The 49530-nt window shown below is 70.2% G+C and carries 59 protein-coding genes and 1 pseudogene (1 of these 60 cut by a window edge); 25 read left to right on the top strand and 35 right to left on the bottom strand.

Translation table 11 applies throughout. The features are described 5' to 3' along the window. The 7 genes from ACFUUZ_RS12000 to ACFUUZ_RS12030 all read right to left on the bottom strand — a co-directional run. On the bottom strand, positions 1 to 734 hold the 5' portion of the coding sequence (locus ACFUUZ_RS12000; protein WP_378695231.1) for a hypothetical protein. 232 nt of this gene lie to the left of the window's left edge; 734 of the gene's 966 nt are visible here — the first part of the coding sequence; it begins with the start codon at positions 732 to 734; the stop codon falls past the left edge of the window. 2 nt (positions 735 to 736) lie between these two features. Beyond that, positions 737 to 1534, bottom strand: coding sequence for a GTP cyclohydrolase FolE2 (folE2, locus tag ACFUUZ_RS12005; protein ID WP_378695233.1), 798 nt, complete (start codon positions 1532 to 1534; stop codon positions 737 to 739). Next, positions 1534 to 1890 carry a 6-carboxytetrahydropterin synthase QueD gene (gene queD, locus ACFUUZ_RS12010; RefSeq protein WP_378695346.1) on the bottom strand — a complete coding sequence of 119 codons (357 nt, stop codon included), beginning with the start codon at positions 1888 to 1890 and terminating at the stop codon, positions 1534 to 1536. The genes folE2 and queD overlap by 1 nt, the downstream gene beginning before the upstream one ends. Further along, a complete protein-coding gene (gene queE, locus ACFUUZ_RS12015) occupies positions 1890 to 2528 on the bottom strand; it encodes a 7-carboxy-7-deazaguanine synthase (protein WP_378695235.1) in 639 nt (212 codons plus the stop codon). Before queE ends, queD begins: the two co-directional genes overlap by 1 nt. Before the next feature lie 8 nt (positions 2529 to 2536). Further along, positions 2537 to 3241, bottom strand: coding sequence for a 7-cyano-7-deazaguanine synthase QueC (gene queC / locus ACFUUZ_RS12020; RefSeq protein ID WP_378695237.1), 705 nt, complete (start codon positions 3239 to 3241; stop codon positions 2537 to 2539). 640 nt (positions 3242 to 3881) lie between these two features. Beyond that, entirely contained in the window at positions 3882 to 4082 is a 201-nt protein-coding gene (locus ACFUUZ_RS12025; RefSeq protein WP_378695239.1) for a DUF397 domain-containing protein, read from the bottom strand. After that, on the bottom strand, positions 4079 to 4933 hold the full coding sequence (locus ACFUUZ_RS12030; protein WP_378695241.1) for a helix-turn-helix domain-containing protein: 855 nt from the start codon (positions 4931 to 4933) through the stop codon (positions 4079 to 4081). Before ACFUUZ_RS12030 ends, ACFUUZ_RS12025 begins: the two co-directional genes overlap by 4 nt. 340 nt (positions 4934 to 5273) lie before the next feature. Between ACFUUZ_RS12030 and ACFUUZ_RS12035 the strand changes: the two genes are divergently transcribed. From ACFUUZ_RS12035 to ACFUUZ_RS12045, 3 genes and pseudogenes are all read left to right on the top strand, one after another. Continuing rightward, on the top strand, positions 5274 to 5750 hold the full coding sequence (locus tag ACFUUZ_RS12035; protein ID WP_378695243.1) for a hypothetical protein: 477 nt from the start codon (positions 5274 to 5276) through the stop codon (positions 5748 to 5750). Between the two features lie 249 nt (positions 5751 to 5999). Next, entirely contained in the window at positions 6000 to 6212 is a 213-nt protein-coding gene (locus ACFUUZ_RS12040) for a hypothetical protein (RefSeq protein WP_378695245.1), read from the top strand. Positions 6213 to 6378: 166 nt separating this feature from the next. Next, positions 6379 to 6606: pseudogene (locus ACFUUZ_RS12045) on the top strand (WhiB family transcriptional regulator); the annotation flags it as partial. Here the strand turns inward: ACFUUZ_RS12045 and ACFUUZ_RS12050 are convergent. Genes ACFUUZ_RS12050 through ACFUUZ_RS12065 form a run of 4 tightly spaced genes read right to left on the bottom strand, consistent with a single transcriptional unit; the run spans position 6536 to position 9620 of the window. Continuing rightward, on the bottom strand, positions 6536 to 7939 hold the full coding sequence (locus tag ACFUUZ_RS12050; protein WP_378695247.1) for a dihydrolipoyl dehydrogenase family protein: 1404 nt from the start codon (positions 7937 to 7939) through the stop codon (positions 6536 to 6538). The pseudogene ACFUUZ_RS12045 and the gene ACFUUZ_RS12050 sit on opposite strands and share 71 nt — an antisense overlap. Before the next feature lie 18 nt (positions 7940 to 7957). Then, positions 7958 to 8401: a VOC family protein gene (locus tag ACFUUZ_RS12055; RefSeq protein ID WP_378695250.1), complete on the bottom strand. Its 444-nt coding sequence runs from the start codon at positions 8399 to 8401 to the stop codon at positions 7958 to 7960. A 2-nt stretch (positions 8402 to 8403) separates the two neighbouring features. After that, complete coding sequence (locus ACFUUZ_RS12060) at positions 8404 to 9198, bottom strand: alpha/beta fold hydrolase (protein WP_378695251.1); 795 nt, start codon at positions 9196 to 9198, stop codon at positions 8404 to 8406. Then, the gene (locus tag ACFUUZ_RS12065) at positions 9195 to 9620 is read right to left on the bottom strand and encodes a hypothetical protein (protein WP_378695253.1); all 426 of its coding nucleotides are present in this window, start codon (positions 9618 to 9620) and stop codon (positions 9195 to 9197) included. The genes ACFUUZ_RS12060 and ACFUUZ_RS12065 overlap by 4 nt, the downstream gene beginning before the upstream one ends. Before the next feature lie 182 nt (positions 9621 to 9802). Between ACFUUZ_RS12065 and ACFUUZ_RS12070 the strand changes: the two genes are divergently transcribed. After that, positions 9803 to 12463: an AAA family ATPase gene (locus ACFUUZ_RS12070; protein ID WP_378695255.1), complete on the top strand. Its 2661-nt coding sequence runs from the start codon at positions 9803 to 9805 to the stop codon at positions 12461 to 12463. A 43-nt stretch (positions 12464 to 12506) separates the two neighbouring features. On the opposite strand, the gene ACFUUZ_RS12075 is transcribed toward ACFUUZ_RS12070, so the two are convergent. The 8 genes from ACFUUZ_RS12075 to ACFUUZ_RS12110 all read right to left on the bottom strand — a co-directional run bounded on the left by ACFUUZ_RS12075 (position 12507) and on the right by ACFUUZ_RS12110 (position 18056). Beyond that, the gene (locus ACFUUZ_RS12075; RefSeq protein ID WP_378695257.1) at positions 12507 to 13337 is read right to left on the bottom strand and encodes an oxidoreductase; all 831 of its coding nucleotides are present in this window, start codon (positions 13335 to 13337) and stop codon (positions 12507 to 12509) included. A 1-nt stretch (position 13338) separates the two neighbouring features. Then, a complete protein-coding gene (locus ACFUUZ_RS12080) occupies positions 13339 to 14376 on the bottom strand; it encodes an alpha/beta fold hydrolase (protein ID WP_378695259.1) in 1038 nt (345 codons plus the stop codon). A gap of 153 nt (positions 14377 to 14529) precedes the next feature. After that, entirely contained in the window at positions 14530 to 15063 is a 534-nt protein-coding gene (locus ACFUUZ_RS12085; RefSeq protein ID WP_378695261.1) for a hypothetical protein, read from the bottom strand. Between the two features lies 1 nt (position 15064). Continuing rightward, positions 15065 to 16288 carry a DUF6973 domain-containing protein gene (locus ACFUUZ_RS12090; RefSeq protein ID WP_378695263.1) on the bottom strand — a complete coding sequence of 408 codons (1224 nt, stop codon included), beginning with the start codon at positions 16286 to 16288 and terminating at the stop codon, positions 15065 to 15067. Next, complete coding sequence (locus ACFUUZ_RS12095) at positions 16285 to 16581, bottom strand: type VII secretion target (RefSeq protein WP_378695265.1); 297 nt, start codon at positions 16579 to 16581, stop codon at positions 16285 to 16287. The genes ACFUUZ_RS12090 and ACFUUZ_RS12095 overlap by 4 nt, the downstream gene beginning before the upstream one ends. Then, a complete protein-coding gene (locus tag ACFUUZ_RS12100; RefSeq protein WP_378695267.1) occupies positions 16578 to 16868 on the bottom strand; it encodes a YbaB/EbfC family nucleoid-associated protein in 291 nt (96 codons plus the stop codon). The genes ACFUUZ_RS12095 and ACFUUZ_RS12100 overlap by 4 nt, the downstream gene beginning before the upstream one ends. After that, entirely contained in the window at positions 16861 to 17127 is a 267-nt protein-coding gene (locus ACFUUZ_RS12105) for a YbaB/EbfC family nucleoid-associated protein (protein WP_378695268.1), read from the bottom strand. Before ACFUUZ_RS12105 ends, ACFUUZ_RS12100 begins: the two co-directional genes overlap by 8 nt. A 95-nt stretch (positions 17128 to 17222) precedes the next feature. Further along, positions 17223 to 18056, bottom strand: coding sequence for an SDR family NAD(P)-dependent oxidoreductase (locus ACFUUZ_RS12110; RefSeq protein ID WP_378695270.1), 834 nt, complete (start codon positions 18054 to 18056; stop codon positions 17223 to 17225). Between the two features lie 160 nt (positions 18057 to 18216). On the opposite strand from ACFUUZ_RS12110, the gene ACFUUZ_RS12115 reads away from it, so the two are divergent. Continuing rightward, positions 18217 to 19068, top strand: coding sequence for a helix-turn-helix transcriptional regulator (locus tag ACFUUZ_RS12115; RefSeq protein ID WP_378695272.1), 852 nt, complete (start codon positions 18217 to 18219; stop codon positions 19066 to 19068). Here ACFUUZ_RS12115 and ACFUUZ_RS12120 read toward each other — a convergent pair whose 3' ends face one another. Continuing rightward, positions 19069 to 20007: a hypothetical protein gene (locus ACFUUZ_RS12120; RefSeq protein ID WP_378695273.1), complete on the bottom strand. Its 939-nt coding sequence runs from the start codon at positions 20005 to 20007 to the stop codon at positions 19069 to 19071. Positions 20008 to 20121: 114 nt separating this feature from the next. Between ACFUUZ_RS12120 and pruA the strand changes: the two genes are divergently transcribed. Further along, positions 20122 to 21750, top strand: a complete 1629-nt coding sequence (gene pruA / locus ACFUUZ_RS12125) for an L-glutamate gamma-semialdehyde dehydrogenase (RefSeq protein WP_378695275.1) — start codon at positions 20122 to 20124, stop codon at positions 21748 to 21750. Next, entirely contained in the window at positions 21747 to 22679 is a 933-nt protein-coding gene (locus ACFUUZ_RS12130; RefSeq protein WP_378695277.1) for a proline dehydrogenase family protein, read from the top strand. Before pruA ends, ACFUUZ_RS12130 begins: the two co-directional genes overlap by 4 nt. A gap of 1 nt (position 22680) precedes the next feature. Here the strand turns inward: ACFUUZ_RS12130 and ACFUUZ_RS12135 are convergent, their stop codons facing one another. Continuing rightward, positions 22681 to 23535 (bottom strand): oxygenase MpaB family protein, encoded by an 855-nt coding sequence (locus ACFUUZ_RS12135; protein WP_378695279.1) that lies wholly within the window; start codon positions 23533 to 23535, stop codon positions 22681 to 22683. 125 nt (positions 23536 to 23660) lie between these two features. Here ACFUUZ_RS12135 and ACFUUZ_RS12140 point away from each other — a divergent pair, with 125 nt between their 5' ends. The 8 genes from ACFUUZ_RS12140 to ACFUUZ_RS12175 all read left to right on the top strand — a co-directional run bounded on the left by ACFUUZ_RS12140 (position 23661) and on the right by ACFUUZ_RS12175 (position 27095). Continuing rightward, entirely contained in the window at positions 23661 to 24311 is a 651-nt protein-coding gene (locus tag ACFUUZ_RS12140; RefSeq protein ID WP_378695281.1) for a TetR/AcrR family transcriptional regulator, read from the top strand. Positions 24312 to 24467: 156 nt separating this feature from the next. Further along, positions 24468 to 24755, top strand: a complete 288-nt coding sequence (locus tag ACFUUZ_RS12145) for a hypothetical protein (protein ID WP_378695283.1) — start codon at positions 24468 to 24470, stop codon at positions 24753 to 24755. A 22-nt stretch (positions 24756 to 24777) separates the two neighbouring features. Continuing rightward, positions 24778 to 24993, top strand: coding sequence for a hypothetical protein (locus ACFUUZ_RS12150; RefSeq protein WP_378695284.1), 216 nt, complete (start codon positions 24778 to 24780; stop codon positions 24991 to 24993). 181 nt (positions 24994 to 25174) lie between these two features. Next, on the top strand, positions 25175 to 25489 hold the full coding sequence (locus ACFUUZ_RS12155) for a WXG100 family type VII secretion target (RefSeq protein WP_378695286.1): 315 nt from the start codon (positions 25175 to 25177) through the stop codon (positions 25487 to 25489). Between the two features lie 9 nt (positions 25490 to 25498). After that, positions 25499 to 25798, top strand: a complete 300-nt coding sequence (locus tag ACFUUZ_RS12160; protein WP_378695287.1) for a WXG100 family type VII secretion target — start codon at positions 25499 to 25501, stop codon at positions 25796 to 25798. Positions 25799 to 25801: 3 nt separating this feature from the next. Continuing rightward, positions 25802 to 26185: a hypothetical protein gene (locus ACFUUZ_RS12165; protein WP_378695288.1), complete on the top strand. Its 384-nt coding sequence runs from the start codon at positions 25802 to 25804 to the stop codon at positions 26183 to 26185. A gap of 76 nt (positions 26186 to 26261) precedes the next feature. Beyond that, on the top strand, positions 26262 to 26612 hold the full coding sequence (locus tag ACFUUZ_RS12170) for a hypothetical protein (RefSeq protein ID WP_378695290.1): 351 nt from the start codon (positions 26262 to 26264) through the stop codon (positions 26610 to 26612). Positions 26613 to 26750: 138 nt separating this feature from the next. Then, positions 26751 to 27095 carry an Imm8 family immunity protein gene (locus ACFUUZ_RS12175; protein WP_378695291.1) on the top strand — a complete coding sequence of 115 codons (345 nt, stop codon included), beginning with the start codon at positions 26751 to 26753 and terminating at the stop codon, positions 27093 to 27095. A 55-nt stretch (positions 27096 to 27150) separates the two neighbouring features. On the opposite strand, the gene ACFUUZ_RS12180 is transcribed toward ACFUUZ_RS12175, so the two are convergent. Further along, complete coding sequence (locus tag ACFUUZ_RS12180; protein WP_378695293.1) at positions 27151 to 28005, bottom strand: oxygenase MpaB family protein; 855 nt, start codon at positions 28003 to 28005, stop codon at positions 27151 to 27153. Positions 28006 to 28120: 115 nt separating this feature from the next. Between ACFUUZ_RS12180 and ACFUUZ_RS12185 the strand changes: the two genes are divergently transcribed. Further along, positions 28121 to 29524 (top strand): acyl-CoA synthetase, encoded by a 1404-nt coding sequence (locus ACFUUZ_RS12185; RefSeq protein ID WP_378695294.1) that lies wholly within the window; start codon positions 28121 to 28123, stop codon positions 29522 to 29524. On the opposite strand, the gene dapD is transcribed toward ACFUUZ_RS12185, so the two are convergent. The 4 genes from dapD to ACFUUZ_RS12205 all read right to left on the bottom strand — a co-directional run bounded on the left by dapD (position 29521) and on the right by ACFUUZ_RS12205 (position 33856). Continuing rightward, entirely contained in the window at positions 29521 to 30468 is a 948-nt protein-coding gene (gene dapD, locus ACFUUZ_RS12190) for a 2,3,4,5-tetrahydropyridine-2,6-dicarboxylate N-succinyltransferase (RefSeq protein WP_378695295.1), read from the bottom strand. The genes ACFUUZ_RS12185 and dapD overlap by 4 nt on opposite strands. Beyond that, positions 30465 to 31640: a PucR family transcriptional regulator gene (locus tag ACFUUZ_RS12195; protein WP_378695297.1), complete on the bottom strand. Its 1176-nt coding sequence runs from the start codon at positions 31638 to 31640 to the stop codon at positions 30465 to 30467. The genes dapD and ACFUUZ_RS12195 overlap by 4 nt, the downstream gene beginning before the upstream one ends. A gap of 76 nt (positions 31641 to 31716) precedes the next feature. Beyond that, positions 31717 to 32790: a phosphotransferase gene (locus tag ACFUUZ_RS12200; protein WP_378695299.1), complete on the bottom strand. Its 1074-nt coding sequence runs from the start codon at positions 32788 to 32790 to the stop codon at positions 31717 to 31719. 67 nt (positions 32791 to 32857) lie between these two features. Beyond that, on the bottom strand, positions 32858 to 33856 hold the full coding sequence (locus tag ACFUUZ_RS12205; RefSeq protein ID WP_378695301.1) for a LacI family DNA-binding transcriptional regulator: 999 nt from the start codon (positions 33854 to 33856) through the stop codon (positions 32858 to 32860). Positions 33857 to 33900: 44 nt separating this feature from the next. Between ACFUUZ_RS12205 and dapE the strand changes: the two genes are divergently transcribed. From dapE to ACFUUZ_RS12235, 6 genes are all read left to right on the top strand, one after another. Beyond that, positions 33901 to 34998, top strand: a complete 1098-nt coding sequence (gene dapE / locus ACFUUZ_RS12210) for a succinyl-diaminopimelate desuccinylase (protein ID WP_378695303.1) — start codon at positions 33901 to 33903, stop codon at positions 34996 to 34998. A gap of 73 nt (positions 34999 to 35071) precedes the next feature. After that, positions 35072 to 35869: a TIGR00730 family Rossman fold protein gene (locus ACFUUZ_RS12215; RefSeq protein WP_378695305.1), complete on the top strand. Its 798-nt coding sequence runs from the start codon at positions 35072 to 35074 to the stop codon at positions 35867 to 35869. Next, the gene (locus ACFUUZ_RS12220) at positions 35863 to 36423 is read left to right on the top strand and encodes a TIGR00730 family Rossman fold protein (RefSeq protein ID WP_378695307.1); all 561 of its coding nucleotides are present in this window, start codon (positions 35863 to 35865) and stop codon (positions 36421 to 36423) included. The genes ACFUUZ_RS12215 and ACFUUZ_RS12220 overlap by 7 nt, the downstream gene beginning before the upstream one ends. Before the next feature lie 11 nt (positions 36424 to 36434). Continuing rightward, a complete protein-coding gene (locus ACFUUZ_RS12225; protein WP_378695309.1) occupies positions 36435 to 38189 on the top strand; it encodes a long-chain-acyl-CoA synthetase in 1755 nt (584 codons plus the stop codon). Positions 38190 to 38236: 47 nt separating this feature from the next. Continuing rightward, positions 38237 to 39121 carry a dihydropteroate synthase gene (gene folP / locus ACFUUZ_RS12230; protein ID WP_378695311.1) on the top strand — a complete coding sequence of 295 codons (885 nt, stop codon included), beginning with the start codon at positions 38237 to 38239 and terminating at the stop codon, positions 39119 to 39121. Then, positions 39118 to 40056, top strand: coding sequence for a glucosyl-3-phosphoglycerate synthase (locus ACFUUZ_RS12235; RefSeq protein WP_378695313.1), 939 nt, complete (start codon positions 39118 to 39120; stop codon positions 40054 to 40056). The genes folP and ACFUUZ_RS12235 overlap by 4 nt, the downstream gene beginning before the upstream one ends. 6 nt (positions 40057 to 40062) lie before the next feature. Here the strand turns inward: ACFUUZ_RS12235 and ACFUUZ_RS12240 are convergent, their stop codons facing one another. From ACFUUZ_RS12240 to sigE, 7 genes are all read right to left on the bottom strand, one after another. Then, entirely contained in the window at positions 40063 to 40245 is a 183-nt protein-coding gene (locus ACFUUZ_RS12240; protein WP_378695315.1) for a hypothetical protein, read from the bottom strand. After that, positions 40242 to 40763 carry a hypothetical protein gene (locus ACFUUZ_RS12245; protein ID WP_378695317.1) on the bottom strand — a complete coding sequence of 174 codons (522 nt, stop codon included), beginning with the start codon at positions 40761 to 40763 and terminating at the stop codon, positions 40242 to 40244. Before ACFUUZ_RS12245 ends, ACFUUZ_RS12240 begins: the two co-directional genes overlap by 4 nt. Positions 40764 to 40880: 117 nt before the next feature. After that, entirely contained in the window at positions 40881 to 41732 is an 852-nt protein-coding gene (locus tag ACFUUZ_RS12250; protein ID WP_378695319.1) for a hypothetical protein, read from the bottom strand. 74 nt (positions 41733 to 41806) lie between these two features. Then, entirely contained in the window at positions 41807 to 42241 is a 435-nt protein-coding gene (gene tatB / locus ACFUUZ_RS12255) for a Sec-independent protein translocase protein TatB (protein WP_378695320.1), read from the bottom strand. A gap of 34 nt (positions 42242 to 42275) precedes the next feature. Then, positions 42276 to 43805, bottom strand: coding sequence for a trypsin-like peptidase domain-containing protein (locus ACFUUZ_RS12260; protein WP_378695322.1), 1530 nt, complete (start codon positions 43803 to 43805; stop codon positions 42276 to 42278). A 10-nt stretch (positions 43806 to 43815) separates the two neighbouring features. Next, on the bottom strand, positions 43816 to 44187 hold the full coding sequence (locus ACFUUZ_RS12265; RefSeq protein ID WP_378695324.1) for a zf-HC2 domain-containing protein: 372 nt from the start codon (positions 44185 to 44187) through the stop codon (positions 43816 to 43818). A 62-nt stretch (positions 44188 to 44249) separates the two neighbouring features. Next, the gene (sigE, locus tag ACFUUZ_RS12270) at positions 44250 to 44924 is read right to left on the bottom strand and encodes an RNA polymerase sigma factor SigE (RefSeq protein ID WP_378695326.1); all 675 of its coding nucleotides are present in this window, start codon (positions 44922 to 44924) and stop codon (positions 44250 to 44252) included. 234 nt (positions 44925 to 45158) lie between these two features. Between sigE and ACFUUZ_RS12275 the strand changes: the two genes are divergently transcribed. Together ACFUUZ_RS12275 and ACFUUZ_RS12280 are read left to right on the top strand one after the other, a co-directional pair. Further along, a complete protein-coding gene (locus ACFUUZ_RS12275) occupies positions 45159 to 45797 on the top strand; it encodes an O-methyltransferase (RefSeq protein ID WP_378695328.1) in 639 nt (212 codons plus the stop codon). Between the two features lie 84 nt (positions 45798 to 45881). Continuing rightward, complete coding sequence (locus ACFUUZ_RS12280; protein WP_378695330.1) at positions 45882 to 46127, top strand: hypothetical protein; 246 nt, start codon at positions 45882 to 45884, stop codon at positions 46125 to 46127. 14 nt (positions 46128 to 46141) lie between these two features. Here the strand turns inward: ACFUUZ_RS12280 and glgC are convergent, their stop codons facing one another. Beyond that, positions 46142 to 47356 (bottom strand): glucose-1-phosphate adenylyltransferase, encoded by a 1215-nt coding sequence (glgC, locus tag ACFUUZ_RS12285; protein WP_378695332.1) that lies wholly within the window; start codon positions 47354 to 47356, stop codon positions 46142 to 46144. 137 nt (positions 47357 to 47493) lie between these two features. Here glgC and glgA point away from each other — a divergent pair, with 137 nt between their 5' ends. Then, positions 47494 to 48657, top strand: a complete 1164-nt coding sequence (gene glgA, locus ACFUUZ_RS12290; RefSeq protein ID WP_378695348.1) for a glycogen synthase — start codon at positions 47494 to 47496, stop codon at positions 48655 to 48657. Positions 48658 to 48847: 190 nt separating this feature from the next. On the opposite strand, the gene ACFUUZ_RS12295 is transcribed toward glgA, so the two are convergent. Beyond that, a complete protein-coding gene (locus ACFUUZ_RS12295) occupies positions 48848 to 49420 on the bottom strand; it encodes a methyltransferase domain-containing protein (RefSeq protein ID WP_378695334.1) in 573 nt (190 codons plus the stop codon). Positions 49421 to 49530 lie beyond the last annotated feature (110 nt).

Consider the following 49530-nt stretch of genomic DNA (forward strand, 5'->3'; position numbering starts at 1 on the left):
TCGGTGAGCAGCGATCGGCGTAACGGCGTGTCGGACGCACGCGCGGTGCGCAGAATATGGTCGGCAGCACGCACATTAAGCGCCTGCATGCTGCCGCCGACTGCTGGTCGAAGGACCGCGGTTACCGGCACGATCAGGTCGGCGATCCTGGGCGAGCTTCCTGGCGGTCCGAACACTGAGATGTTATCCGCGTCTCTCAGCCGCGACGCCGCGTCCGCGAGATCGTGGGAACAGGCGCGCAGATACGCATCCGACATGACGGCGACGATCACCGAGCTTGGGTCCCGCTCTGCCAGTGCCGCGAAGGACCGCGGTTCACCGTCGCACGGTCCAGCCCATCTCGACAACTCGTCCCACCAGCGCCGTGCGCCATCCCAGGTCTCAGCTACGGAGTCGGGCTGGCCCCCGGCAAACGTTGCCGCGTAAGGATGGATCCGAGCCGCGGCGGGGATCAGACCGTAGCCTGCCGAACTGACCCAGAGTGTGGCGGATGCCCCGACTGCCTCGGGCAGTTGCCTGGCAACCTGCCAGTGTTCGCCCGCGTACATATCCGTCGCGGCAATTGTCGGTGAACCTGCGGAGAGGCGTTCGAGCCATGCAGCGCAGCGCTTCTCTGATCTTTCGACGTGCAGATCCCGAAATCGATGGTGTTGCGGTGCGGCCTGGCGCTTACGGTTCGCGCACGTCACCACGATGTGCACGGCCCGATCTCGTGGGGTTGTGCGGATGTCCACCTCTAGATCCTGCCGGCCGCGCTGGTCCATGCGAGTTCGGCGAAGGCCGCGTGGTTGTGGATGCTCTCGTCATTGACGGCCCGGACGCGGTAGGCCTCGACATGGTTCGAGTCCCTAAGTGACTGAGCAACATTGCGTACCATGTCTTCGACGAACACGGGTTTGTCGTATCCTGCCATCGTCACATGACGCTCGTCGGGTCGTTTCAGCAACGCGTATACAGGCGACGATCCAGCACTTTCAGCGATGTCGATGAGTTCATCGAACCAGAGATCGGTCGGATTCTCAGTGGGGTGGGCATCGATGGTGATCCGACCACGTTGGTTATGTGCACCTCGATCGCTGATCGCCTTGCTGCACGGACAAACGCTCGTGACCGGTACCACGACCTGCAGTGCGAGGCTGCTGCCTGCACGTTCACTGACTGCGGTGACGGCGCAGTTGTATTCGACAAACGCCCGCGCACCGGTGACAGGAGCCAATCGCTCCAGGAAGTAGGGAAAGGCCAGGTGTACGCGGGCGCGACCGCTTCCCATGCGGTGGCGGAGGTCATCGGCGATACCTACCGCACTCTCCGAGCCCAGTTGCTCACGCCAACTGTGGAGTACCTCGATGAAGCGACTGAGATGCGCGCCTTTGACCCCGGCATCGAGGCTCACCGACATATCTGCGGTGGCCACAGTCTCTCGTTTGTCTCCCTGCCCACTTGATATCAGTATCGGGTACCTGAGGCCTTCGATACCTACCTCATCGAGTGGGATACCCCGTACGTCGGAAGCGGCCTGTACGTCCGGGAGCATCAGACACCCCCGCGATAGATGCAACCAGACGTGCACGTCTCGCGCACTTGGATTGCAGCCAGAGGCAATTGATCCACCAGGCGTTCCCAGATCCACCTTGCGAGCACCTCGCTTGTGGGATTCTCAAGCCCTTCGATGTCGTTGAGGTAGTAGTGATCGAGTTGCGCCTCGATCGGCTTGAAAGCAGCCTTGAGGTCGCCGAAATCCATGAACCAGCCCGAGTCGGGATCGATTTCGCCCTGAAGATGAACCTGTACGCGGTAGCTGTGACCGTGCAGGCGGGCGCACTTGTGCCCCTCGGGCACGTTCGGAAGCCGGTGTGCTGCTTCGAACCTGAATTCACGAAATATCTCAATCAACGGATCCCCAATGTCTTGTGCGTCTGGACGCTCAACTGCCACTGCGGGTGCTCTAGGCAGTAATTGATCGCCGCCTGAGTGTTGGGCACCAGGTCGGGGCCATCCATCGGCTGTAACAGGAAACGAGTGAAATCGAGGTTTTCAAATTGTTCCGGCTGTGCATCATTTTGCGGGTATACCAACTTCAAATCGTTGCCTGAGGTCAACACGACATCGGCGCCCGCTTTGGGGCTTACACACACCCAGTCGAGTCCGGCAGGAGCCTGGCGAGTGCCATTCGTCTCGACCGCAACTTCGAACCCCTCTGCGTGTAGAGCATCCACCGCTGCCTGGTCCAACTGGAGCAGAGGCTCACCGCCCGTACAAACCACATAGGGACGGCTGCGCGGATGGGGACGTCCCACCCAGGTCTTCGCCACCGCCGCCGCGAGGTCTGTAGCGGTTCGAAAACGTCCTCCGCCAGGCCCATCCGTGCCGACGAAGTCTGTATCACAGAATTGGCAGATGGCTCGATGTCGGTCCTTTTCCAATCCGGTCCACAGATTGCAGCTCGTGAATCGGCAGAACACCGACGGCCGCCCGGCGTGGCTTCCTTCGCCCTGAAGAGTGTAGAAGATCTCCTTTACCCGATACATTTGCCGGATCAGGCCTGGAGAGAAGTGAAGGAGGGGTCGACCAGCCCAAGTTCGGCGAAGCCGCGGCCTCGCAGCAGGCACGAGTCGCAGGTCTCGCAGGCACGACCGTTAACCGGGTCGTAGCAACTGTGGGTCCAGGAGTAATCCACTCCGAGTTCGAGCCCTCGCTCGATCGTCTGCGCTTTCGTCAGGTCGATCAGCGGGGTGTGGATCTGGAGCAGTTGCGTGCCCTCTACACCGGCCTTCGTGGCCAGGTTGGCCATGCGCTCATAGGCCTCGATGTACTCGGGTCGGCAGTCCGGGTACCCGCTGTAGTCGAGAGCGTTCACGCCGATGAACACGTCGGAACATCCGAGGGTCTCTGCCCAGGCGAGGGCGAAGGAGAGGAATACCGTGTTGCGCGCCGGCACGTAGGTGATCGGGATGCCGGAACCCATGTCGTCAACCCGGTCGTGATGCGGGACGTCGAGAGCGTGGTCCGTCAACGCGGAACCGCCGAAGACGGCCAGGTTGATGTCGGCTATCACGTGCTGTGTGGCGCCCAACTTCGAAGCGACGAGCCTGGCGGCCTCGAGTTCCTCCGTGTGCCGCTGACCGTACCGGAAGCTGAGCGCGTACGTCTCGTACCCTTGTTGGTGTGCTATCGCGAGGACCGTCGTCGAGTCGAGCCCGCCGCTGAGCAGGACGACCGCTTTGCGCTTTCCTGTGGTCACTGCGTCTTCCTATCGCTGAGGCCGGAGGAAACTGCTTCGTCATTCGACACCTGGTGAGCGTAGTTTTTCGCGACCGCTGCTGCAACACGACCACGACTTCGAGGTTGCGTTAATACAGCTTGCCCTGCACTCATGGTTGGTGTGAGCAGCATCGCTAGGTCGATGAGGAGGTAGCCCTATGCCTCTTGACCTGGGGCTTATTGTCAGAGCACTGCTCACACCGAGGTGTACAGAGAAACTGCCGTCCGCTAAACCGGTATATGGCAGCAGTTTCGCGAAGCCTGCACGGTCGTGAAAGTGCCCGCCCGGGGCGCCCTGCAGCTGCAAGCTCACGGCGAGTGGCTGATGGCAGTGGGGGCTGCTGCAGAGTGAGTGACGTTGATGATAGAAGGGGCACGCACGCCGAGCAGCGAGGACCCTTCCGACATCAACGTCACTTCGGAGGGCATCTGCCCCAAATGCTGCAGAAACCGCGGAGAGATTGGTGGAGAGGAGCCGCTCGCGGCGGGATCGGCCGCGCTTGAGCGGCACCGCTGAGCGCGCCGACACAGCTTCGGGGCGGGATGAGCGGGGATGTCGATGGCCTGGAAAGGCAGAAGCCCGGTCCCGCTGGACGCGAAACCGGGCCCCGGTCGTGTCGCTACGCCTGGTGGAAGTCGCCGCGCGCGATCCCGGCGGTGAACGCGTCCCAGGCGTTGGCAGAGAAGGTCAGGTGCCCGACCGCGATGTTCTTGGAGTCCCGGACACCGACATAACTGCCCGCGAAGGCGACCTCGACGCAGTCGATATCACCGCTCTTGGTGGATTTGAACCAGCTGGCACCGTCGAAGTGGGCATTCATCGCGCGAACCTCCTTGCTGCCTGCCGGAGCAGGTCACGTGACTGTTGCGGGTTCAACGCTACGCGGCTGAGGGCCTGGTGCGCCTTACGGTATCGCTCTACGGTTTCAGCCTGCTCGAGATACAAGGCGCCCGTGAAGCCTTCGAGATGCACAGTGGACGGTTCGCGCGTACCGGTAGTGCTCTGTGCGAAGTCGAGAATGCCGAAAGGGCCGGCGACTTCGCCGAGCGGTAGCGCTGCGGTAAACGGCACTACCCTGATCTCGATGTTGTCCCGAGTGCTGAGGTCAGCGAGGTGCCGAAGCTGCTGCGACATGATCGCCGGGCTTCCGACGACCCGGTGCAGCGCGTGCTCGTCCAGCAACTCGATCACGCGCAGCGGTTGCCAGTTTCGAGTGACGAGTTTCTGCCGGTGCAGGCGAATCTGTACCCGCCGGGAGATGTCCGAGGCGGCATTGTCGGGATAGGCCGTGCGAATCATGACCTCGGCGTATGACGGCGTCTGGAACAGGCCGGGGACGATGTTGCTGAACGATGTCGAGGTGGCGGCAGCCGCTTCCAGGCCGATGTAGACGCTGAAACCTTCCGGAATGAGGTCGCCGTACTCGTGCCACCAGCTCCGGTCGTTGCCTTGCCGAGCCAACCCCATTAGCGCATCGGTCATCGTCTGATCGGCGTGCAGCACGCGGCACATCGCTTCGATGTCGAGTAGCCGGATGCGGTGCGGTGTTCCAGTCTCGAGCCGCTGTACCGTCCCCGCGCCCCGCTCGATCAGCCGAGCAACCTCTGCGATCGTCAGCCCGGACTCCTGCCGTAGCTCGCGCAGATGCCGACCCAACTGCCTGCGCGGCACGGTCGACCCCGCGTGGGGCTCGGGCCGCCCCGCACTTTTGGATTCCCCGTTTTGAACACTGGGGCCCCTATTTTTGGATGCCACAGATCTCCCCTTTGGATGAAGGAAAAGTCCTCATACACAACGGTTTACATCATATCTGGAAACCGCTCAGGGTGGTCGGCGCGATCGCCTCGGATCATCCGGACACCCCTCGAAACGCGCCTGCCGATGCGGTCTTCTATCCCCGGCGCCCGGCCCGGGAGGAACGTCAGGGGTTCCTCCCGCACACCGGACCCACTGCCCCGGTTCGGGGCCGGGCGCCCTCGCATCCGAGGGCCAGCAACCGAGGGGGAAATGAATGCACGTCGGCGCACCGCTGTGGGGGACGACGCTCGAGGAGCGCTGCGACTACTACCGCGAGGTGTGCGGAATCCCGGCCTTCGTCAGCACCGACGGGGTGAACACTATCCGGGCCGGCGGCGACGACTTCTGTGTGGTCACCACTCCACCACATCTCGGTGCCGCTGTGCGATCACGGATGGACGACGTGCCGGGGCGATGTGGACCCGCCTTGTTGTCCGCTCTCAGCGGACGGTGGGTGTTTCTCGCTCGCGTCGGCCCCCTCGACATCTGCGCCGACCTCGAACTCGCCGCAGTGAACGTCGGAATCACGGATGCCGCGACCTTGCTTCTCCCCGTGCCGGGACCGCCCAGCACCGCGCAGCGCACGTGGGTCGTTCCACCTACCGATACCTACCTGCCCACCCGGGACTGGATCATCGACGCTGTTCGCTGGTGTCGCGAGCGCGCCGGCTCGGTCGGCGTTCAGCGATGATCCCCGGGACCGAGCGGGCGGCACCGAAAACCGCTCCGATCCGGACGGCGGCCCCCTTACCCACGGGCACCCCTCCCGTCGGATGCCACGAGTTGCGATTGACGGCCCTGCCGCTGCCTGCAAGGCCCCTTCGCCCGATTGCAGCGCGTCATGCGGCGGCAAGCGTTTCCACAGTGCTCATCGCTCGAAAACGGAGGCGACTCTGTGCTTCCTCTACGTAGCAACGCTCGTACCGGCCGGAACGGCTCGTTGCCGAGTTCTCCGCGCCCCGATGAACCCGACATCTGGCTCACCCTCACTGTCGGCGGCCTCGAATTCCAGTTCGTCGCCTGCCTCACCGCCGCCCTGATCTTCGTCTGCGACCTCCAACACCACCGCCTCGCCGAACAGATCCACATCGCCGCGTACGGGGCACACGGGACCCCGCGGCTCCCCAACGAATGCCTCTTCCTCGAGCCGTAGCCCCCGACCGCTTTTCCAGGTAGCAGGTATCGCGAATGGGGGAAACCCACCACCCGAATCCCCCGTCAGCCGTGGCGACGCCAACCCCGGAAATCGGCCAAAGTTCACAACTATGACCACAACACTCACCACCTCGCCCACCCCCGAGGAACTGTCGTGGCGCGCCAACGGCCTCTGCGCACAAACCGACCCCGACGCCTTCTTCCCAGACCAGGGCAAATCCGCCCGCGACGCCAAGCGCATCTGCGCCGGCTGCGAGGTGCGCGAGCGTTGCCTGCAGTACGCCCTCGCACGGGACGAGCGCTTCGGCATCTGGGGCGGGCTCAACGGGCGGGAGCGGAGGCGGATCGCTGGTCGCGATAGGTCTCCAGGAGGCGCAGCCAGACCTCGCTGATGGTGGGGAATGGCGGGACGGCGTGCCAGAGGCGGTCGATCGGGACCTGGCCGGTGATGGCGATGGTCGCGGAGTGCAGCAGCTCCGCGACGCCGGGGCCGGCGAAGGTGGCGCCGACGATCGTGCGCTGGTGCGGGTCGATCAGGAGCCGTGCCTGGCCGCGGTAGCCGGGGAGGTACTGCTGGGCGCCGACGACGCGGCTCAGGTCGTAGTCCACCACGTCCACGGTCCGGCCTGCCCGTGCGGCGTCGTCCGACGTCAGGCCGACGGAGGCGATTTCGGGGTCGGTGAAGACGACCTGCGGTACCGCGACCGTGTCGGCGGTGCCGGCGTGGGTGCCCCAGGAAGCGGTGTCGACAGCCCGGCCGAGAGCTCGGTCGGCGATGAGGGTTCCGGCTATGCGGGCCTGGTATTTGCCCTGGTGGGTGAGGAGCGCGCGGTGGTTCACGTCGCCGACCGCGTACAGCCAGTCGGTGCCGGGGACGGCGTAGGTGTCGTCGGTGTCGAGCCACTGGCCGGGGTGCAGGCCGATGGTTTCCAGTCCGATGTCATCCGTGCGGGGGGTGCGGCCGGTGGCGAGGAGGAGTTCGTCGGCGACGAGGTGGGTGCCGTCGGTGAGGGTCAGGGTCAGGGTGTCGGTGCGCTCGGCGTGGGTGATCCCGGTGGTGAAGCGGAGGTCGGCGCCGGCGGCGCGGAGGCGGTCGGCCACCAGGGCGGCGGCGAAGGGTTCGACGCGGGGGAGGAGCCGGTCCTCGCGGACGATTGCGGTGACCTGCGCGCCGAGCGCCTGCCATGCGGTCGCCATCTCGACGGCGACCACGCCGCCGCCGAGGATCGCCAGGCGGGCGGGGACGGTGCGGGCGCTGGTCGCCTCGCGGCTGGTCCAGGGGCGGACGGCGGCCAGGTCGGGGAGCAGCGCGGCGCGGGTTCCGGTGCAGATGGCGACGGCGTGCCGGGCGGTGAGGGTGCGCGGGCCGACGGTGACCCGGCGGGGGCCGGTGATGCGGGCGTGGCCGCGGATCAGGTCGATGCCCGCGGTTTTCAGCCAGGCGACCTGTGCGCTGTCGTCCCAGTCGGAGGCCATGCGGTCGCGGTGGGCCAGGACGGCGGCGGTGTCGAGCGGTGCCACGGCGAGGCCGGGGAAGCGGGCGGCCTCGGCGTGCAGGAGGGCGGGGCGGAGCAGGGCCTTGCTGGGGTCGCAGGCCCAGTAGGAGCATTCGCCGCCCGCCAGTTCGGATTCGATGATGGCCGTTCGTAATCCGGCGGCGGCGGTGCGGTCGGCGACGTTCTCGCCGACCGGGCCTGCGCCGAGCACTATGACGTCGTAGAGCACGGGGAACCTCTGTTCTCGTCAGCGGCCGGGGTGGCGCTGGGTGACTTCCTGGAGGAACCAGGCGTTGCCGTCCGGGTCCTCGAACGCGGCGAACGAGCCGTAGCTGGCGCGCGCCGGGTGCGGGCCGGGGCGGCGGTGCGCGGCTCCGGCGTGGTGGAACGGGCCGGTGTCGTCGTGGAACGGGCCGTCCACGGTGACGCCGCGTTCGCGGAGGAACTCCACGGCCTCCGCGATATCGGTGACCACCAGGTGCAGGCCGCGCGCGGAGCCGGGGGCGGCGTCGGTGACGCCGGTGCCGAAGAGGATCGAGCAGCCCGAGCCGGGCGGGGTCAGGTGCACGACGCGATACCCCTCGTCGGCGTGGTCGACGTCGAGGCGGAAGCCGAGCCGGCCGGCGTAGAACTCTTTCGCGCGGTCGACGTCGGTGACGGGCAGGACGACGACCTCCAGTGCGAACCGCATGGTCAGCCTTTCTCGGAGCGGGTGGCCTCGGCGATGACGTCGGCGACCACGTCGGGGTGCGAGACCGCCACGGAGTGCGAGGCGGCGACCTCGACGGCGTGCGCGCCGGCCCGGCGGGCCATGAAGCGCTGGGCCTCGGCGGGGATATTGCGGTCCTCGGTGGTGATCACGTCCCAGCTGGGGATGGTGTGCCAGGCGGCGGCGGGGGCGGGCTCGGTCAGCGCGGACTGGGCGATCGGGCGCTGGGTGGCGGCCATGAGGGCGGCGCGGGCGGGGTCGACGTCGGCGGCGAACTGGGCGGGGAAGCGGTCCTGGCGGATGGTCAGGTCGATGCCGTCGGGGCCGGGGGTCTGGGCGAGGGTGTCGGGGAGGGTGGAGCCGGGGAAGCGGCCGGTCAGGTCGAGCGCGGTCTCGCCGGATTCGGGGAGGAAGGCCGCGACGTAGACCAGGGCCTCGACCTTCGGGTTGCCCGCCGCGGCGGCGCTGATCACCGAGCCGCCGTAGGAGTGCCCGACCAGGACGACCGGGCCGTCCACGGTGGCGAGCACGGAGCTGAGCGCGGCCGCGTCGGCGGCGACGCCGCGCAGCGGGTCGGCCGCGGCGACCACGCGGTAGCGGTCGCGGGTGAGGCGCTGGATGACCTCGTCCCAGCTGGAGCCGTCGGCGAAGGCGCCGTGTTCGAGGACGATGGTGCGCCTGGGGGCGTCGTCGATGGGTTCGGCGCGCAGGGTGCTGGCCGAGCAGGCGGCGGCGAGCAGGCCCGCAGCGGCGATGGCGGTGAGCGAGAGGATCTTCATCGGATCGTCCGCAGCGGGCCGGCGAAGGACTTGCGCAGGGAGGAGGGGCCGACGAGCGGGAGCAGCGCGGCCAGTGCCTTGCGGCGGAGCGTGGCGGGGGTGCGGGTCAGCTCGACGTCGATGCGGGAGCCCTCGCCGTCGGGGACGGCGCGGAAGACCCAGCCGCCGCCGGGGCCGAACACCTTCGAGTCGAGGGTGGTGATGGTGACGGTGCCCGGCTGCCACTCGTAACGGGCGCGCTCCCAGGCGGATTCGGTGCCCTCGGTGACCTCGGCCCAGTTCGCGCCGTACTCGTGCAGGGTGAAGTGCTCGGCGTCGATGCTCGGCCACGCGGCGGGGCGGGCGGGGCTGAAGTCGGTGAGCACCGCGACCACCTCGGCGGGGGTCAGGGCGGATCGGAGGTGGAAACGGACGGTTGTCATGGGGTTGCTCCTCGGTGCCGGGCGGGCCGGATTCGGCCGCTCCACCACCATCGCCGCCGGGTGGTGGGCGGCGAATCCGTCAGATGACGCTGCGATGACGTATCCGCCGACGCGCCGGGCAACTGTTCACCACCGCTTCCACCGTCGTCCTACGTTGGCGGGGCAGGAGAGGAGCGCAGATCATGGACACTCGCGCGGCAATCGGGATCGTCGGCCGGGACGAGGAGCGGGGTGCGCTCCGCTCGTTCGTGAGCGGGGAGCGCGGCGGGGCGCTCGTGGTGTGGGGTGAGAGCGGTCTCGGCAAGACCACGCTGCTCGACGATGCCGCCGGATATGCCGCTGAACAGGGACGGACCGTGGTTCGGGTGTCAGGGGTGGAGGCCGAGGCGGGGCTGGACTACGCGGGGTTGCATCAGATTTTGTATCCGCTGCTCGGGGTCTCGGCGGAGCTGGATGGCGGGGCGCGGGAGGTGTTCGAGACCGTGTTCGGGCAGCGGGCCGATGCGCCGCCGTCGGTGCTGACGCTGGGGATCGCGGTCCTCGCGCTGTTCGAGGCGGCCGGGCCGCTGGTGCTGGTTCTGGACGACGCGCAGTGGCTGGATGCGGCGAGTGCCGGGGTGTGCGGGTTCGTCGCTCGGCGGTTGCGGGGGTCGGTGACCATGCTGGTGGGGGTGCGCGCGGAGGTCGCCTCGGATTGGGACGGCGCCGCGCTGCTCGAGCTCCAGCCGCTCTCCGATGCGGCCGCGGTTGAGCTGCTCGACCGGCGCTACCCGGAGCTTCCGCCCCGGACCCGGCGGCGCACCCTGGAGAACGCGGGCGGTAATCCCCTGGCGCTGCTCGAGCTGCCCACCCACATCGCCGCGGGCGCCGACGATCTCGACGACGAGCCCGCGGTGCCGGTGCCGCACAAGTTGCGGCGGCTCTACAGCGCGCAGATCGCGGCGCTCGGGCCGGCGGTGCGCGTGGAACTGCTGCGCGGGGCGCTCGACCCGGCGTACCACCTGCGCGGGGTCGAGGAGGCGCAGGGTTTGCTCGTTATCGAGAGCGGCCGGTACGTCTTCCGGCATCCGCTGGTGCGGGCGGCGGTGATCGGCGCGGCCACTCCCGAGCAGCGCCGTGAGGCGCACGCCGCGCTGGCCGCGAGCTGCTTCGACGACCTCGAACGCCGCGCCGCGCACCTCGCGGCCGCCGCCATCGGACCCGACGACACCGTGGCGGCGCTTCTGGAGACGGCCGCCGGCGCGGCCATCCGGCGTGGTGGGGCGGGCGCGGCGGTGGCGCTGCTGACCAGGGCCGCCCGGCTCAGCGAGAACGAACCCGACCGCTCCCGCCGGTTGGGCGACGCCGCCTTCGTCGCCGGCCACGCCGCCCGACTGGACCGGGCGCAGCGGATCGTGCGCGCCGAGTCCGCCGCCGAGGTGCTGGCCTCGGCCTACACGGCGTTCTACGGCGACGGCGATATTCGCGACAGCTACCGGCGGGTCGCTGCGACGATCGAGGGGCTGAGCCGGGAGACCGGTGAGCCGACCGCCACCCTGACCCGGCTCGTCGACCTGCTGATCGCCATGAGTCAGTACGCGGGCGACGCGGAGACCTGGTCCCGCACCCGTTTATTGCTCGACGGGCTCGGCGCGTTGGTGACTGCGCGCTCCCGGCTCTACCTCGACACCTGGGGGGATGTGGTGCGGCACGGCTCGGGCGCCGCCGAGAAGGTGCTGCGGGAGGCGGCACAGCCGGAGCCGACGCCGTGGGACGTCACCCGGCTCTCGGTCTCCGCCTACCACCTCGATCTGGCGGGCGAGTTCCGGCCGCGGTTGCAGCGGATGATGGATCGGGAGCTCGATACCGGGGCGGTGGCCAGTGGGATCGTCATGGCGCACGTCATCATGCTCGACCAGATGGCGAGTGGGGAGTGGGCGGCGGCCGAGGTGACCGGGGTGCGGGCGCTGGAGCGGGCCGGCGAGCTCGGGTTCGAGCTGTTCGTGCGGCAGACCAGGGGTTACCTGGGGTATCTGGCGGCGTTGCGGGGGCGAGTGGAGGAGGCCGGGGAGGCGCGGGCGGAGGTCGAGTCCTGGGCGCGGCCGCGCGGGCTCGGGTTTCTCACCCAGCTCGCGGACGCCATTGGCGCTGTTGCCGCTCTGAGCAGCGGTGATTACGAGACGGCTTATGGTTGCGCGACCGCTATTACCGAGCCGGGGGAGTTCACGCCCTACGCCTACCAGGCGTCGCGCACGCTGCTCGATCTGGTCGAGGCGGCGGTGTATTCGGGTCGGCTCGAGGAGGCGCGCGCTCATGTGCGCGCGGCGCGGGCGGCTCGGTTGGAGGCGATCTCGCCTCGGTTGGCGATTCTTGTTGCCGGGGCCGGAGCGTTGGTTGCCGACGATGCCGGCGCGCTGAATGTCGACGGCGCCGGCGCGCTGGTCGCGGCCGCCGAGAACCATCCGGCGGCCGGGCGCTTTCCCTTCGAGTTGGCCCGCATCCGCCTCGCTCACGGAATTCGTCTGCGGCACAGCAATAACCGCAGCGCCGCGCGGCCTTACCTGACGGCGGCCGCCGCGGATTTCGATCGGCTCGGCGCCGCGCCGTGGGCCGCCCGCGCGCACGCGGAGCTGCGTGCGCTCGGTGTGCGGGCGGCCGCACCGGAGACGGCGGCGCTGACCGAGCAGGAGCGGCGGATCGCCGAGCTGGCCGCGGCGGGGTTGACCAACAAGGAGATCGGCAGGCAGCTGTATCTGTCGCCGCGGACCGTCAGCTCGCACCTGTACCGGGTGTTCCCGAAGCTCGGGATCACCACCCGCGCGGCCCTGCGCGACGCGCTGGCCCGCGAGTTGACCGGCGTGTAGTACGACGCTGCGCGCGGCACCCACCGGGTGGGCGGCGCAGGCGTCACGGGAAGTCCGCGGAGCTGCTGACCTCGGCCCACGCGCGTGTCTCCCGTTCCCGCTCCGCACCGGCCGCCAAGGCGGCGTCGACCGCTTGGGCACCGAGCAGCAGCCGTCGCGGCGGGTCGTCGTGCGCCGCAACGTCGATGAGCACGCGGGCGGCGCGGGCCGGGTCACCGGGCTGGGTGCCGTCGTTGTCCCGCCGGTAGCGGTTCATGGCGCCGACGGTCTCCTCGTAGTCGGCGCCGACCGCGTGCAGCTCCATAGACGAGCCCTGCCAGTCGGTACGGAAGGCGCCGGGCTCGACGATGACCACCCGCACGCCGAACGGCGCGACCTCCGCCGCCAGCACCTCGGAGAACCCCTCCACCGCGAACTTCGCACTCTGATACGCCCCCATCCCCGGCGTCCCGCCGACCCGCCCGCCCACCGACGAGAACTGCAGGAACACCCCGGACCGCTGCTCGCGCAGCACCGGCAGCGCGGCCCGGGTGACATTGACGACGCCGAAGAAGTTCGCCTCGAACTGCTCGCGGAAGTCCCGATCGGTCATCTCCTCGATCGGCCCGCTATTGGCGTAGCCGGCGTTGTTGACCACCACGTCCAGCCTGCCGAAGAGTTCGATGGCGCGTTCCACGGCGGCGCGGGCAGCGGCCGGGTCGGTGACATCCAGTCTGGTGGTGCCGATTTGGTCGCCGTACCGCGCGGCGAGCTCTGCGAGCTGCTCCGGACGGCGGGCGGTGGCGAGCACCCGGTCGCCGTGCTCGAGCACCGCCTCCGTGAGCGCGCGCCCGAAACCGCGGGACGCGCCGGTGATCATCCAGATCCGCGACATGTCAGTTCCTCCCTCGATCGACATCGATGATCGCCTGGGCGAAGGGCTGCGGCGCCTCCTGCGGCACGTTGTGCCCGATGCCGTCGAGCACCCGGTGCTCGTACCGCCCGGTGAACTTGCTCCGGTAGGACGAGCCGTCCTTGGCCGCGCCGTCGAAATCGCTGGCCAGCGTGATGGTGGGCACCGTGATCGGCGGGGCGGTGGCGAGCTGCCGTTCGTTGGCGTCGTACTGCGGTTCACCCGGTGCCAGCGAGAGCCGCCAGCGGTAGTTGTGCACGACGATATCGACGTGGTCGGGGTTGGCGAAGGCGGACACGCTGCGCTGGTAGGTGGCGTCGTCGAAGTTCCACGCCGGGGAGGCGGTGTGCCAGATGAGCCGGTTGAACTCGTCGCGATTGCGCTCGTAGCCGAGGCGGCCACGGTCGGTGGCGAAGTAGTACTGGTACCACCAGCCGAGTTCGGCCTGCGGGGGCAGCGGTTGCAGATTCGCGGTGAGCGAGGTGATCAGGTAGCCGCTCACGGCGACCAGGGCGCGGCAGCGCTCCGGCCACAGGGCGGCGATGATGCCCGCGGTGCGGGAGCCCCAGTCGAAGCCGCCGAGGATGGCCGAGTCGATGCCGAGGGCGTCCATGAGGTCGACGATGTCGCGGGCGATCGCGGATTGCTGAGCGTTGCGGACCGTGGTGGTCTCGCGGAAGGTGGTCGAGCCGTAGCCGCGCAGGTAGGGGACGATTACGCGGTAGCCGGCGGTTTCCAGGAGCGGGGCGACGTCGGCGTAGCTGTAGGGGTCGTAGGGCCAGCCGTGCAGGAGCAGGACCGGGGTGCCGGTGGGGGAGCCGTATTCGGCGTAGCCGACATTGAGGAGTCCGGCGTTGATCTGCTTCACGGGGGCGAGGGTGGTGTGGGTGCCGGAGCCGGTTCGGAGTGCGGCGCCCGGGATGGGGGCGGCGGTGGGCGCGGGGGTTGAGCAGGCGGCGAGTGCGCCCGTGGCGCCGATTGCGAGTGCGCCGCCGAACAGGCCTCTTCTGGTGAGTGTCATCGGAACTCCTGGGGTCGGTTTACGTTTCCGACGCTAGGGAGTGGGCGGGGGCGTTCGCCCCCGTCGAATGACCCAATCGATGACTGTTCCTACTCGGCCTGCTCCGCTTCGGATGACAGAACTGCTGAGCGCTGAGCCTCTCCGAGAACCGCCTTATTCCGCGACCATGACGCCATGACCGGAGTCGAAGCGGAAGATCGTGTCCGGCGTCAGGAACTCCTGCTCGCCGAATCTCAGGCTGGGATTCTGGCCGTACCACCATTCGGCCTGAACGGGGTTGCCCTTGGAGAGGAAGAGAGTGACGTACGGGCTCGCGAGATCGGAATTACTGCTGCGCTGCGGCAGCGATGTCAAACATGCCAGTTCGAGGTCCGTTCCAGCTCGCTCGTCGAGGCGGGCATCGGTTGTGCTCGTGCCGACATAGATGGCACGGTCCCAGTCCATCGTCCACCCGGCGCGCTGGATCATCTCGGTCATCGTCGCGGATTCCAGTTGCTGATTCACCGCGTTGTCGAAGGCGCCGACCAACGCTTTCGAAGTGCCGAGTGGTGTGGGATGTCGAATCAGGTCGAACTCCTGCGAGGAACAGGTGGGGCCGCTCGACTCCTCGCCGATCAGTTGACAGCCGGAACTCGTCAACATCACAGCGGCGATCAGCGCTGCGAGCAGGACGGGGGGTACTCGCATGCTAATTACCTCCGAGCGGTAGATCGGCTCCGGGCAGAGTCGCAGTTTGTCCTGGTTCGACCGAGTTGCTGAAGGCGATCTGTTTCCCGTCCGGCACCGACTGAAGGACCACCGCCCTGTTGTCGTGGATAGCGTCGAGGACCTTCTGTCGCAACTCTTCCGGCGTGGCATCGATATTCTGAGTTCCGATTTCTCGGCCCAGTTGGTTGTTGTAGAGATCCATCGCCTCGCGGGCGGCGGGATTGCTTCCGATCTTCTCGTGCGCACTGGCGAAGGTGTTCGTCCATTCCGGTCCGAACTCCTGGGTCATTCGCGCGTTCCAGTACGTGTGACGGAACGCGTCGGCGTGGCCGTCCGAGAGGGCGACCTTGGTGGCGGTCTCGCTGAGTTCCGGGTAGGCCGTTTCCGCAACCACCTGTGCTTCGTCTTGGATGGCGTAGAAGGTTTTCAGATTCAACGGGCCGTCCGGAGGCTGAGCAGCGAGTATCGCCAGTGCGGCAGCTTCCTCCTGCGTCATCGCCTTCGGTTGAAAATCCGGCGCGTACAGGCGAATCGTGTCCAGCAGGGTGCCGGAGGGGAAGACGACCGTCTCATCCGACGCGTCCACTTGATACTCGCGCAGAATCCGGGCCAGTTCGGGGTCGCTGGGGACCGGGATCAGCGCTTCCCGGACTGCCTCGGGCAAGCCTTCGAGCACCTTGTTGAGCTCGGCGTTGTAGGTGAGATCGGCCTTCCAGATATCGTTCAACGCACCCTGCAGCGCGGCTTGGAGGGCGCCGCGGGTCCGCTCGACGGACAGCGACTGGGTCAGGCCGGTCAGCAGGTTGCCGGTCATCCATTCCAGCACCGACTTCCGCGACAGCACCTGGCCGTCCTCGGTGTAGAAGAGTTGGTACTCGGATGCCTCGATCTCGCGGACCGTGTCCACGATCGTCGTCTTCGCCGATCGGAAGATGTCTGCGACTTCCCGAACGGGTGCTGTCATCGAGGTGATCGCGTCCACCGTTGCGAGGGCGTTCCTGCGTTCGGCGTCGAAACGCGTGCGCAGCGCGTCTCCCGCTTCGCCGTCGAAGTAGTCGCGCGAGTTCTGTACGTCACGGCTGGCTGCTTCGACGTCGGTTTCGATGGTGTTGGCGAGCGAGTCGAGTTCGGTGGGAAGTCGCTCGCCGGCGCTGACATTCCAGCCCAGGACCTTCGTGACCGTGATGGAAGGGCCGTCCGTCACCGCTGACCCGCCTCTCTCATCGAGGCCGCGTTAGCGGCTTCCTGCGCGTCGTAGGCAGCCGCGGCGGCATCGATATCAGCGGCGACCGCGCCGACTCGGTCCGTGTGGTAGCGAACGACCCGGTCCAGTGCCTCAAGCACTTCCTGGACCCGGGTGAAAGTCTCGGATCCTGCCATGCCGGCACGGGCCGCGTCACGGGTAGCCTGGGCCAGCGGTTGGCGGCTTTCGATAATTCCTGCCTGCGTGCGCAGCCTCGTCGCCAGCTCCCGCATCTTGACCGGATCGACCCTCACCACGCACCTCGCGAATGCTGCCGCCCGCGAATTCGATCCTCGACCCGGCGGGCCTCTGTCAGCGCGGTGGTGTGCGCCCGCTCGTGACAATCCCGGACGAGTTGGGCGAAGTGCTCGGGCCCGCGCTCCATCGCGAAATCCGTCAAACGCAGGTCGGTGATGGTGCCGTAGATATCGACCTCGATATTGACCGAGCCGTCCGGCGAGAACGCCGTGCCACGGACCTCGGCGACGGCGGTGTTGACCTCGGCGACCTGCCGGGCAACCTGCTCCAGGTCTTCAGACATCGGAACTCCCCGGAGTAGCCGGGCCGAGGATCTGCGCGGCTTGGTCGATGGCCGCCGTGTGCGCGTTCCGATGCTGCTCGACGAGCACCGCGGCGAGCCGGTCCGGGCCGTCGTCCATGGCGTAGTCGGCGACGTAGAGGCGGGTTATCCGGCCTGCCGGGTCGGTCTCGATGGTTATGGTTCCGTCGGCCGACCTCGATTCGCCGCGGACCGCGGCTATCCGCCGGTCGAGCTCTGATTCCGGTTCCGCAGCGTCCACGCTCCACCCCACTTCCACGTCTTCGGGACGGCCCCCAGCGGTATCCCCCGGGGCAACCGTATACCGGACGTTCGGGCACCGCGAAGGGGCTCGTTCTACGAATGGTCGGTGCTCAACGCCAGCTCCCAGCTCGCTTCGATATCCGCCTGCAGCGCCTCCACCTTCGCCGCCGCGTATGCCAGCGCATCGGAGCCGAGCAGTTGGCGCAGCGGGCCGTCGCCGCGCTCGACCAGGGCGATGATGGCGGCGGCGCCGCGGACCGGGTCGCCGAGCTGGGTGCCCGGCATGGCCAGGTGCTGCTGGGTCATGTCGCGGATGGACTCGTAACCGTCGGCGGTGGCGGTGGGCAGGGCGAGCGAGTCGGTGGTGAGGAAATCGGTGCGGAAGTAGCCGGGCTCGACCAGGGTGACGCGGATGCCGTGCTCGGCGACCTCGCCCGCCAGCGCCTCGGTCAGCCCCTCCAGGGCGAACTTGCCCGCGGAGTAGAGCCCCCAGCCGGGCACCGTGGTGAGGCCGAGGACCGAGGAGATGTTGACGATGTGGCCGCGGCGGCGGGCGCGCAGGTGCGGGAGGGTCGCGCGCAGGACGTTCCAGGCGCCGAAGAGCTGGATGTCGAACATCTGCCTGGCGTCGCGGTCGGGGACCTCCTCGACGGCGGCGAGGTAGCCGTAGCCTGCGTTGTTCACCACCGCATCGATGCTGCCGAAGCGGTCCAGGGTGCGGTGTACGGCGGCGCTGACCTGGTTCTCGTCGGCGAGGTCGACGGTGAGGGGGAGCAGGCGGGTGGTGTCGGTGCCGGCGAGGGCGGTGTGCAGGCGGTCGGCGGAGCGGGTGGTGGCGGCGACGTTCTCGCCGCGGGCGAGGAGCTGCTGCACCAGTTCCAGGCCGAGGCCGCGGGAGGTGCCGGTCACGAACCAGGTTGCGGTCATCGTTCGTTCCTTCGGATCGGTGTGTGCTTCGACGGGACCTACTCTGCTCGCTGTCGGTGCTGCTCAGGGCTGCAAAACTGGTCCGGCGCGACCTGGGACGCGGCAACGTAGGACGCGGCGACCCAGGCGGCGCGGGCGCGTTGCGGGGAGACTCGATGCCATGGGTGAGGTGAACCGGGAGCTGGCCGATTTCCTGCGGCGCGCTCGTGCGCAGATCGATCCCGCGCGGGCCGGGCTGCCCGCCGACGATCGGGTTCGGCGGGTGCCGGGGTTGCGGCGCGAGGAGGTCGCTCGGCTGGCCGGGGTGTCGGCGGATTACTACACTCGGCTGGAGCAGGGGCGGCGGATCACGCCGACGGCGGGCGTGGTCGACGCCATCGCCCGCGCGCTCGATCTCGATGCGGCGGGGCGGGAGTATCTCGGGCAGTTGATCGGGCGGCCGAGTACCGCCGGGCGGCGGAGTGTGCCGGTGCAGCGGGTGCGGCCAGGGATGTACCAGTTGCTCGAGGCGCTGGACGGGGTGCCCGCACTGGTGCTCGGGCGGCGGTCGGATGTGCTGGCGAGCAACTGGATGGCGCACGCGCTGTTCGCCGATTTCTCGGCTATGCCGGTTCGGGAGCGGAATTACGCGCGGTGGATGTTTCTCGGTGCGGAGCCGCGGGAGTTGTTCGTGGAGTGGGAGACGCAGGCTCGGGCCGCGGTGGAGAGTCTGCGGTTGGAGGTGGGGAACAATCCGGAGGATCGGGCTGCGCTCGAATTGGTCGAGGAGTTGAGTGCGGCCAGTGGGGAGTTTCGGCAGTGGTGGGTCGAGCATCGGGTGTTGCAGCGGACTCACGGGTCGAAGAGGTTGCGACATTCGGTGGCGGGGGAGCTGACGGTTCAGTACGAGACGTTGACTCTGCCGGGGGACTCCGATCAGACGCTGTACCTGTACACGACCGAGCCGGGAAGCTCGTCGCAGCAGGCTCTGCGCATGCTGGCCAGTTGGTCGATGGCGAGTGGCACTTCGTGATCAGATGAGGTCGGGCGGGAGCGCCAACGACGGGACGAGCGTCGTCAGGTCGACCAGCTCGATATGTGAGCCGTGCTTGCGGGTGAAATCGGCGACGGTGTGTTCGCTCGCTGGTCCGAAGCGTTCTTCGAATCGGGCTCTGGTGTGCGGGGACGATCGGCCGAGCGCCCATTCGATCGTCGTCCTGGACGTTGTCAGAAAGTGGATGGGAAGCGTGCCGACGACGAACAGTTGGGCGCGCCTATCACTTTTGTCGAGCGCCAGGTGAACGAGGTCGGCGACGACGCCTCGCTTGCGCATGGTGTCGGCGCCCTTCCACTGCGCGACCTTGAATTCGGCTATTCGCCGGTCGGTTTCGAGGTCGAAGGGGCGCGACGGGTCGTTGCCCGCTCCCAGGGACGGCCGTTGCACGACCACTTCGCCGGGTTCGAGGATGACCGGGAGCACGCGGGCGATGACGGTCGCGTGGATGACGTCGCTGAGGCGGCCGACGTGTGCGCGCACGGCCAGCGCGGCGTCGAGGAGGTCGTCGCTGAATCCGTAGTCGGTGATCACCGTGCTGCTCGTGGTGGAATCGGCGTGCTGGAGGGCGGTCTCCGCGTCGGCGAGGTGCAGCGTCAGGTTGCGGTCGGTGAGGAACGTCAGCAGTGTCGCGAACGATTCGGCCAGTTGGATGCTGCTCGTCGCGTCGTCGGCCGGTTCCGTGTGGACAACCTCGGCCGAGGGAGGTGTGTAGACACTGGTGGTCAGGCCGGACTTGCGCAGCTCGGCGAGGGCGCGGTGCGAGGTGAACGCCGAGCGCGGCAATCCGGTGATGAGCTGGTAGACCTGCTTGGGCGGGTAGCGCTTGTCCGCGACGACCACCCAGTGCTCGCGGATCGGTTCGGGCGTGATCTCGCTGATTGCCTCGAGCGGCAGAGGTCCGATCGCTTCCTCCATGCCGGAGAGGATTCACCAGGTCGGCGGCAGCGGCAAGGAGTAGCTGACGAGCGACCTCCGGGGACGTCTGCGCGGCCTACCGGACGGACCCGCGATCCGGCGCTAGCCTGAGATATGGACGCTGTCACGGTTGTCCCCACCCCGGCCAACGAGCCGATCCACACCTACGCCCCCGGCACCCCGGAGCGCGAGCGCCTCCGCGCGAAACTCACCGAGATCGCCGAGCAGCAGGTCGAGATCCCCCTTGTCGTCGGCGGCAAGCACCGGCCGGGCACCGGGACCAGGCACGAAATCGTCACTCCGCACCGGCACAGCCACGTGCTCGGCAGCTACACCGACACCACGCACGAGGAAGCCCGTTCGGCCATCGACGCCGCGCTGGCCGCGGGCCCGGCCTGGCGCGCCCTCCCGTTCGACGAGCGCGCGGCGGTCCTGCTGCGCGCCGCCGACCTGCTGGCGGGCCCGTGGCGGGAGACCCTGGCCGCGGCGACCATGCTCGGCCAGTCCAAGTCCGCGCAGCAGGCGGAGATCGACGCACCGTGCGAGCTGGTCGACTTCTGGCGGTTCAACGTCGCCTTCGCCCGCGACGTCCTCGCCCAGCAGCCGGAGTCCAGCCCGGGGACCTGGAACCGCATGGACTACCGCCCGCTGGAGGGCTTCGTCTACGCCATCACCCCGTTCAACTTCACCGCCATCGCGGGCAACCTGCCCACCGCGCCCGCGCTCATGGGCAACACGGTGGTGTGGAAGCCGTCGCCGACGCAGACGCTCGCCGCGTTCTACACGCTGCAGCTGCTGGAGGAGGCGGGGTTGCCCCCGGGGGTGATCAACCTGGTCACCGGGGATGGGCAGGCGCTCTCCGAGGTCGCGCTCGCCGACCCGAATTTGGCGGGGATCCACTTCACCGGGTCCACGAAGACGTTCAAGTACCTGTGGCAGCAGGTCGGCCAGAACCTGGAGCGGTATCGCGGGTACCCGCGGTTGGTCGGCGAGACCGGGGGGAAGGATTTCATCGTCGCGCACCCGTCGGCCGACCCGGCCTCGCTCGCTACCGCGCTGGTCCGCGGTGCCTTCGAGTACCAGGGACAGAAGTGCTCGGCGGCCTCCCGCGCCTATATCCCGCGCGCACTCTGGGACACCATGCGGGACGACTTCCTGCACACCACAGCCGGCCTGAGCTACGGCGACGTCAAAGACCTGACCCACTTCGGCGGGGCGCTGATCGACCGCCGCGCCTACGACAAGAACGTGGCCGCGCTGAACAGGGCCCGAGAAGCAGGGATCGAAATCGCGGTGGGCGGCACCGCCGACGACACAGAAGGGTACTTCGTGCAGCCGACCGTCCTGCTGGTCGACGACCCGCGCGACGAGGCCTTCGGCACCGAGTACTTCGGCCCGATCCTCGCGGTCCACGTCTACGACGACAATGCCTGGCCGACCGTCCTGGACCAGGTGAACGATGCCGCGCCGTACGCCCTCACCGGCGCCGTCTTCGCGCGCGACAGGCAGGCGATCGACCAGGCGAGCACCACACTCCGATACGCGGCGGGGAACTTCTACGTCAACGACAAGCCGACCGGCGCGGTCGTGGGTCAGCAGCCGTTCGGCGGGGCGCGCGGCTCGGGCACCGACGACAAGGCGGGGTCGCCGCTGAACCTGCTGCGCTGGGTCGCGCCGCGGACGATCAAGGAGACCTTCGTCCCGCCCACCGACCACCGCTACCCGCACATGGGCACGCCGTGAACCCACTGCGGCCGGTGATCCTCGCGGCGGCGGGCTCGCCGCGGCTGGCGAAGGCGGTCACCACGGTGCCGATCACGGCGGCGGTGGTGCGGCGCTTCGTGGCGGGCGCCGACCGGGCCGCGCTGCTCCCGGTGCTGCGGGAACTGCTCGCCGACGGGCGGCGGGTCAGCGTCGACTTCCTCGGGGAGAACACCACCGACCCGGCGCAGGCGGATGCGGTCGTCACCGAGTACCTGGCGTTGCTCGCGGACCTGGCGACGTTGGCCGACGCGCCCGGCACCGAGCTGGGCCCCGAGTGGGCGGTGCCGCTGGAGGTGTCGGTCAAGCTCTCGGCGCTGGGCCGGGCGCTGCCCGAGCCGAAAGCGGTCGATCGGCTGCGCACCATCTGCGCCGCCGCCGAGCGGGCGAACATCTGGGTGACCGTGGACGCCGAGGACCACACCGCCACTGCGGGCACCCTCGCCGCCGTGCACGCCCTGCGCCCGGAGTTCCCCTGGCTCGGCGTGGTCCTGCAGTCCTACCTGCACCGCACCGAGGCCGACTGCGGCAGCTTCACCGACGCCAGGGTCCGGCTGTGCAAGGGCGCGTACAACGAGCCGCCCGAGGTCGCCTTCCAGCACAGCGCGGAGGTCACCGACTCCTACCTGCGCTGCCTCGACGTGCTCATGAACGGCGCCGGCTACCCGATGGTGGCCAGCCACGACCCGGTGCTGGTCGAGGCGGCCATCGGAGCGGGCCGAACCCGCTACGAGCACCAGATGCTCTACGGCGTGCGCGATCTGGAGCAGCGCAGGCTGGCGGCGGAGGGCCGGGCGGTGCGGGTCTACGTGCCGTACGGGACCGAGTGGTACGGCTACCTGACCCGCCGCTTGGCCGAGCGCCCGGCCAACCTCGGGTTCTTCCTCCGAGCCCTGGTCAGCCGGAGCTAACTCACACCAGCGGCTTGCCGAACCTGCGGCGCAGCCGGAAATCGGCCAGGTAGAAGTTCATCGGGAAGAGGCGCAGCGCGGTCGGCAGCTTGCGCTGGCTCGCGCCGATGGCCCGCATGAGCAGCGCGAGCCGCTGTTCCTCGCGCTCCGACCAGGTCATGCCCATCTGCTCGCGGAGCCGGGGCGGCAGCAGGCCGGTCACGAGGAAGCGCTGGACCGGGGCGAACAACCGCAGCGGCTTGGGCAGCATGTGCAGGTCGATGAGGGTGTCGAAGTACTCGCGGGTGCGGTCGTCGATGCTGCGGGTGGCGAGCCCGGCCTCCCAGTACTCGGCGAAGGCGGCGCGGTCGGCGGGCCACATGTCGGGGCGCATCTGCAGCGAGGTGCCGAGCCGGGCGGCGAAGCGGTAGAAGGTGTCGGCGGTCTCGTCGTCCCACTCGCCGTGCAGCCTGCGCTCGATGTCGACGACGCCGTAGTAGAGGCAGGCCGCGACCCAGAGCTGCAGATTCGGGTCGAAGGCGTTGTACTTGACCGGGCTCTGCTTCGACGAGCGGATGGAGCGGTGCGAGGTGTTGACCGCCTCGCGGTAGGCGGCGCGCTCCTCCTCGGTGCCCATCAGCGCGACCGCCAGGTAGGTGAGCGTGGTGCGCAGCCGCTTCAGCGGGTGCATCATCACCTTGCCCGAATCGACCGAGCTCTCCAGCACACCGTAGGCCACCGGGGCATGGCTGAGCTGCATGATCACGTTCGCGGTGCCGCCGATGAAGGCGCCGGTGCCGGTCCAGCGCGCAGCCATGTCGAAGTCGTCGACCGGGCTCGGCGCCGGGGCGGGGAGCTGCGTCGCGGGAGCGGGCATCGTTGCCGACCTTCCGTGAGAGGATTCAGCGATAAACTTCTCATCCTCTCGTAAAGCTGTCAATTCGGGCTGCAACCATGCGATGCTGGGGCTGTCATCGTTTCGCGGATGGATAGGGTGGCCACATGGCGAAGCTGACCCGACTGCTGCATCTGGTGCGGTCCGCGGGCCCGGAGGACCGTAACCAGACCCGGGTGCTCGACGCGGCGCTCGTCGCCTTCCTCGACTTCGGCATCAAGCGGACCAGCATGGTCGAGGTGGCGCGGCGGTGCGGGCTCTCGCTCGCCACGCTGTACCGGCGTTTCGCCAGCAAATCCGATCTCATCCAGGCCGTCGGGTTGCGGCAGGCTCGGCAGTTCGTTGAGGACGTGGATGCGGCGCTGCAGCGGCAGGTGGACCGGGACGCGGGGGCCGAGGATCAGATCGTCGAGCTGTTCGTGGTGTTCCTGGAGGGGTTGCGGGGGAACAAGCTGCTGGATCGGCTGCTGCAGACCGAGCCGGAGATCGTGCTTCCCTACCTCACCGTGCAGGGGGCGCCGGTGATCGAGCTGGGGCGGGACTACCTGGTGGAGTTCATCGGGCGGTTGCAGCGGGAGGGGAAGTTGCCGGAGTACGACCCGGCGCCCATCGCGGAGATGATCGCTCGCACTTCGCTGTCGCTGGCATTGACGCCGCAGACGGTGATTCCGTTCGAGGATGAGTTGGCGGTGCGGAAGTTCGCTCGGGATCACATAGCGGTGTCGTTTCGGGTTCCGGGGCGGTTGGTGGAGGGCTGAGGCGCCGATCTGTGATCTGGACCACCCCGGGGGTGGCTCCGGGAACCGGGACGGAACTCGGCGCATCTAATCCTGTAGTGACGCAGCGAATTTGATTGTGTCGCTCCGGCGGGGGAGGGGTTTCGCGCCGGTTCGTCTCGAAGGGTGGGAATCGCAGTGAAGTACTCTCTGAAATCTGCTGCGGCGGCTGTGCTCGCGGTGGCGGCGCTGTCGGCCGGAGCTGCGATCGAGGCACAGCCTGCGGGCGCAGCTCCCGTCGGTGTCGTCCTGCAGCAGAAGGCTCCGAAGGGCGCGCAGTTGTCGGCCGAGGAGCAGGCGGCCATCGACAACAAGGCGGCCGGTCGCCCGTATGACCAGGCCGCTTACAACCGGGCGATGCAGAAGATCAAGCAGGCCGAGAAGTACGAGGGCGAACGCAATAAGCAGAAGCGCGGACGCAAGTAGCCCGACACCAGAGGGGATCGCCATGCCGACCACCGGCTACCGGACACTGCATTTTTCCCAGGCCAACAGTGCGGGTGCGGGTCAGGGGGACGTACCCGCCCTGCTGCGTGCCGTCGCGGCCACGATCGAAGACCTCGGTCCTGTCACGGTCGCGGACCTGATCTTGCACAACGAGATCACTGCTGACGGTGATTGGCCGTCGATCACGGTCTACTACAACGTGGCCGAATCCGAATAGGTCCGATGCCGGGGCCGTCGAGGTAATTATCGGTCGGCCCCGCCTCTGATCAGCGGCTATCCGTGTTTGTGGCGAATCGCGTGCCCTGAGGGGTGGGCACGCGTTCCGTCCACGTGGAACCGGGGGTGGCCTGCGCGCGTCAGTACTCGGTGAGCAGTAGTTGCCGGTGGAGGGAGTGACGGTGTCGGAAGCCGAGGACGCGGTCCTGCGGGTGGTGCCCGCGGAGGTGGTCGATGCCGGGCAGTACGTGCAGCAGACCGCTGATGCGTTGATCGGTGGTCTGCGCACACTCGACGGCGAGGTGTCTCGCCTGCTCGACGGCTGGAAGGGGAGTTCGGCCGACTCGTATCGGGCGGGATGGACCGAGACCCGGCAGGGTGCGCTGACGGTGCTGGAGTCGCTAGCGGCGATGGCCGAGTTGCTCGGGGTGAGCGCTGATCGCTTCACCCAGCAGGAGCAGACGAATACCGACGCCATCGGCAAGCTCGAGATCTGAGGAAGCGCTATGGCTGACGATTCTTTCCGTGTCGATCTGAACGAACTGGACGCGGTGACCGCCCGGGTCGCCGGCTTCATCGGCTTTCTCTCCGACAGCCTGTCCGGGTTGGAGCAGCGGATGGGCAAGCTGCAGCAGAACTGGGAGGGGGAGACGGCTGCAGCGCAGGATCAGGCATATCGGCAGTGGGCGACGGGGGCTACCGATGTGGTCGAGGGGATCGAGGTCATGCGGCAGGCCGCGGTCGATGCGCACGGGCGGTACACCGCCGCCATTGACGCGAACCTGAGGATGCTGGGACGGAAATAGCTGGTGACGGTCATCGAGGAGCGATCGCGCAGTTCGGATGCCTTCGTCAGGCTGGCAGCCATCGAGACGCTCGGTGCTTGCCTACCCGAGCCCGCAGCCTTCGATCGGCTCGGAGAGCTGCTGGAGGACGAGACCGTAACCGCGGAGGTCGACGCGGCCGAAGCCTTGGTCCGGGGAGCCGGGTTGCGTGGGCTGATTCGAGTTCTCGAGGAGCTCGGCCGGCGCCGTGACGATCCCGACACCGACTACATGGCCTACATGCTCTCCGACCTCGATGCTGCCGGGGATTGGCCGGTGCTCGAGGAGGCAAGTCGGATCGCATCCGCCGACATGACAGAGAATGTGGCGATAGGACTGGAGAATTTGCGCGTTCTACGGGGCAAGTGACCCCAACCGCGGGGTAGCCCGTGATTGCGACAAAACGCAGATCGGCGGCGTCGTCGATGAATCTGGGGAGTAAGTCGTGAGCGCCCACCACGAGATTTTCGCTACTGCCGATGGTGCCGGTGTTCCGGCCGCCATCGAACGGGTGATCGGAGTCGACGGCCGCGTCGAGGGGTCTTCCGGTGGAGAGGTGCACTACACCGTGGGCTTCGACAACGCCTTCGTCGACGTGGCGCTGTCGCATGACTACGACGACGATCAGGGGATCGAATTCAGCGGATTCCCGCTGGTGCTCACGGTTCGGGATCGAGAGTCGAGCCAGCAGCAGGAGGAGGCCACGGCGCGTCGGATCTTCCAGGCACTGCGAGCGACCGGTCTCTTTCATGCGTTCCTGGTCTACAACCTGCAGCAGAAGCTTGACCAGTTCTAATTCGCGATCGGTACCGGCGACCTCCCCAAGACAACCCGGGCGCGGAGGCGCCGTCGCCCTCGTGCAGTCCGCACTGGACGAGTACCAGATCACTATGGAGTGGACGGAACAGATGGCATTTGGAGGTCGAACTTCGCTGTGCGAGCTGAACTCAAGGGCGTCGTGAGTCCCGACGCCGACGTGCGGACGCTGGACGGGCGCCTGGAGTCGCTGCTGGTGCAACTGATGATCGGTCCCGCGCAGGGGCCGGGAGAAGAATCGTTCGATGCCATAGCGTGCACTCCCGGTTGGCGGGCGCGCTCGGTCGATCCGGATGACGCCGAACAGAACAGGTACCTCATCGTTCTGGACAGGGTGGATCTGGCGTCGATCGAGGCGTATGTGCGTGAGTTCTTGGAGACCTTGGAGCGGCCCACGTGGATCGAACTCGCTGCCGAGCTCGATCAGATCGGCAAGTGGGAGTTCCTCGACTACCGCCCATGACGCAGGTGGAGACGAAGCGTTGTCGGCCGCGCTCGCGGCCGCCGGGGCTCGGGACTCACACCAGCGGCAGTCCGTGCTTGCGCCGGAAGCGCAGGTCGCTGAGGTAGATGCCGAGTGGCAGGCGGCGCACCGAGTAGGGGAGAGCGTTGTCGACGTGGCCGAGGAGGCGGAGGGTGCGGGAGAGGAGCCATTCGTCGCGGGACGTCCAGCGCAGGCCCATCTGGTCGCGGATATGCGGGGGGAGCATGCCCGCCACGAGATAGCGGTGCGGGCGGGCCAGCAAAACCTGGACTGGCGTCGGGAGCATCTTGAGGTCGACCAGGTCGCGGAGGTAGGCGCGGACGGGTGGGGAGACGGTGGTGGCGGCGAGGTTCTCGGCCCAGTAGCGGTCGAAGGCGGCGCGGTCGGGGGGCCACATCTCGGGGCGGACCTGGAGGGTGGTGCCGAGGCGGGCGGCGTACTGGTAGAAGGCGTCGGCCTCCGGGCCGGCCATGGGGCCGTGGAGGCGTTCGTGCAGGTCGGCGAGGCCCCAGTAGAGGCAGGCGGCTACCCAGAGCTGGAGGCGGACGTCGAAGGCGTTGTACTTCACCGGGCTCGCGGCGGTGGAGCGGACCTGGCGGTGCGAGGTGTTCACCGCCTCGCGGTAGGCGGCGCGCTCCTCGTCGGTGCCGAGCAGGGCGACGGCGAGGTAGGTCATGGTGGTGCGCAGCCGTTTGATCGGGTGGATCATGACGTTGCCGCTGTGCACGGTGCTCTCCAGCACGCCGTAGCCGACGCCGGGGGCGGCGAGCTGCAGGATGACGTTGGGGGCGGCGGCCAGGCCGCCCGCCACCACCGGAAGGAAGGCGGCCACCTCGAAATCGGCCGGTGCGGCGGGGGTTTCGGGCGGTACGGGGGCAGGTCGGCTCACGGCGACCTCCGATCTCGACGGTGAGACGGATACACACCCACGGTTTCACTGTTTCGCGAACCGTGTCAACGAGTCCCGTGAGTGGTGACCGATCTGTGATCAGTAGCGTGGTGGGGTGCTGCTGCGATCGCTGAACCCGGCCGCCGTCGCCGCCGGCGACGACCTTCCGGATGCCGTGACCATTGCGGGGGAGACGCTGTCCCGCTCCGATCTGCTCGGTGCCGCCACCTCGGTGGCGGAGCGGGTGGCGGGGGCGGGGCGGGTCGCGGTGCTGGCGCGGCCCACGCTCACCACCGTGCTCGCGGTGACCGGGGCGTTGCTGGCGGGGGTGAGCGTGGTGCCGGTGCCGCCGGACTCCGGGGCCGCCGAGTTGCGGCACATTCTCGGGGACTCCGGGGCGCGGGCCTGGTTGGGGGATGCGCCCGACGGGAGCGAGCTGCCGCGGATTCCGGTGCGCAGGCACGCGCGGTCCTGGCATCGGTACGCGGAGCCGGACCCGGCGGGGATCGCCTTCGTGCTCTACACCTCGGGGACCACCGGGGCGCCGAAGGGGGTGCTGCTCAGTCGGGGCGCGATCGCGGCCGGGTTGGATGCGCTGGCCGAGGCGTGGGCGTGGACCAGGGACGACACGCTGGTGCACGGGCTTCCGCTGTTCCACGTGCACGGGTTGATTCTCGGGCTGCTGGGTCCGCTGCGGGTCGGGAGTCGGTTGGTCCACACCGGGAAGCCGACGCCGGAGGCGTATGCGGCGGCGGGCGGGACGCTGTACTTCGGGGTGCCGACGGTGTGGTCGCGGATCGCGGAGGACGAGGAGTCGGCGCGGGCGCTGGCGGGCGCTCGGTTGCTGGTCTCCGGGAGTGCGCCGCTGCCGGTGCCGGTGTTCCACCGGTTGCGGGAGCTCACCGGGCAGGCGCCGGTCGAGCGGTACGGGATGAGCGAGACCATGATCACGCTCTCCACCAGGGCTGATGGGGAGCGCAGGCCGGGGTGGGTCGGGGTGCCGGTGCGCGGGGTCGAGACCAGGCTGCTGGACGAGCAGGGGGGCGAGGTGCCGCGGGACGGGGAGAGCATCGGCAGCCTGCTGGTGCGGGGGCCGATGCTCGGGGACGGGTACCTGAATCGGCCGGACGCCACCGCGGAGAGCTGGAGCGCGGACGGGTGGTTCCGGACCGGCGATGTGGCGGCGATCGACGCCGACGGGTTCCATCGGATCGTCGGGCGGGAATCGGTGGATCTGATCAAGTCCGGTGGGTACCGGGTCGGGGCGGGGGAGGTGGAGACGGCGCTGCTCGGCCACCCGGAGGTGGCCGAGGTCGCGGTGGTCGGGCTGCCGGATGCCGATCTCGGGCAGCGCATCGTCGCCTTCGTGGTGCCGCGGGGCAGCGCCCCGAGCGAGGCGGAGTTGGTGGCGCATGTGGCGACGGAGCTGTCGAACCACAAGCGGCCGCGGGAGATCCGCTTCGTCGAGACGCTGCCGCGCAACGCCATGGGGAAGGTGCAGAAGAAGCAGTTGAGTTAGTTGTGCGCGTGCAGCGCCGAGTTCAGCTCGATCCCGGTGCCGGTGCGCGAGACGACCTCGACCGCCCCCGACTGCGAGTTCCGGCGGAACAGCAGGTTCGGCTGACCGCTCAGCGCCGCCGCCTTGACGACCGTTCCGTCCGGCGTGGCGACCTTGGTGCCCGCGGTGAGGTAGAGCCCCGCCTCGAGCACGCAGTCGTCGCCGAGCGGGATGCCGAGCCCGGAGTTGGCGCCGAGCAGCGAGCGGGCGCCGACCGAGATCACGGTGGTGCCGCCGCCGGAGAGCGTGCCCATGGTGGAGGCGCCGCCGCCGACGTCGGAGCCGTCGCCGACCACGACGCCCGCGGAGATCCGCCCCTCGACCATGGAGGTGCCGAGCGTGCCGGCGTTGAAGTTCACGAAGCCCTCGTGCATGACGGTGGTGCCCGCGGCCAGGTGCGCGCCGAGCCGGACCCGGTCGGCGTCGCCGATCCTGACCCCGGTGGGCACCACGTAGTCGACCATGCGCGGGAACTTGTCGATGCTGTAGACGGTCACCGGGCCGCGGCTGCGCAGCCGGAGCCGGACGGTCTCGAAGCCCTCGACCGCGGCGGGGCCGTGGTTGGTCCACACGACATTGGCGAGCAGCCCGAACTGGCCGTCCAGGTTCAGCCCGTGCGGCTGGACCAGGCGGTGCGAGAGCAGGTGCAGCCGCAGGTAGACGTCGTGCGCGTCGACGGGCGGGGCGGAAAGGTCGGCGATGGTGGTGCGCACGGCGACCACCTCGACGTCGCGGGCCTCGTCCGGGCCGAGCAGGGTGGCGTACTCGGCGGGCGGGGCGTCGAGGCGCTCGGTGCCGGTGCTGTCGAACGTCCCCAGCTCGGGGGCCGGGTACCAGGTGTCCAGAACGGTCCCGGACGAGGTCACGGTGGCGATGCCGACTGCTGCTGCTCCCTGAGTGCTCACGTCGAGAGAGCGTACCGATCGCGTCCGTGGCGTGGTGCTGCCACGTCGGCCGAGCGCGCGACCAGGGCCGACCGCAGCTTCCAGATGTCGGCGCCGCAGGTCGGGTCGAGCCCGGTGAACTGCGCGATCCGCTTGAGCCGGTGGTCGACGGTATTGGCGTGGATGCGCAGCTGCCTGGCGGTGAGCTGGCGATTGAAGTCGTTCTCCAGGTGGGTGCGCAGCGTGGTCAGCAGCTCGGGGTGCTCGTCCAGCGGGTTCAGGATGGCGGCCAGGCAGTCGCGGGCCGGGCCGGGCCTGGTGAGCTGGAACTCCAGCGCCATCCGCTCGAAGCGGTGCAGGCCGCCGCGGGTGCCGATCAGCGTGACGGTGTCGAGCAGCTGGTGGGCGCGGTCGGCGGCGTCGGGGACGAGGTGGCGGTCGGCGACGACGACGGTCGCGGTGATCGGCACCGCCGCGGCCGCGGTGAGCTCGGCGACCAGCGCGTCGAGGGCGGCGTCGGTGACGGCGTGCGCGGGCAGCAGGACGGTGCCGCCGTCCACGCTGAGCAGCGCCAGGGTGGACGGCCCCGCGTGCGCGGCGAGCGCGGCCTGGAGGCGGCGCAGGGTGCGCCGGACCACCACGTCGCCGTCGAGCGTCGGGTCGGCGGCGTCGGGGTGGGTGGGGATGTGCAGGGCGAGCACGGCGTACCGCTCGGCGGGCTCGATACCGCACTCGCGCGCCATGGTGCTGGTGGAGTAGCCGCCGAGCAGCGCGGAGGCGAGGGTGTGCACGGCGGTGTGGTGGTCGGCGGCGTCGGAGCGCAGCTCGCGGACGTAGGCCATGCTGATCGCGGTGGTCATCCGGTCCAGCGCGGTCAGCATGGCGCGCATCCCGGCCACCAGGCTGTCGTAGTCGTCGGGGTGCACCTCGCCCGCGGTGCGGCGCGCGGCCACCAGGTCCAGCCCGATCCGGTAGCCGGAGTGCGCGGCGTGCAGCACGGTGTCGATCGGCGTTCCCTCCCTGGCCCAGCCCGCCGCGGCGTGCTGGATCCAGTCCAGGTGCTCGGTGGTGTCGTCGCCGTCCACGGTGGCCAGCGCGGCCGCCAGGCACTGCCTGGTCAGCGCGGTGATCGCGTCGGGGGCGTCGAGCGAGGCGACTTGGAGTAGTTCACGTTCCGGCAGGGTGATGGTCACGGCTTCCTCCACTGCTCGGCGCCGACCAGGCGATAACGGTGTTACTCCCCGACGTTACGCGCGTAACCGCGGGTTATCAACGGCGTGCGGCGAGTTCCGCCAGCGCGCCCGCGGTGTCCAGATCGGCGTAGGCGGCGGCGTACCGCTCGGCCAGGGCCAGCGCGATGTCGGGGCGCTGCCACAGCTCGCCCGCGCTCGCGGTGCAGAGCCAGAGCGTCAGCCCGTGCGCGACCGAGGCGCGGTACCCGGTCTCGAGCTCGGCCGCCGACGGCAGCTTGGCCGCCGGGAGTCGCAGCGCGGCCCGGTACTCGGCGAGCAGGTCGGACTCGGCGCGGCGGCGGTCGGCGACGGTGAGCGCGCCCTGCAGGAAGTAGCCGAGATCCAGCGACCAGGAGCCGCGCCTGGCTACCTGCCAGTCCAGGAAGCCGACCCGGGCGCCGTCGAGCAGGTAGGTGTTGCCGATGTGCGCGTCGCCGTGCAGCAGGGTCTGCGGGCCGGTGGTGAGGCTCGCGATGTAGGGCTTCCAGATGTCGTCGATCAGCTGGTCGATGGTCAGGGCGAGCACCGCGGGCGGGGCGTCGGGGAGGCGGTCGAGCGCGGCCTGCAGCGGGGCGATCTCCATGCCGTTCCAGGGGACGAAGGGCTCCAGCCAGGAGAGTTCGGGATGCCGGTCGAGCCGGGCGCCCCAGTAGTGGCCGTGCAGCCTGCCCAGCGCGCGGACGCCGTCGGCGGCCTGGTCGACGGTGAGCGGGCGGGTGGCGTCGCGCGGGTCGGCGCCGCGCTCGGTCAGGTCCTCCATGACCAGCAGGAAGTCCTCGCGCTCGGTGTCGATCAGGGCGGTGTACACGGCCGGGTGCTCGATCGGCAGCGCGGCGCCGGAGCGGAAGAGCCGCGGCTCGTGGAACATTCCGCTGGTCAGCTTGATCAGCTCGCGGTGCGCCGGGTCGGCCGCCTTGACGAAGACCGAGCTCGGGCCGGGCGTTCCGGCGTACTCCAGCGCGAGCCGGGCGCGCCGGTTGGTGCCGTCGTCGCGCAGGGTGACGGTTACCGAGGCCACCCGGACGCCGGGGAAGCTCCCGGCGAGCGCGGTGGTCATCCAGTCCGGGCTGATCTGCGCCCAGTCGGCGGGAATGGTCAGATCGTCAGGCATCGAGAACCTCTCTCACAGAGGAAGGAGAATGTCATTCTCGAAAGAGGTTACGCGCGTAACCGGAAACTCAGGTGGATTCGCGGACCACCAGGACGGCCAGATCCGCGCCGGTCGCCTCCGGCTCGGTCGGGTAGCCGAGCGCGGTCATGAAGGACGCCGTCGCGATGTCGACGATGGCGCCCGCCTCGAAGGCGACCGAGGTGAGCGGCGGCGCCGCGACCGCGCCGAGCGGGATGGCGTCGACGCCGATCACCGCGAGGTCGCGCGGGCACTCCAGCCCGGCCTGGCGCATGCCGTGCTGGACGACGAAGGCGGTGTCGTCGCTCTGCGCGCAGACCGCGGTGATGCCGCGCTCCCGCCAGTCGGTGACGATCCGCGCCGCGTCGGCGGCGCCCACCTCGACGAGGTCCGGTTCGGGCAACCCGCGGGCGTCCATGGCGGCGCGCAGCCCGGCCAGCCAGTACTCGCCGATCGGGCGCAGCGCGGGGTCGGGGTGGTAGGCGTAGGCGAGCCTGCGGTGGCCGCGCGCGACCAGGTGCGCGACCCGGAGCTCGCCCGCGGTGAGGTGCAGGTTGCCGAGGTCGGCGAGGCGGCTGCTGCCGAGGTGGAAGTGGGGGATGCGGGCCGCCTCGACCGCCGCCAGCGCGGCACCTCGCAGCGGGTAGACGCCGGTCACCGCGACCGGGTCGAGGTCGGTGATGGCGTTCACGATCGCCGCCTCGTCGCCGGTGTCGAAGAGGATCACCTGCATGACGCCGCGGCGCGCGAGTTCGGTGGTCATCCTGGTGCTCACTTCGATGGCGAGCGGGTTCAACGCCACCTGGGGCAGCACGAAGAGCACGACGCCGCTGCGCCTGCGGGCCAGGTTGCGCGCGGCGAGGTTGGGGCGGTAGCCGAGCTCGGCGGCGGCGCGGCGCACGGCGGCCCTGGTCTGCTCGGAGATGGAGCGGCCGGGGGCGTCGTTCAGCACGTAGCTGACGGTCGCGGTGGAGACGCCCGCCTGCCTGGCCACGTCCGCCTTGGTCGGTCTGGCGGTCATCACACCCCTTCTGTTCGCCCCGGTCATGATGGCATGGCATCCGCGCGGCGAACGCGCCGTAGGCTGGCGGCGTGAGCATCGATTTGCGCGCCGACCCGATCGAGCTGACCGTCGCGCTGGTGGACATCCCCAGCGTCTCCAGGGACGAGGCGGCCATCACCGACATCGTGGAAACCGCACTGCGCGAACAGACCTCGGGCTTCACCGTGCAGCGGCACGGCAATGTCGTCCTCGCCCGCACCGACCGCGGCAGGCGGGACCGGGTGATCCTCGCCGGGCACCTGGACACCGTGCCGATCGCGGACAACCTGCCCAGCCACTACGTCATGGAGGACGGCCACCGGGTGCTGGCCGGTTGCGGCACGGTGGACATGAAATCCGGCGACGCGGTCTTCCTGCACCTGGCCGCCACCGTGGCCGATCCGGTCTGTGACCTCACCCTAATCTTCTACGACTGCGAGGAGATCGCCGCCCGCTACAACGGCCTCAACAGCGTCGAGCGGGACTTCCCGGAGTGGCTGGAGGCCGATCTCGCGATCCTCGGCGAGCCGTCGGCGGGCTGGGTCGAGGCGGGGTGCCAGGGCACGCTGCGGGCGAAACTCACCACGAAGGGCGTGCGGGCGCACTCGGCGCGGTCGTGGCTGGGGGACAACGCCATCCACCGGCTGGCCCCGGTGCTGGAGCGGCTGTCCGCGTACCGCGGCCGCGAGGTCGACATCGACGGCTGCGTGTACCGCGAGGGGCTCTCCGCGGTGCGGGTCGGCGGCGGGGTCGCGGGGAACGTGGTGCCGGACGCCGCCGAGGTCGAGGTGAACTTCCGCTTCGCCCCCGACCGCTCGGTCGAGCAGGCCGCCGACCACGTCGCCGAGGTCTTCTCCGGGCTGGAGTTGGCGCTCGAGGTGACCGACTCGGCGGCGGGCGCGCTGCCGGGGCTGAGCGCGCCCGCGGCCGCCGACCTGATCGCGGCGGTGCAGCGGCAGGGCGGCGGCGGAGTGCGGGCCAAGTACGGCTGGACCGACGTGGCCCGGTTCGCGGCCCGCGGCATCCCGGCGGTGAACCTCGGCCCCGGCGACCCGAACCTGGCGCACAAGCGCGACGAGCGGGTGCCGGTGCAGCAGATCACCCAGGTCACCGAGGTGCTGCGGGGGTACCTGACCGGCGCCCGGTAACGCACGGGCAACCGCGCGGCGAACAATCCGGTCCCGCCGTTCGGCCGAGTGCGCGGCCGGTAGCGTTGGCCGCATGTCCACCGACGCCGAAGCCGCCGACGCCCAGCGCAGACCGACCACCAAGTTCCGCGGGCCGCTGGTCTTCCGCCGGGCGCGCCGGGACAACAGCACCGCCGACCGCAACCTGCTCGACCAGCGCGGTGATTCGGACTGGGTACACACCGACCCGTGGCGGGTGCTGCGCATCCAGTCCGAGTTCGTGGAGGGGTTCGGCGCGCTCGCCGAGGTGCCGCGCGCGGTCACCGTCTTCGGCTCGGCGCGCACCGGCGAGGAGCACCCGGAGTACCAGGCCGGGTTGGCGATCGGCGCCGCGCTGGCGGAGGCGGGGTACGCGGTGATCACCGGCGGCGGGCCGGGCGCCATGGCGGCGGCGAACCGCGGCGCCTGCGAGGCGGGCGGCTACTCGATCGGGCTCGGCATCGAGCTCCCCTTCGAGCAGGGGTTGAACGAGTGGGTCGACCTCGGCATCAACTTCCGCTACTTCTTCGTGCGCAAGACCATGTTCGTGAAGTACTCGCAGGCCTTCGTCTGCCTGCCCGGCGGTTTCGGCACCCTGGACGAGCTCTTCGAGGCGCTCACCCTGGTCCAGACCCGCAAGATCACCCGGTTCCCGATCGTGCTCTTCGGCACCAGGTACTGGGGCGGGCTGGTGAACTGGATTCGGGACTCGCTGGCAGGCTCGGGGAAGATCTCGCCGGAGGATGTCGACCTGCTCTACGTCACCGACGACGTCGCCGAGGTGGTGGAGATCATCCGCACCTCCGGCGGCGCGCTCGGCACCGACACCCTCGGCACCGAGGACGAATGGTGACCGCTCCCGGCGGGTATGCGGTCTGTGTGTACTGCTCGGCCAGCACCACCGACCCGGAGCACGTGCGGCTCGCGGCCCGCGTCGGCACCGAGATCGCGCGGCGGGGTTGGCGATTGGTCTCCGGCGGCGGGCACGTCTCCATGATGGGGGCGGTCGCCACCGCGGCGCGGGCGGGCGGCGCGCACACGCTCGGCGTCATCCCGAAGCACCTGGTGCACCAGGAGGTCGCCGACGTGGACTCCGACGAGCTGATCGTCACCGACACCATGCGGCAGCGCAAGCAGGTCATGGAGCAGCGCGCGGACGCCTTCCTCACGCTGCCCGGCGGCATCGGCACGCTGGAGGAGTTCTTCGAGACCTGGACCGGCGGCTACCTCGGCGAGCACGGCAAGCCGGTGGTGCTGCTGGACGCCGACGGCTTCTACGCCGGGCTGCTGGACTGGATCGCGGTGCTGCGCGACCGCGGCTTCGTCACCGCGGCGGCGCTGGACCGGGTGGTGGTCGCCCCCGACCTGCCGTCCGCCTTCGCGGCGCTGGAGGCCGCGCGGGCCTGAGAGGAGAACCCATGAGCGCCCCGTCGACGGTCGGCCTGCTCGACATCGTCACCCGGCTGCCCGGCATGGTGCCGGACGCACCGGCCATGCTGCGCAATGCCGTCGGGCTGCTGACCGGCGGGCGCTCGGTCGGGTACGCCTTCCAGCAGGTCGCGCACCGCGTGCCGGACCGGGTGTTCCTGCGCTTCGAGGGCGCGGCCTTCACCTACCGCGAGGCCAATGCCGAGGTCAACCGGTACGCGGCGGTGCTCACCGCGGCGGGGGTGCGCCGCGGCGATGTGGTCGGGATCCTGCTGCAGAACCGGCCGGAGGCGCTCTTCGCGGTGCTCGCCACGGTCAAGCTCGGCGCCACCGCCGGGCTGCTCAACCACCACCAGCGCGGCGAGGTGCTCGCGCACAGCATCGGGCTGCTGGAGAGCCGGGTGCTGGTCGCGGGGGCGGAGTGCGCGGAGGCGCTGGACTCGCTGGACGAGCGGCCCGGCAACCTGCTCCCGGCGGAGGAGCTGGCCGAGCGGGCGCGCAGTGCCGACCCACGTGACCCGGCCGCCTGCGCGCGGGTGCGCGGGAGCGAGCGCGCCTTCCTGATCTTCACCTCGGGCACCACCGGCATGCCGAAGGCCAGCGTCATGACGCACCTGCGCTGGAGCAGGGCGATGTCCGGGCTCGGCGGGTTCGGGGTGCGGCTGCGCGGCTCGGACACGCTCTACTGCTGCCTGCCGCTCTACCACAACAACGCGCTCACGGTCGCGCTCTCCTCGGTGCTCGCCGCGGGCGCGACGCTGGCGCTCGGGCGGAACTTCTCGGTCTCCCGGTTCTGGGACGAGGTGATCCGGGAGCGGGCCACCGCCTTCGTCTACATCGGCGAGCTGTGCCGGTACCTGCTCAACCAGCCGGAGCGGCCGCAGGATCGCGGGCACCGGGTGCGGATCGCCGTCGGGAACGGGCTGCGGCCCGAGCTCTGGGACGACTTCCAGCGCCGCTTCCGGGTCGGGCGGATCGTCGAGTTCTACGGCGCCAGCGAGGGCAATATCGCCTTCGTGAACGGGTTCGGGGTGCCGCGCACCGCCGGGTTCGGGCCGCTGCCGTACGCCGTGGTCGAGTACGACGAGGAGGCGGGGAAGCCGCGCCGCGGCCGGGACGGGAAGCTGCGCCGGGTGCGCAGCGGGGAGGCCGGGCTGCTGCTCGCCAAGGTCACCCGGCTCACCCCGTTCGACGGGTACACCGACCCGAAGGCGGGCGAGGCCAAGCTGGTGCGCGACGGCTTCCGCCGCGGGGACGTCTGGTTCGACACCGGCGACCTGGTGCGCGACCAGGGCTGGTTCCACATCGCCTTCGTGGACCGGGTCGGCGACACCTTCCGCTGGAAGGGCGAGAACGTGGCGACCACCGAGGTGGAGGGCGCGCTGAGCGCGGCGCCTGAGCTGGCGCAGGCCGTCGTGTACGGCGTCGAGGTGCCGGGGGCGGACGGCAAAGCCGGGATGGCCGCGGTGGTGCTGCGGCCGGACGCCGAGTTCGACGGCGCCGCGCTGGCCCGGCTGGTGTACGACCGGCTGCCCGCGTACGCGCGGCCGCTGTTCGTCCGGGTGGTGGACGAGCTGGAGCAGACCTCGACGTTCAAGAGCCGCAAGGTGGAGCTGCGGAAGCAGGGCTTCGACCCGGAGGTCGCGGGGGAGCTGTACGTGCTCGACGGCCGGGAGGCGGGTTACGTGCCATTCCGCGACGACTACCCGGCCGAGGTCGCCGCGGGCCGGGCCCCGCGCGGCTGATCCGGACACCACCGACCGGTCGCCACCCCCGTCGGTACAGTCGGAGCATGATCAGCCCCGCCGCGGCCCCGCCGCCCACCCTCTGCGGCAGGCCGGTCGCGACGGATCGGGCCCTGGTCATGGCCATCGTCAACCGCACCCCGGACTCCTTCTACGACCGCGGCGCCACCTTCACCGACGCCGCCGCCATGGACGCCGTCGCCCGCGCGGTGGACGAGGGCGCCGACCTGGTCGACATCGGCGGGGTCAAGGCCGGGCCCGGCGCCGAGGTGGACGCCGCCGAGGAGAGCCGCCGGGTGCTGCCCTTCGTCGCCGCCATCCGGGCCCGCTACCCCGAGCTGCTGATCAGCGTGGACACCTGGCGCGCCGAGGTCGCGGCGGCGGCGGGCAAGGAGGGCGCCGACCTGGTGAACGACACCTGGGCGGGCGCCGACCCCGACCTCGTCGCGGTGGCCGCCGAGCGCGGCATGGGCATCGTCTGCAGCCACACCGGCGGCGCGATCCCGCGGACGAGGCCGTTCCGGGTGCGCTACACCGACGTGGTGGCGGAGGTGACCGCGGTGGTGACCGCGGCGGCCGAGGCGGCGCTCGCCGCGGGGGTGCGCCGGGACGGAATTCTCATCGATCCGACCCACGATTTCGGGAAGAACACCTACCACGGGCTCGCTCTGTTGCGCGGAGTGGACATTCTTGTAAAGACCGGATGGCCTGTCCTGATGGCGCTGAGCAACAAGGATTTCATCGGGGAGACTCTTGGTGTCGGACTATCCGAACGGCTGGAGGGCACATTGGCGGCGACGGCGTTGTCGGCGGCACAGGGCGCCCGAGTCTTCCGGGTCCACGAGGTCGCCGCTACCCGACGGGTCGTGGACATGACCGCGGCGATCCAGGGCATCCGGCCACCGGCGCGAACATTGCGAGGACTGGTATGACGAACCGCTATCGCGAGCACACCTGGGCGAACACCCACACCTGGGACGCCCCCGACTGGACCGTCGACGAACTGGTCGACGCCAAGGACGGGCGCACGGTCTCCGTGGTGCTGCCCGCGCTGAACGAGGAAGAGACCGTCGCCGACGTGGTGGCCAGCATCCGGCCGCTGCTCGGCACGCTGGTGGACGAGCTGGTCGTGCTCGACTCCGGCTCCACCGACGCCACCGCCGTGCGCGCCCGCGCCGCCGGGGCCAGGGTGGTGAGCCGGGAACAGGCGGTCCCCGAGCTGGAGCCGGTGCCTGGCAAGGGCGAGGTGCTGTGGCGCTCGCTCGCGGCCACCGGGGGCGACCTGATTGCCTTCGTCGACTCCGACCTCATCGACCCGGACCCGTCCTTCGTGCCGCGGCTGCTCGGGCCGCTGCTCACCGTTCCCGACCTGCACCTGACCAAGGCGTACTACCGGCGGCCGCTGCGGCAGGGCGCCAGCGTGGACGCCACCGGCGGGGGGCGGGTCACCGAGCTGGTGGCGCGGCCGCTGCTCGCCGCGCTGCGGCCGGGGCTCGCGCAGGTGCTGCAGCCGCTCGGCGGCGAGTACGCCGGGACCAGGGAGCTGCTCACCTCGGTGCCGTTCGCGCCCGGCTACGGCGTCGAGATCGGGCTGCTGCTCGACACCTACGACCGGCTCGGGCTGCACGCCATCGGGCAGGTCAACCTCGGCGTGCGGACGCACCGCAACCGGCCGCTCTCCGATCTCGGCGTGATGTCGCGGCAGATCCTGGGCACCGTGCTCGGGCGCTGCGGGATCGACGACTCCGGCGCGGCGCTCACCCAGTTCCCGCTCGTCGGGGACGAGTTCACCGCGCACAGCACGCACGTCTCGCTCACCGACCGCCCGCCGATGAACACGCTGCGCCCCGCCGAGGTCGCGGCCTGAATCGCGTTATCCGTCCGTCGAATCGGGCCGCTCGTCGGGTGGCTCCGATTCGGCGGCGATCCTGGCGCGGAGTTCGTCGACGGTGACCTGCTCGTTCTCGCGCGGGCGGCGCAGCCGCAGGACCAGCGCGGTGCCGAGCGCGAGCGCCGAGATCGCCAGGGCGAGCAGGACGAAGGCGGCCTCGCTCACCGCCCGCTCCCGCGCAGCTGGAAGCCCGCGGGCACGTCGCCGCTGCGGAAGTACTCGGTGAAGACCTGCGCGGCGTGCGCGGCGGTGAACACCTCGTCCGGGTGCACGTACCGCTCGGCCGGGCCGCACGGAATGGCGACGCCGGGCGACCCGACCCGCGCGCCGGGCAGCCCGAGCACGTAGTGCCGCGGCGGCCCGCCCCCGCCGGTGCGGCACAGCTCGATGGTGAGCGCCTCCGCGGCGCCCGCGCACTGCACGAAGTTGCCGCCGAAGGCGGTGCTGTCGGCGAGCGTGATCCCGGTGGCGGCCAACGGCATCGGCAGCCGGGCCAGGTTCAGCGCGTAGCGGCGCCTGCCGTCGAGCCCGCGCAGCGGGCGCAGGTACCGCGCCACCGCCTCGTCCGGGCCGAAGAAGACGCGCAGCCGGTCGCTGTAGGTCATCCGGTGGGTGACCAGCGCGACCGCCGCGCGCTCCACGGCCGGGATGCGGAACCCGTCGTCGTCGGAGGTCGCCACCACGGAGATCACCTTACTGCGCATCAGTTATCGACCAGCAATTCAAGCATGAATGCAGGAAAGGTGGGCCGGAAGCGGCGGTGAACTCCAACACATCCGAGCGGGGCGGGTATGGCCGGGTCAGCGGCGGGCGCGAACCGGGCGCGGCTCCGCATCGTGCCGGTAGACCGGGGTGAGCAGGTCGGCATCGACCGGCTCCCCGGTCGCCCGTTCGTATTTCACCGCGATGAGCACCGAGAACAGGTGTCCGGCTGCCCGCTCGTGCAGCGTCGCGAGCCGGGTGGCGAGCAGCCGGACCGCGCCCAGCGAGCCGGGCGGGTGCAGCCCATCGATCACCAGGATCGTGCCGCGTCCGTCCGGCCGCGGTAGCCGGGCCAGGTAGGCGATGTCGTGCGGCTCCGGCCCGCCGGGGCGGTAGACCCGCCGGGCCGCGCGGTCCTCGATCCCGCGCCTGGCATCGCCCGCCCTGGTGATGGTGCGCCGCAACCGCGGATCGGCGGTCACCAGCTGGCGCAGGCTGGGGGAGAGCTCGGGGCCGCCGAGCACGATCAGCCCGTCCCGGTTCAGGTCCAGCGGGCGCCCGGGCAGGAAATTCTCCACCACCACGGCGAAACCCAGCTGCCGCAGCAGCTCCGCGAGCCGCTGCGCGGCCGCCGGGTCCGGCGCGCCGAGCACCCGCCCCGCCCTGACCTCGGGGACGAGCACGCGCAAGGCCCCGTGCCCGAAGAACAACCCCTCGGGCGCGGGGCCCTGGGTACTCACCTGGTGGATCCTGGCCCGGGAAAGACCCGCGGCGGCACCGATTCTCGCGAACGTCCAGCCCTCGTCGTGCAACTCGCGGATCACCGCACGGCGGATCCGGGTGAGCTCGTTGATAGTCTGCTGGGCCGCCGCCACTCCCTCGGTCGCCGCCTTGAGTCGATCGACCTTGTCCTCGATCGCAAAGACCCGTGCCACGTCATCGGCCGACATATGCGGAGTCTAGACAGATGACCAGCATCCTGCGTCTAGCCTGCTTGACGCTTCCCGGCCGGTCAGCGGGGTGATCAGGTGGCGTCGGTGTCGATCGGCGGACGCTCGTTGTGCCCCAACGGTTTGTCGTTCTTGGTCAGGCTCGGACCGGTCGGTTTCGGGTAGTCCGGCATGGCGCCACCCGTGCCGAACAGCTCGTTCTTGTCCGGAACGGCCCGTTCGATGTCCCGGAAGATCGACTCGTCGCCGTTCAGCAGGTGCTTGGTGACCATCGACCGCGGGGTCATTCCGCGCAGCTCGTTCAGGTCCGCGAGCGGCTTGCGCAGATCGTCGAATTCCGGGCCGAGTTCCTCCCGGAGTTGCGAGGTGGCGCCGCTGGCGTAGTCACGCACCTGCCGGAGGCTGCGCGTGGTCCAGCGCACGGCGCCGGGCAGCCGCTCCGGACCGAGGATCACGAGGGCGGCGACGATCAGCACGATGAACTCGCCCCAGCCGATATTGCTGAACACCGCTCCAGGTTACCCTCCGAGTGCGGCCGACCGGTCAGTCGGATTGCAGCGTGACCGGAACGTCGACCTGCCTGCCGTCCCGGATCAGCGTGACGGTCACGGTCTCCCCGATGTCGCGCATCTGCACCGCGACCACCAGCTCGTCCGGCCCGGTGACCTCGCGGTCGCCGACCTTGACGATGACGTCGCCCTCCACGATGCCCGCCTTCGCGGCCGGGCCGTCCGGCTGTACGTCGGCCACCGCGGCGCCGCTCATCACCTCGTTCGCGACCTGCCTGGTGTTGGCGCTGACCCCGATCATCGGGTGGTGCATGATGCCGTCCCGGATCAGCGTCTGCGCGACCTCGGTCATCACGTCCACCGGGATGGCGAAGCCGAGCCCGACCGAGCCGCCGGTCTCCGAGCGGATGGCGGAGTTGATGCCGACCACCCGGCCCTGCATGTCCACCAGCGCGCCGCCGGAGTTGCCCGGGTTGATCGAGGCGTCGGTCTGCACCGCGTCGATCACGGCATTGGTGTCGCTGCCCTCGCCCGCGAGCTTCACCGGGCGGTGCAGCGCGCTGACGATGCCGGAGGTGACGGTCTTGCTCAGCCCGAGCGGCGAGCCGACGGCGAGCACGTCGTCGCCGACCTGCACCTCGTCCGAGCGGCCGAGCTGGGCGACGGTGAGGTTGTTCGCCTCCACCTTGAGCACGGCGAGGTCGGTCTTCGGGTCCCGGCCGACGATCTCGGCGGGCACCCTGGTGCCGTCGTTGAAGGTGACCTGGATGGCGGCGCGGTCGCTGGTGTCCTGCGCGGCCATCGAGATCACGTGGTTGTTGGTGACCACGTACCCGGCGCCGTCGATCACGACGCCGGAGCCGGTGGCGCCGTTGTCGCCGACGGTGACCCGGATGGAGACCACCGACGGCAGCACCGCGTCGGCCACCGCGGCGATCTGGCCGTGCGGCTCGTCGCCGCCCTCGACCTGCTCCAGGGTGACCTTGCGGGAGGTCAGGGTGGAGGCGGTCTCGGCGGTGAGCCTGCCGACCAGCCCGCCGAGCACCCCGATCGCCAGCGCGACGGCGACCAGCACGGCCAGCGCGCGCGGCGCGACCCTGGAGCCGAAGAGCACCTCGCGCGCGCTCAGCTTCGCCGAGGCGGGCAGCGGTTCCGGCTGCGGGGTCGGCAGCGCCGGGGCGCCGAGCCTGGCGCCCGCCGCCGGGTCGCGCCACGGGTCCTCCGGGCCCGCGATCCGGCCGTCCCGCTCGGGGGCGTCAGGGTCGCGCTGCAGCAGCTCGCGGGAGCCCTCCGGCCTGCCGAATGCCTCGGCGAGCACGGTGTCCGGCGGGCGGTGCGGCACCGGCTCGGGGCCGGTCGCGGCGGCGCGGGCCTGGTCGGGCGCGGCGAAGGAGCCGCTGAGCCCGGACGGCCTGCGGAAGGTGGAGGCGGTGTGCGTATCGATGTGGGGCCGGTAGACCGGGCGCGGGCCGAGCACCGGGGCGTCCGGCGGCCGCAGATTCCCCCGGTTCGCCGCCGAATCCGAGGTGTCGGCCGCTCCGGAATTCGTCGATTCGGTGGTCACCCGGTGAACTCTACTTGCGCCACCAGGTTGTCCACCGGGTCGCGGTGAACGATTCCGACAGGAAGCCGAAGACCGCCTCGTCACGGCGGCTCTCCCGGTGCGCGGCGCCCGGCTGCGGCTCGGCGAACGGGATGCGGCTCAGGCTGTCGTGCAGCCCGTGCGGGGCGGAGACCTGGCCCGCGCGGCGCAGCGCGATCCGCGCCTGCTGCTGGGCGTCCACCTCGGCGGCGCACTCGGGGCAGGCCGCGAGGTGCTGGGCGGCGCGCAGGTAGGCGTTCATCCGCAGCTCGCCGTCGACATAGGCCGCGACGGCTTCGCTGGCCAGGTGCTCGGTGGCGTGGAACCGGGGCGGACGGCCGGACGCGCTCGAGTCGCCACTCATTCGGTGCTCACCCTTCCGACTATCGACATCGACCACGGCGGGGTGACGCCGAACCGGCCGGGTCACCCGATCGTCGAGGCAGCGGGCTGCCGCTGCTGTGCTCCATTATGCGCAAGGTGGTCCCGGATGGCCTGCCGCCCGCGGTGGATCCGGCTGCGCACGGTACCCAGCTTGACGCCGAGCGTCGCGCCGATCTCCTCGTAGGAGAGCCCCTCGATGTCACAGAGCACGACCGCGGCGCGGAACTCCGGCGCCAGCGAGTCCAGCGCGGACTGCAGGTCGGGGTCGAGCCTGGCGTCGTGGTAGACGTCCTCCGGGGTCGGGCCGACGGCGGGCACCCGGTCGTAGTCCTCGGGCAGCGCCTCCATCCGGATCCGGTTGCGCCTGCGCACCATGTCCAGGAAGAGGTTGGTGGTGATGCGGTGCAGCCAGCCCTCGAAGGTGCCGGGCTGGTAGCTCTGCAGCGAGCGGAAGACCCGGATGAAGGTCTCCTGGGTGAGGTCCTCGGCGTCCTGGGCGTCGCCGGAGAGGCGGTAGGCCAGCCGGTAGACCCGGTCGGCGTGCTCGCGGACCAGCTCCTCCCAGCTCGGCATGGCGGAGCGGTCGCCGGTCGCGTCGAAGGCGGCGGTTCCGGTCAGGTTTTCCGGCGAATCCTCGGCAACCGGATCGGCGCCGTCGAGGACGCCCGGCTCGGGGAGTTCCGGCAGGGTGGCGTATTCTCTCGCCGCATCGACCATGTGGATGGGGCTACCTCCTACTAGGGACCGTAAACGCCGCGGGTGAGGCGCCGGGTACAACCGACATCGGGTACATCGTTGTTCCCGTCGCCCACGTTCACCGTCCGGCGGATTCCGCGTGCTACACACTCTGGCCTGCCGCCATATGCCCTGGATATAAAGAGGCTGAGGGTGGGCTGAGAAAATTGGCGACCGCGTGGAGCAACCCGGTACCGCCTGGTCCGCACTAGCCTCATGGTCGTGGCATCGAACCTGGAGCGCACCCTCGCCTACGTCGAGGACTCGGTCGTGGAGGACGAGATCCTCGACGGCGCCCGCGAACGGGCACTCGAGCTCGGCGCGGCCCCGGTGCCGCCGTCGGTGGGCGCGCTGCTGAGCATGTACGCCCAGTTGCTCGCCGCCCGCACCGTGGTGGAGGTCGGCACCGGGGCCGGCATCAGCGGGCTGTGGTTGCTGGACGGCATGCGCGAGGACGGCACGCTCACCACCATCGACCCGGAGTCCGAGCACCAGCGCGCCGCGAAGGAGGCGTTCCGCACCGCGGGCATCCCCAGCGGGCGCACCCGGCTGATCAACGGCCGCGCCCTCGACGTGCTGCCCCGGCTCGCCGACGGCGCCTACGACCTGGTCTTCGTCGACGCCGCGCCGATCGAGTACCCGCAGTACGTCGAGGAGGGGGTGCGGCTGCTCCGCGACGGCGGCGCCATCCTGCTGAACAACGCGCTGCTCGGCGGCCGGGTGCCGGACCCGGCGCAGCGCGACGCCACCACGCACGCGGTGCGGACGGCGCTGCGCGCGGTCGCCGAGGACCCGCGGCTGACCTGCGTGCTGATCCCGGTCGGCGACGGCCTGCTCTGCGCCAGCCGAGGCTGATCCGGCGATTTCCGCACCCGCGCCGGGGTATTCCGGCCGTAAACTGGCAAAGACACGGCCAGGCAACGAGATCGGGGCTGCAGCATGATCTGGGGACGCACCGGCAACACCTACATCGCCGTGGAGACGACGGAGGCCGCCGCCACCAACAGCGGCGGGGACGGGCTGCAGCGCTGGCTGATCCGCGCCTTCATCGGCGTGCTCGTCGTGGTGGTGATCGCCATCGTGCTGGCGATCATGCTCGGCGGCGGCAATGCCGACGACCGGCCGCACACCAACACGACGATCCCGAGCCAGCCGGGCAACTGCTACCCGTTCGCCTGCCGGTAGCGCCCGGACACGGCCTAGACCCAGACGCCCTTGCCGACGGTGACGACGCCGCCGTTGCTCACCGCGAAGCGGTTGCGGTCGCGCTCCAGGTCGACGCCGATGATCTCGCCCTCGCCGACCACGACGTTCTTGTCCAGGATGGCCCGGCGCACCACGGCGCCCCTGCCGATCCGCACGCCGGGCATGAGCACGCAGCCCTCCACCGTGGCGCCGTCGTCGATCATGACGTTGGAGCTGAGCACCGAGGTGCGCACGGTGGCCGCGGAGAGGATGCTGCCCGCGCCGACGATCGATTCCTGCGCCAGCCCGCCCTGCGCGAACTTGGCGGGGGGAAGGTTCTCCGCCGCGCCGCGGATCGGCCAGTGCCGGTTGTAGAGGTTGAAGACCGGGTGCACCGAGACCAGGTCCATGTGCGCGTCGTAGAAGGCGTCGATGGTCCCGACGTCGCGCCAGTAGCCGTGGTCGCGGGCGGTGGCGCCGGGGACCTCGTTGTCGGCGAAGTCGTAGACGCTCGCGTCGCCGGAGGCGACCAGGGTCGGGATGATGTCGCCGCCCATGTCGTGGTCGGAGTCGGAGTTCTCCGCGTCCGCCTTGATGGTGTCCACCAGCACCTTGGTGGTGAAGACGTAGTTGCCCATGGAGGCGAAGGTGACGTTGGGGTCGTCCGGGGTGCCGGGCGGGTGCGCGGGCTTCTCCAGGAACTGGGTGATCCGCCCGGACTCGTCGGAATCGATGCAACCGAAGGCGCTCGCCTCGCTGCGCGGCACCCTGATGCCCGCGACGGTGACACCCGCGCCGGATTCGATGTGGTGCCTGACCATCTGCTCCGGGTCCATCCGGTACACGTGGTCGGCGCCGAAGACCACGATGTACTCCGGGTCCTCGTCGTAGATCAGGTTCAGCGACTGCATGATCGCGTCCGCGCTGCCGGTATACCAGCGCGGGCCGAGCCGCTGCTGGGCGGGCACCGGCGTGATGTACTCGCCGGCGAAGCCGGAGAGCCGCCACGTCTGCGAGATGTGCCGGTCCAGCGAGTGCGACTTGTACTGCGTCAGCACACAGAGCCGGAGGAACCCGGCGTTCACCAGGTTGCTCAGCACGAAGTCGATGAGTCGGTAGGCCCCTCCGAACGGAACGGCCGGTTTGGCACGATCCGCGGTGAGGGGAAATAGTCGCTTGCCCTCGCCACCGGCGAGCACGATCCCGAGTACGTGCGGCTGGCTCCTCACATTCCCAAACTACCGTGTCGCCGCCGGGCGAGTGGCCCGGGCGGGCAGCAGCGTCTAAGTTTGGACCGGTGAGTTTCGGCACGGACGGCGAACGCTCGGCAGCGCGCTCCGACGGGCAGGAGCACCCCGACCCGCGGCTGCGGGTCGCGATGATGACTCGGGAGTACCCCCCCGAGGTGTACGGCGGCGCCGGTGTGCACGTGACCGAGCTGACCGCGCGGCTGCGCCGATTGTGCGAGGTCACCGTGCACTGCATGGGGGCCCCGCGGGCCGATGCCGTTGTGCACGATCCCGATCCGGAGCTGGCAGGCGCCAATGCCGCGCTGCGGATGATCTCCACCCAGGTGCGGATGGCGGGCGCCGTCGACGGCTTCGACGTGGTGCACTCGCACACCTGGTACACCGGGCTGGCCGGGCACCTCGCGGCCACGCTCTACGGCATCCCGCACGTGCTCACCGCGCACTCGCTGGAGCCGCGGCGGCCGTGGAAGGCCGAGCAGCTCGGCGGCGGGTACCGGCTCTCCTCGTGGTCCGAGCGGAACGCCGTCGAGCTGGCGGACGCGGTGATCGCGGTCAGCGACGGCATGCGGCACGACGTGCTCGACGCCTACCCGGCGCTCGACGCGGGCCGGGTGCACGTGGTGCGCAACGGGATCGACGCGACGCTGTGGCACCCGGGCGAGCCCGCGGCCGGGGCGCCGCAGGTCTTGGCAGAGCTCGGGGTGCGGCGGGACCGGCCGATCGTCGCCTTCGTCGGGCGGATTACCAGGCAGAAGGGGGTCGGGCACCTGCTCGCCGCCGCCCGCGCGTTCGACCCGGAGATCCAGCTGGTGCTCTGCGCGGGGGCGCCGGACACGCCCGAGCTGGAGGCCGAGGTGACGGCGGCCGTCGCCGAGCTGCGCGAGCGGCGCAGCGGGATCTTCTGGGTGCGCGAGATGCTGCCGACCGAGCAGATCCGGCAGATCCTCGCCGCCGCCGCGGTCTTCGTCTGCCCGTCGGTGTACGAGCCGCTCGGCATCGTGAACCTGGAGGCGATGGCGGCGGGGACCGCCGTCGTCGCCTCGGACGTCGGCGGGATTCCCGAGGTGGTGGTCGAGGGGGAGACCGGGAACCTGGTGCACTACGACCCCGCGGCCGCCGCCGACTACGAGCGCGGGCTGGCGGAGGCGGTGAACCGGGTGGCTGCGGATCCGGAGTTGGCGGCGCGGTACGGCGCCGCCGGGCGCGAGCGGGCCATCGCCGAGTTCGACTGGGCGCGGATCGCCGAGCAGACCGAGGCGGTCTACCGCTCGGTGCGCTGAGGCGGCACGCGCCTGCGGTGCCGCTCTGCCGCGGGTTTCCGCGTCGCCGCGCGGGTGCGCTCGCGCGCGAGATCCCGTCCTGCCGCGGGGCGGCGTTGCCGCCGGGCTGACGAGCGCGGGCACGCGCGGTCCGCGGAAAGTGCGAGCCGCGCCGCCCCGGTGCACTGCCCCGTGATCGGGGCGGGGGCGTTCAGGCCGGGGTGCGCGGGGAGTAGGTGCCGATGCGGACGGAGGCGGTGACCCGGAGTCGATCGGGGAGCGCCGCGAGCTGCGCGGCGGTATCGGCGCCCGCGTGGAAGGCCGACGGGCCCATGTGCACCAGGAGCGCGGCGTCGGCGCGGGTGAGCGCCATGGGGTACTCGACGAGTTCGGCGCCGAGCGCCGAGAAATCGGCTTCCAGCGCGGCCTCGAGCTTGCGTTCCTTGTCCGGGTCGACCCGGACCAGCCCGAGCGGGGCGATGAGCTCGGCGAGGTGCCGCTCGGTGGGGGTGGCGACGACGAAGCGCCCCTCGGGGGCGAGCACCCGCGCCACCTCGGCCGGGTTGCGCGGCGCGAAGACGGTGAGCACGGTGTCCAGCACCGCGGGGCGGAGCGGGAGGCCGCGCCAGACGTCGGCGAGAACCGCCGCGGCGCGCGGGTGGGCGCGGGCGGCGCGGCGCGCGGCGGGCTTGGCGATGTCGAGCGCGATACCGCGGGCACCGGGCGCGGCATCGAGCGCCGCGCCGAGAAAGTAGCCGTTCCCCGCCCCGATTTCGAGCAGCACACCGTTTCCCTCCGGAGGCGGGGCGGGGGGGGGGGGCGCCCCCGGGGCCCGGGGGGGAATTACACCGGGGGGGGGAAAGGGAACGGCGCGGGGCGCGGGGGGTTTAAAAA

It is taken from the genome of Nocardia sp. NPDC057353 (assembly GCF_042667085.1).
GTDB lineage: Bacteria > Actinomycetota > Actinomycetes > Mycobacteriales > Mycobacteriaceae > Nocardia.

Bases quoted from the DNA above. Each gene is read 5' to 3' on its own strand.
- folE2 (WP_378695233.1), bottom strand. From the start codon at position 1,534: ATGCTCCCGGACGTACAGGCCGCTTCCGACGTACGGGGTATCCCACTC.
- queE (WP_378695235.1), bottom strand. From the start codon at position 2,528: ATGTATCGGGTAAAGGAGATCTTCTACACTCTTCAGGGCGAAGGAAGC.
- ACFUUZ_RS12025 (WP_378695239.1), bottom strand. From the start codon at position 4,082: ATGAATGCCCACTTCGACGGTGCCAGCTGGTTCAAATCCACCAAGAGC.
- ACFUUZ_RS12035 (WP_378695243.1), top strand. From the start codon at position 5,274: ATGCACGTCGGCGCACCGCTGTGGGGGACGACGCTCGAGGAGCGCTGC.
- ACFUUZ_RS12055 (WP_378695250.1), bottom strand. From the start codon at position 8,401: ATGCGGTTCGCACTGGAGGTCGTCGTCCTGCCCGTCACCGACGTCGAC.
- ACFUUZ_RS12060 (WP_378695251.1), bottom strand. From the start codon at position 9,198: ATGAAGATCCTCTCGCTCACCGCCATCGCCGCTGCGGGCCTGCTCGCC.
- ACFUUZ_RS12065 (WP_378695253.1), bottom strand. From the start codon at position 9,620: ATGACAACCGTCCGTTTCCACCTCCGATCCGCCCTGACCCCCGCCGAG.
- ACFUUZ_RS12070 (WP_378695255.1), top strand. From the start codon at position 9,803: ATGGACACTCGCGCGGCAATCGGGATCGTCGGCCGGGACGAGGAGCGG.
- ACFUUZ_RS12075 (WP_378695257.1), bottom strand. From the start codon at position 13,337: ATGTCGCGGATCTGGATGATCACCGGCGCGTCCCGCGGTTTCGGGCGC.
- ACFUUZ_RS12080 (WP_378695259.1), bottom strand. From the start codon at position 14,376: ATGACACTCACCAGAAGAGGCCTGTTCGGCGGCGCACTCGCAATCGGC.
- ACFUUZ_RS12085 (WP_378695261.1), bottom strand. From the start codon at position 15,063: ATGCGAGTACCCCCCGTCCTGCTCGCAGCGCTGATCGCCGCTGTGATG.
- ACFUUZ_RS12100 (WP_378695267.1), bottom strand. From the start codon at position 16,868: ATGTCTGAAGACCTGGAGCAGGTTGCCCGGCAGGTCGCCGAGGTCAAC.
- ACFUUZ_RS12110 (WP_378695270.1), bottom strand. From the start codon at position 18,056: ATGACCGCAACCTGGTTCGTGACCGGCACCTCCCGCGGCCTCGGCCTG.
- ACFUUZ_RS12115 (WP_378695272.1), top strand. From the start codon at position 18,217: ATGGGTGAGGTGAACCGGGAGCTGGCCGATTTCCTGCGGCGCGCTCGT.
- ACFUUZ_RS12120 (WP_378695273.1), bottom strand. From the start codon at position 20,007: ATGGAGGAAGCGATCGGACCTCTGCCGCTCGAGGCAATCAGCGAGATC.
- pruA (WP_378695275.1), top strand. From the start codon at position 20,122: ATGGACGCTGTCACGGTTGTCCCCACCCCGGCCAACGAGCCGATCCAC.
- ACFUUZ_RS12135 (WP_378695279.1), bottom strand. From the start codon at position 23,535: ATGCCCGCTCCCGCGACGCAGCTCCCCGCCCCGGCGCCGAGCCCGGTC.
- ACFUUZ_RS12140 (WP_378695281.1), top strand. From the start codon at position 23,661: ATGGCGAAGCTGACCCGACTGCTGCATCTGGTGCGGTCCGCGGGCCCG.
- ACFUUZ_RS12150 (WP_378695284.1), top strand. From the start codon at position 24,778: ATGCCGACCACCGGCTACCGGACACTGCATTTTTCCCAGGCCAACAGT.
- ACFUUZ_RS12160 (WP_378695287.1), top strand. From the start codon at position 25,499: ATGGCTGACGATTCTTTCCGTGTCGATCTGAACGAACTGGACGCGGTG.
- ACFUUZ_RS12200 (WP_378695299.1), bottom strand. From the start codon at position 32,790: ATGCCTGACGATCTGACCATTCCCGCCGACTGGGCGCAGATCAGCCCG.
- ACFUUZ_RS12205 (WP_378695301.1), bottom strand. From the start codon at position 33,856: ATGACCGGGGCGAACAGAAGGGGTGTGATGACCGCCAGACCGACCAAG.
- ACFUUZ_RS12215 (WP_378695305.1), top strand. From the start codon at position 35,072: ATGTCCACCGACGCCGAAGCCGCCGACGCCCAGCGCAGACCGACCACC.
- ACFUUZ_RS12220 (WP_378695307.1), top strand. From the start codon at position 35,863: ATGGTGACCGCTCCCGGCGGGTATGCGGTCTGTGTGTACTGCTCGGCC.
- ACFUUZ_RS12225 (WP_378695309.1), top strand. From the start codon at position 36,435: ATGAGCGCCCCGTCGACGGTCGGCCTGCTCGACATCGTCACCCGGCTG.
- folP (WP_378695311.1), top strand. From the start codon at position 38,237: ATGATCAGCCCCGCCGCGGCCCCGCCGCCCACCCTCTGCGGCAGGCCG.
- ACFUUZ_RS12235 (WP_378695313.1), top strand. From the start codon at position 39,118: ATGACGAACCGCTATCGCGAGCACACCTGGGCGAACACCCACACCTGG.
- ACFUUZ_RS12250 (WP_378695319.1), bottom strand. From the start codon at position 41,732: ATGTCGGCCGATGACGTGGCACGGGTCTTTGCGATCGAGGACAAGGTC.
- ACFUUZ_RS12265 (WP_378695324.1), bottom strand. From the start codon at position 44,187: ATGAGTGGCGACTCGAGCGCGTCCGGCCGTCCGCCCCGGTTCCACGCC.
- sigE (WP_378695326.1), bottom strand. From the start codon at position 44,924: ATGGTCGATGCGGCGAGAGAATACGCCACCCTGCCGGAACTCCCCGAG.
- ACFUUZ_RS12275 (WP_378695328.1), top strand. From the start codon at position 45,159: ATGGTCGTGGCATCGAACCTGGAGCGCACCCTCGCCTACGTCGAGGAC.
- ACFUUZ_RS12280 (WP_378695330.1), top strand. From the start codon at position 45,882: ATGATCTGGGGACGCACCGGCAACACCTACATCGCCGTGGAGACGACG.